The organism is Azospirillum sp. OGB3, assembly GCF_014192915.1.
In the GTDB taxonomy this organism is placed as follows: Bacteria; Pseudomonadota; Alphaproteobacteria; order Azospirillales; family Azospirillaceae; genus Azospirillum.
This window is the reverse complement of the sequence record NZ_JACHYN010000009.1, coordinates 168,118-224,363: the sequence shown is the minus strand read 5'-3', so window position 1 is coordinate 224,363 and position 56,246 is coordinate 168,118. Positions and strand designations below refer to the sequence as shown.

The window sequence follows — 56,246 nt, the reverse complement described above, 5'->3', positions numbered from 1 at the left end:
GTCCGGCGCGACGACGACAGCGCGCTGGACAAGATCACCCTGCCGGTGACCGGCTTCCGGTCGATCGTTCGGGACTATTTCCTGATCTGCGAAAGCTACTATCAGGCGATCAAACGCTCCACGCCCTCGCAGATCGAGGCGATCGACATGGGGCGCCGCGGCCTGCACAACGAAGGATCGGAGATGCTGCGCGAACGGCTGGCCGGCAAGGTCGAAATGGATCTCCAGACGGCGCGTCGGCTGTTCACGCTGATCTGCGTCCTCCACATCCGCGGCTGACGGGGTCGGGCGGCGCATGGCCCCGGTGCTGCAACCGCTCCCCGTGACGAGCGTGTTGTTCGCCTGCACCTACAACATGATCCGCTCCCCGATGGCGGCGGCGATCATGCGGCATTTCCATGGCACGCGCGTCTACGTCGATTCGGTCGGCGTGCGCGAGGGGGACGAGGTCGATCCCTTCGCCGTGGCGGTGATGGAGGAGATGGGCATCGACCTGTCCCGCCACCGTTGCCGCAGTTTCGAGGATCTGGAGGACACGAATTTCGACCTGATCGTGTCGCTGTCGCCGGAGGCTCAGCACCGCGCCATCGAGATGACCCGCACGATGGCCTGTGAGGTGGAGTTCTGGAACACGTTCGACCCCACCCTGGTGGACGGAAACCGCGACGCCATGCTGGAGGCCTACCGCAAGGTGCGCGACGGGTTGCTGACCCGGATCAAGGAGCGATTTCCGCTGTCCCGCGGCCCGACGGTGTGACCATTCGCCGGTTTGACGGCGAGATTTTGCGAAGGTCTTTTTCAAGGCTGGGTTGAGGTGCTATTGAGATGAATCATCGAATGACGTGTGTTCCGCCCCGTAGACTTTAGCGGTTCCTGAGAGGTTCTCCGCCTGATGCTCGCCGGTTTGCCGTCCCGCCTGTTTCGTGCCACCGGCCTGCGGAGCCTCCGGCTGCGTCTGATGGGAGTCGTCCTGGCGTCCCTGGCCCTGCCGCTGGCCGGAGCGGTGTACTTTTTCGACCAGCAACTCGACCAGCGCTTGAGCAGCGCACGGGAACTGGCGCGGCACCTGACCGAGGACGGGGTGGAGCGGCAGCGCGACCTGATCGGCGAGGCGCGGAACCTGCTGAGCGTGCTCGCGCTGGTGCCGGCGGTCCGCGATGCCGTCCACGGGAGCACCGACGCCTGCGTCGCCACCCTGGCGCCGATGCCGCGGCAGCATCGCTGGACGACCGGGGTGTGGGTGGCCGACCCGAACGGCCTCCTCATTTGTGACACGACCGGTCCCGGCTCCGGCATCAGCCTGCGCGAGCGCGAATATTTCCAGCGGGCGCTCGACACCAAGTCCTTCGTGCTGAGCGAGGTGGTGGTCGGCAAGCGGTCGGGGAAGCCGCTGATCCTGGCGGTGCAACCGGTCCTGGTGAACGGCGAGATCGAGCGTGTGCTGGGCGTCGCCATCGATCTTGCCTGGCTGACCGACCTCGTGAAGGTGACGAAGCAGGACGACGCGCGCATCCTGGTGCTGGACCGCCACGGCGTGCTGATCGCGCGCCAGCCCGATCCGGAAGGCTGGGTCGGGCGGAGCATGACGGAGTTTCCGCACATCCGGCGGATGCTGACCGAAGACAGCGGCGCCTTCGAGGGTGAAAGCGCCGACGGGCTCAACCGCATCTGGGCCTTCCGCCACTCCCCGGAAACCAACACCGTCTTCGCCGTGGGCATGCCGACCGGGCCGATCGTGGCGGACGCCCAGCGCGACCTGCTGCGCGGACTGGTTCTGCTCGGCATCGTCGGATTGCTCAGCGTGGCGGCCCTGTGGTCGCTGCTCCACGCCTCGGTCCTGCGCTGGATGCGCGTCCTCAGCCAGGCGGCAACCCGGATCGGGGCCGGCGACGTCGGCACCGTGGTGGAGGCCCGCGGCGCGCCCGATGAGATCCGTCTGGTGGCCAACGCCTTCAACGACATGTCGGGCCGGCTGAAGCGGCGCGAGCAGGAGTTGCGCGCCGCCATGGAGGAGGCCCGCGCCGGAAGCCGCGCCAAGGAGGATTTCCTGGCGACCATGAGCCACGAGATCCGCACGCCGATGAACGGCGTGATCGGATTCGCGGACATGCTGCTGGAAACGCCGCTGACGGCGGAGCAGCGGCGCTACGCCTCACAGGTGCGGGATGCCGGGCGCTCCCTGCTGACCGTCATCAACGACGTGCTGGATCTGTCGAAGCTGGAGGCGGGCAAGCTGGATCTGGTCTGCGTGCCGTTCCGGCTGGACGATCTGGCCGACCGCTGCCAGGCCATCGTGCGGTTGACCGCCGAGCAGAAGGGACTGGAGCTTCACACCTCCGTCGCCGCGGCGGCGCGGGGCTATGTGATGGGCGATCCCGACCGGGTGCGCCAGATCCTGCTGAACCTGCTGGGCAATGCGGTGAAATTCACCGACACCGGCAGCGTTCGTCTGACCGTGAAAGCGATGGGGGAGGAATCCGGCACCCGGCGCTACACCTTCACCGTCAGCGACACCGGCATCGGCGTGCCCGAGGACCGCCAGCGCGAGCTGTTCCAGCGCTTCAGCCAGTTGGACCGCGGGCGCGGCGGCACCGGGCTGGGGCTGGCCATCTGCCGCCGCCTGGTCGAACTGATGGGGGGCGAGATCGGCGTGGAAAGCCGCCCCGGAGTCGGCAGCACCTTCTGGTTCAGCCTGCCGCTGAAGCCCGCCAGCGCCCCGGAGCGGGACGACCATGACGGTGGCGCCCTGCATCAGCACCAGCCATCCAGCCGCGGCGCGCGCATCCTGCTGGCCGAGGATCTGGCGATGAACCGCGATCTGGTCATCGCCATGCTGACACGGGCCGGGCACCATGTTGACGCGGTGCAGGATGGCGCCGCCGCGGTGACCGCCGTGCGGGAGCGCGCCTACGACCTCGTCCTGATGGACGTGCAGATGCCGGTTATGGACGGGCTGGAGGCGACCCGGCGCATCCGGGCACTTCCCGGCCCGCTGGGCCGCATTCCGATCCTGGCGTTGTCGGCGGGCGTGCTGGCCGTGGAGGTGGAGCGCTGCCAGCAGGCCGGGATGGACGATCATCTGGCCAAGCCTTTGGAGAAGGCTCGCCTTCTGGCCGCCATCGACCATTGGAACGGCGAGGGGCGGCGGACGGCGGTCGACGCCGGACCCATCCAGCGGACCGGCACGCCGGTCGATTGAGCCCGTCCCACCACAACGGGCCAATGATTAAGAAAAATTAAGGTTCTTTTGCTAAAGTTGTGACGAAGGGATCCGCGAGAGCGGTTCCGGTCTGACGGTTCCGGTGTTCCATGAAGGTCGCGCTGCCACCACTCGCCCCGATCCCCGAGCGCAAGCCGGATGTGCCGGCGTCGCCGTTGTCAGCGGGTGCCGCGCCGGTGGGGTCGTTTCAAAGCGCGCTGGCGGACGCCCAGCCGGTTCCGCGCGGGCGATTGGCCAACGGGCAGAAGGTTCCGCCCCTGCCGGCCTTGAAACCGGAAGCGCCGATCCAGCTCGCCGACGGGACCCGCGTGCCGTTTCCCACCCGCAAGCCCGAGGCCGCCGCGATAGCTGCTGCGTCAGGCACCCAATCGACGGTGATCGGCGCCGCGCTGGCGAACAACCCCGCCGCCGGGCAGGTGGTTCTGGCGGCCCAGCAGGTCGCCGGCCTGTCGGGCCACAGCTTCACCGCCATTCTCGCCCAGGCGACCCAGGAAAGCGGGCTGGATCCGGCGGCCCGCAACCGCTCCAGCTCCGCCGCCGGTCCGTTCCAGTTCCTGGAGCGCACCTGGCTCGACCTGTTCCGCCGCCACGGCTCCGCCTACGGCCAGGGGGAGTTGGCGAGCGCGATTCAGAGCCGCAACGGCATCCCCTCGGTCAAGGACCCGGCGGTACGCCGCCAGATCCTGGCGCTGCGCCACGACGTCGATCTTTCCGCCGGCATGGCCGCGCGCTACCTGTCCGAGGGGCGCGACCGGCTGGAGGAGCGGCTGAAGCGCCCGGTGTCCGAGACCGAGAGCCGCATCGCCTATGTGCTGGGCGTCGGCGGGGCCGCCAAGCTGATCCGCGCCGCCGAGTCGTCGCCCAGGGCCGCCGCGGCGGAGCTTCTGCCCGCCGCGGCGCGGAGCAACCGCGGCCTGTTCTACGACCGCGCGTCGGGCCGGGAACTCACCGCGTCGGAGACCGTCGCACGGCTGACGCGCCGCATGGACACCGACCAGAGGGAGATGTTCGAGCGCATCGCACAGGCCGCCGAACCCCGCGTCCGGCTGGATGGCGGCCCGTCGCCGCTCAGTTCTTTCCAATCGGCGGCGTTCGGCGGCACCGCGGGCATGGACGCGGACGGCGCGGCGGAGTATGAAAACGGCGACGGAAACCCGTTCGGCTGAACCGCCGGCTGTTTCCGTCCCATCTGGAAGGCTTTGGCCAACCCCCACGCCGGAGGCTCACCGCCCCCGGTGGAATCCCCCTTGACCGGGCGGCTTCGGGAGGTCAGTTATTGCCTCGAAACTGTTACGGACTTAAGGGGCTATGGCTAAGGAAGATCTGATCGAGTTCTCCGGAACCGTCGTCGAGCTGCTGCCGAACGCGATGTTCCGGGTGAAGCTCGACAACGAGCATGAAGTGCTGGCGCACACCTCCGGCAAGATGCGCAAGAACCGCATCCGCGTGCTGGCCGGTGACCGCGTCAACGTCGAGATGACGCCCTACGACCTGACCAAGGGCCGGATCACGTTCCGGTTCAAGTGATTGAACCGGTTTCCCGCGTTGAACCGGTTTCCACCGTCGGCCATCCTCCCCGCGTTATGAGCACCGAAACCACCCACCGGCTCGTGCTGGCGTCCGCCTCGCCCCGCCGGCTCGACCTGTTGCGCCAGATCGGCGTGGTGCCCGACGCGGTCGACCCCGCAGACATCGACGAATCGCCCCTGCCGCGGGAGCTTCCGCCCCAGCACGCGCTGCGTCTGGCCGGCGAGAAGGCCGCCGCTGTGGCCGCGCGCCATCCCGGCGCCTTCGTGCTGGCCGCCGACACGGTGGTCGCCTGCGGCCGCCGCATCCTGCCCAAGGCGGAGGAAGAGAAACAGGCGCGCGCCTGCCTCGGCCTGCTGTCCGGGCGGCGGCACCGGGTGTTCGGCGGGGTCGTTCTGCTGGCGCCTGCGGGTGAAGAAGAAGCGTTGCGCCGGTCGGAGCGGCTGGTGCGCACCGACGTGACCTTCAAATCCTTGTCCCACGAGGAGACCGAGTCCTACATCGCCTCCGGCGAATGGCAGGGCAAGGCCGGCGGCTACGCGATCCAGGGCCGGGCGGCGGCCCATGTCCGCTGGATCGGCGGCTCCTACAGCAACGTGGTCGGGCTGCCCCTGTTCGAGGTGGCGGCGCTGCTGCGCGGCGCGGGGTTCCCGCTGCCGTGACCGGCCCCACGGGAGGCGCCGCATCGGAAATCCTCATCGACCGCGACGGTCCGCTGACGCGGGCCGCCGTGCTCACCGGCGGGCGGCTGACCGACCTCTACATCGACCATGCCGAGCGTCCGTCCCTGCTGGGCCATGTGTTCCTCGGCCGGGTGGAGCGCATCGCGACGGGGCTGGACGGCGCCTTTGTCGATCTCGGCACCGGCAAGTCGGGCCTGCTCTCCGCGCTCGACGCCCGCGGGCCGAAGGGGCGTCCGAAAGCCAAGGGCGAGCGGATCGGCAACCTGCTGCGCACCGGCCAGACCGTGCTGGTTCAGGTGAAGGCCGACGCCACCGGGGCCAAGGGGCCGTCCCTGACCATGGACATCACCCTGCCGGGCCGCTTCCTGGTGCATGCGCCGCTGGGCCGCGACGTGGCGGTGTCGAAGCGGCTGGGCAGCGGGCCGGAGCGGGCCGAACTGGCCCGCCGCATCCAGGACATCGCCCCCGGGGCCGGCTGGATCGTCCGGGCGGGCGCCGCCACCGCGACCGACGGGCTGCTGGCCGCGGAGTCGGACGCGCTGCATCTGGCGTGGCGGTCCATCCGCGACGCGGCGGAGCGGGGCGGCGGACCTGCGCTGCTGCTGCCCGGCCCCGACGCGCCGCGCCGCGCCCTGATCGAGCATGGGGCGGCCGCCCCGTCGCGGATCACCGTGGACGACGCGGCTCTGGCCCACGACCTCGCCGGCTGGTGCGCCGACCGCGCGCCGGACCTGGAGGAGCGGGTGGAGCCGTTCGACGCCCGCCTGCTCCCCACGCCGTCCGCCGATCGGACAGGGGGGGGGCGGCAGCGGCTGTTCGACCTGCGCGATCTCGACGCTGAAATCGAAACGTTGCTCGGCACGCGGGTGCCGCTGTCCGGCGGCGGGTCGCTGGTCATCGAGCGGACGGAAGCGATGACCGTCGTGGACGTCAACGCGGGGGAACGCGGCAACCCGCTGGACGTCAATCTGGAGGCGGCGGCGGAGATTGCCCGGCAACTGCGCCTGCGCAACGCCGGGGGGATCGTCGTCGTCGATTTCGTCAACATGCGCAACCGGGGCGACGCCGAGCGGTTGCTGAACGCGCTGTCCCGCGCGGTGGAGGACGACCCGGCGCAGACCCAGGTCTATGGCCTGTCCAAGCTGGGTCTGGTGGAGATGACCCGCGCCCGGCGCGGCACGGCCCTGGCCGAGCTGCTGGGGAGCGCCCGGCTGGACTCCAACCGCACCGGCGCGGCGGAGGATTGAGCGATGAACGACAATCAAAAGCCAATGGGCGCAAAGCCGACCGAGAAAGCCTGCCCGATCTGCGGCCGTCCGGCGGTGGAGGAGAGCAAGCCCTTCTGCTCCAAGCGTTGCGCCGACGTGGATTTGTCGCGCTGGCTGGGCGGCGTCTACCGCATCGAAAGCCCCGACCGCCCGGACGCCGAAGAGGCGGACGAGCGCGAGTGACGGGGCGGCGCTTTTCTGCATTTTAGGGCTGGACAGGCCCGGCGAATTTGCCTACAAAGCGCGCCTCGACGCGCCGCGGTCTCCATCGCGGCCTCGGTGCCCAGGTAGCTCAGTTGGTAGAGCAGGGGACTGAAAATCCCCGTGTCGGCGGTTCGACTCCGTCCCTGGGCACCACTTCATCCCTTCGTGGGGTTGTGGTGTTTTGAACGCTCCGTCATCCACGGGGCGTTTTTTGTTGTCCGCGCCGCGTCACACGGCCCGGTGCGCGCGGAAGGGGTGGCGTTCGCGCCGCGACGACCGTATCGTGCGTCGCGCAACGAGCCGGCACGGATGGCGGGATGCTCGATCAGCGGACAAGCGCGTTTCTGGCGGAATTCCTCTCACAGCCCGGCGGCGATCCGGAGCGGCTCGACCGCTTCCTGCTGCATGGCCCGTACCGCGGACGGCGCGGCGGCCGGCCCCGGCTGAAGCTGGCCTTCCACGACTTCTGGCCGGAGTTCGACAAGGGCACGAACTTCTTCATCGAGATCCTGTCCAGCCGCTTCGACCTGTCGGTGGTCGAGGACGACAGCGACCTCGCCATCGTGTCGGTCTTCGGTGGGCGGCACCGCGAGGCGCGCAGCCGCCGCACCCTGTTCTTCACCGGGGAGAACGTCCGGCCGCCGCTGGACGGCTTCGACATGGCGGTGTCCTTCGACCGCGTCGACGACCCGCGCCACTACCGCCTGCCGCTCTACGTCATGCACGCTTACGAGCACATGCGGGAGGGGGCGGTGCCGCATTTCTGCTCGCCGGTCCTCCCGCCGGTGCCGCCGACGCGGGCGGCCTTCGCGGAGCGCGGCTTCTGCGCCTTCCTCTACAAGAACCCGAACGGCGAGCGCCGCAACCGCTTCTTCCCGGCGCTGGACGGGCGGCGGCGCGTCGATTCGGTGGGCTGGCACCTGAACAACACCGGCAGCGTCGTCAAGATGGGCTGGCTGGCCAAGATCCGCGTCTTCGAACGTTACCGCTTCGCCTTCGCCTTCGAGAACGCCAGCCACCCCGGCTATCTGACGGAGAAGATCCTGGACGTCTTCCAGGCCGGCGCGGTGCCGCTCTACTGGGGCGATCCCGAGGTGGAGCGCGAGGTGGCCGCGGGCAGCTTCATCGACGTGTCGCGCTTCGCCACGGACGAGGAGGCGGTGGAGCGCATCCTGGCGGTGGACAGTGATTACGACGCCTATTGCGCCCATCGCGCCGTGGCGCCCTTCCTGGGGACGGAGGAGTTCCATTTCGACGCCTACCGCCTCGCCGACTGGATCGAGAGCCGGCTGTAAGGGCCGGGGGAGGGGGAGCGATGGCGCGGGTGCTGCTGAACTACGCGGACGGGGCCTTTCTGGCGGCGCAGAAGCGCAACGCGCGGAGCGGGATGGAGGTCGGCGGCTTCGATTCCGTGGCGATGCTGGGCCGCGGGCACATCGACCCGGCCTTCGTCGAGCGCAACCGCTTCATCCTCGACCAGCCGCGCGGGGCGGGCTACTGGCTGTGGAAGCCCTGGGCCATCTGGACCCTGCTGCGCGACCACCTGAAGGACGGCGACGTTCTGTTCTACTGCGACAGCGGCGCCCATTTCGTGCACCGCGCCGACCCGGTGATCGAGCTGTGCCGGGAACGGCGCGACCTGCCCATCCTGCTGTTCACGCTGCAGGACGAATTCAAGAACCGCGGTTGGACCAAGCGCGACTGCTTCCATTTCATGCGGCTGGACCGCCCCGAATACACCGACGCCACCCAGATCCTGGCGAGTTTCATCGTCTGCGAACGGACGCCGGACACCATCGCCTTCGTCTCCGAATGGCTGCGCTTCGCCCAGGACGAGCGCATCCTCACCGACGCGCCGAACGAGTGCGGCAAACCCGACTACCCGGAGTTCCGCGACCACCGCCACGACCAGAGCATCCTCAGCCTGCTGGCCCGCCGCCGCGGGGTGAGCACGATCCCCGATATCTCGCAATGGGGTGACGACCGCCGCCCGCCGGAGATTCCGCGCATCCTGCTGCACACCCGCCAGCGGGATTGAGGGGCGCGCATGGACCGTCCCGAAACCGCCGAACGGGCCGCCGCGCTGCACCGGCAGGCCGTCGCCGCCCAGCGCGAGGGCCGCGTCCGCGAGGCCGTGGCGTTGTTCCAGCAGGCGCTGGCGCTGCGCAAGGACTTGGACACGTACCTGGATTTCGGCGGCCTGCTGGCCGGGCTGTCGCAATGGGGACCGGCGGGGGCGGTCTACGCCGCGGCGCTGAAGCTGGCGCCCGGCTCTCCCGACGCCCATTACGGGCTGGCGCTGGCTCATCACGCCCAGGGACGCCCGGCGGAGGCCGAACCGCATTACCGCGCCGTCCTGGCGGCATGCTCCGGTCTGGGTGCGGTGTGGAACAACCTCGGCGTCGCGCTCCAGGAGCAGGGCCGCCCCGGCGAGGCCGAAACCGCCTACCGCGAGGCCCTGCGCCACCAGCCGGAGGACGCCGGCACCTGGAAGAATCTGGCGGTCGCGCTGGAAAGCCTGAGCCGGACCGGCGAGGCCGAAGCCGCCTACCGCGCGGCGCTGTCACACAACCCGGAGCATGCGGTGTCCCTCAACAACCTCGGCGGCCTCGCTTTGGCCGCCGGGCGCTTGGACGAGGCGTGGCGGATCGGGCGCCGGATGGCGGCGCTTGACCCGGCGGACCGGCACGGCTGGATGCTGCTCGGCAACGCCGCCCACGCGGCGGGCCGCTGGAGTGAAGCGGTGCGGGTGAACGCGGTGGCGGTGCGGCTGGCCCCGGACGATCCCGGCCCGCGTCGCAACCTCGCCAACGCGCTGTCCGCCGCCGGCCGGCGGGAGGCGGCAGCGGCCGAGTACCGGGCGGTTCTCGGGCTTCAACCTGGTTCCCCGACGGCGGCGGTCGATCTGGCGGTGGAACTGCTCGGCCTGCACGACACGGCGGGCGCGCTCGCGGTGCTGCGTGGCGCGATCGGGCGGCATCCCGACCACGCCGCGGCGTGGCGGATTCTCGGCCAGACACTGACCGGCGCCTTGAGGCCGGACGCCGCGCTCGACGCGCTGCGCCGGGCGACGGCCCTCGATCCCGGTGACCGGGCAGGATGGGAGGATCTCGCCGCTGCCGCCACTCTGGCCGACCGGGTCGCGCCGTCCATCGAGGCCCTCCGCCGCGTTCGCCGGCTCTCCCCCGCCTACAACCCGGCGCTGGCGCAGCTGGTGCAGCAGCAGAGGCACGCCTGCGACTGGCGCGACCTGCCGGCGCTGGAGGGCGATCTGATCGGCCGGCTGCGCGCCGGGGCGCTGGGCGTGCCGCCCTTCGGCCTGCTGGCGGTGGACACGACCCCGGCGGACCAGCGGGCGGCGGCGGAGCGATGGGCGCGGCAGAAGGCGCGCGGCGTGCCGGCGGTGGCGCGTCCCGCCGTCGCCGGAGACGGTCGCCTGCGCATCGGCTATCTCTCCGCCGACTTCCACGAGCACGCCACCGCCTATCTGATGGCGGAGCTTCTGGAGCGGCACGACCGGACGCGATTCGCCGTCACCGCCTATTCCACCGGCATTGACGACGGAAGCCCGATGCGCCGCCGGTTGACCGCAGCGGTCGAGCGCTTTGTGGACCTGCGCGACCGCTCCGACCGCGACGCCGCGCAAGCCATCGCCGCCGATGGCATCGACATCCTGGTGGACCTGAAGGGCTACACGGCCTTCGCCCGCACACCGATCCTGGCGGCGCGGCCCGCCCCGGTGCAGGTGAACTGGCTGGGCTATCCCGGCACCATGGGGGCGGACTTCATCGACGTGATCCTGGCCGACGCGGCGACCATCCCGCCGGGCGAGGAGGCGTTCTACAGCGAGGCGGTGGTCCAGCTCCCCCATTGCTATCAGCCCAACGACCGCCACCGCGCCATCGCGGAGCGCACGCCGACGCGCGCCGATTGCGGGTTGCCGGAGGACGGCTTCGTCTTCTGCTGCTTCAACAGCCCCTACAAGCTGACCCCCGCTGTGTTCGACGTCTGGGCGCGGCTGCTGCGCGCCGTGCCGGGGAGCGTGCTGTGGCTCTACGCCGGCAACCCGCTGGTCGCCGGCAACCTGCGGGGCGAGGCGGCGGCCCGCGAGGTGGCGCCGGAACGCCTCGTCTTCGCGCCGCCGCGCCCCCTGGCGGAGCATCTGGCGCGGCACCGGCTGGCCGACCTGTTCCTCGACACGCTGCCCTACAACGCCCACACCACGGCCAGCGACGCGCTGTGGACCGGGCTTCCGGTGGTGACCTGCCGCGGCGGGACCTTCGCCGGGCGGGTGGCGGCCAGCCTGCTCGACACGGTGGGGCTGCCGGACCTGATCACCGGCTCGCTGGAGTCCTACGAGGCGCTGGCCCTGGACCTCGCCCGCGATCCGGCACGGCTGGCCGGCCTGAAGGCGCGCTTGGCATCGGCGCGGACGGCCAGCCCGCTGTTCGACGGAGAGCGCTTCGCCCGCGACCTGGAGGACGCTTACCAAGCGATCTGGCAACGATTCGCACCGGCAGGAGACGCGCCATGACGACCACGGACCGGCGGCTTCACATCGTCGTGCCCTACCGCGACCGCGCGGCCCATCTGCGGGACTTCGTGCCGCGGGTCGGCGCTTACTTCGCAACACTCGCCGATCCCATCGACTACCGCGTCACCATCGTCGAGCAGGAGGCCGGGCTGCCCTTCAACCGGGGCGCCGTCAAGAATGTCGGCTTCCTGCTGGGCGAGGCGGAGAGCGGCTACACCTGCCTGCACGACATCGACTATCTGCCCATCGACGCCGATTACTCCTGGGTTGACCGGCCGACCCCCATCCTGTCCTTCGGGGCGGAGCAGCGGCCGGTGGCGCCGGGCCGCTCGGACCAGACGGTGACCACCGACCTGGAAAGCACGATGGGCGGCGTCCTGCTGATGCCCAACGACGTGTTCCGGCGGATCGACGGCTATTCCAACGCCTATTGGGGCTGGGGCTACGAGGATTTCGACCTGTCGCTGCGCATCCGCTCCCGCCGCATCCCGACCGCGCGGCGGCCCGGCCGGTTCGAGCCGCTGGACCACGACAACGAGGGCTTCAACCCTGATGCCTCGGCCTCGACCATCTCGCGGGTCAACAAGCGGGTCTTCCAGGCGAACTGGTCCGGCGGCGCGATTCCGGAGGAGGACGGCCTGTCCAGCCTGTCCTTCGAAATCCTCGACCGCCGCCCCTGCGACGGGGCGCCTCCCGGCGGCGAAGGACGGTGGGAGATCGTGCGCGTCCGCCTGACCATGGCGCCGCTGCCCGGCCAACTGGCGGCCTTCCGGGCGCGCTGAAGCTGTTACCTTTCGGGACACCGACGCATCTGCGGGAAGACACCGGCGCGTTCCAATGCGTATAGTGCGCCGCTTGCCTGCCCCGCTCGGGGTGGCTTTTGGCCCGCAGGACGAACACCCGCGAAACGACGAAGCGGAATGGACATGACCAGCCACGAAGACGTCTTCGACGCGCCGGAGACGCGGCAGCCGACCATCCTGGCGGTGTACAACCAGAAGGGCGGCGTCGGCAAGACGACCACCTCCGTCAACCTCGCCCTGGCGCTGGCCGCGCTGGGCAAGAGCGTCGTCCTGATCGACTTCGACCCGCAGAGCAGCGCCACCAGCAACTTCCTGCTGCGGGAGAAGGCGCGCGTCGGCATCAACGACCTGCTGAGCCAGGACACCTTCGTCGAGGACGCCATCACCCCGACCAGCTTCGACGGGCTGTCGATGATCATCGGGGCGCGCAAGCTCTATTCGCTGGAACACGCGCTGGACGCCCGCGGCGGTTCGCAGCGCGGCCTGCGCAAGGCGCTGCACTTCTCGCGCAACCCGCCGGATTACGTGGTGATCGACTGCCCGCCGGCGCTCGGCCACCTGGCGGCGGGCGCGCTGGCGGCGTCGGACCGGCTGGTGCTGCCGGTCTTTCCGGGGCGCTACGCGCTGGACGGGTTGAAGCGCACCCTGTCGGTGGTCGAGCACATCCAGAAGGGCATGAACCCCAACCTGTCGGTGGCCGGCATCCTGATGCTGTCGATCACCAACGACGAGGTCGGACGCGAATCGCTGACCCTGCTGCGCTCCGAGTTCCCGGAACTGATGTTCCGCACGGCGATCCCCTACGACGTGGACGTGGTGAAGGCGACCTACCGTCGGATGCCCGCCGCGATCTTCAGCCCGGAGGGGCGGACGACGACGCGCTTCCTGGCGCTGGGCTGGGAGATCGTCCACGGCCGCGGCTCCTCCCCGACCGACGAGCAGTTGAAGCCGGCGCAGGACCGCATCCGCGCGTGGCACGCCGACACCGACTCCTCCTACAGCGCCCGCCGCGCGGCGGCGCAGGACGAGGGCGACGAGTCCACGGGCGGCGGCAACGGACGCAGCGCGGGGGCTGAGGCGCCCAAGGGCGGCGGCGGCCGGGCGCTGGTCGCCGCGGCGGTCGGGCTGATCGTCGGATTTGCCCTTGGCGTGCTGTTCGGCCAACCCCTTCTGGGCGGCGTGCTGGCGGGGCTCGGCGGCTGACCTACAGCACCGCCTTGCGGGCGGAGAGCAGGATGCTGGTCTCGGTGGAGGCGATGCCGGCGATCTGCCGGACGCGGCGCAGCGTGTCGTCGAACGCCTCCAGCGACTCCGTTTCGATTTCAGCGACGACGTCCCAGCGCCCGTTGGTCGTGTAGACCGTCCGCACCTCCGGAAAACCGTGCAGGCGGGCGATGACCGTTTCGGCGGCGCGGCCCTCCACCTCGATCATTGTGATGGCCCGGACCATGGCGGGCCGCAGATCCTTGCGCAACAGCACCGTGAAGCCGGCGATGACCCCGCTGTCGACCAGACGGTCGATGCGGGCGCGCACGGTCGCGCGCGACACCTTCAGCGCGGCCGCGAGGCCGGCGACGGGCTGGCGGGCGTCGGCGCGCAGCAGGCCCAGCAGGCGGTGGTCCAGGTCGTCCATGCCAGAATGATAAGCCGGGCTTGTCAGACTGTCAAAAACGCCGCCGTTCGTTGGCACTTTTCCGTCTTTCTGCCGCCGGTGCCGCCCCCGATAGTCATGGAAGGCACGATCGCGCAGGGAGAGGGGCGGCATGGCGTCGGGGGATCGGGACGATCAGCGCTTCGTGGAGATCATCGGCGTTCCCATCGAGGCGGGGGCCGGCCATCCCGGCGCCCTGATGGGGCCGGCGGCGCTGCGCACGGCGGGGCTGGTCCGCGCCCTGCGCGATCTCGAGCATGAGGTGCGTGACCTGGGGGACCTGACGCCCGCTCCTTGGAGCGAGGGCGATGCAGCGACGGCCCGTCTGGCGGAGATCACCGCCTGGTCGCGGGCGTTGGCCGACCGCTCCTACGCCATGATGCGGACGGGCGGGGTGCCGGTGTTCCTGGGTGGCGACCACAGCCTGTCCATGGGCTCGGTCACCGGGGTGGCCCGCCATTGCCGGGAGGCCGGCAAGCCGCTGTTCGTGCTGTGGCTGGACGCGCACGGCGACTTCAACACCCCCCACACCTCGCCGTCCGGCAACATGCACGGGATGCCGGTGGCTCTGCTGTGCGGGGAGGACGGCTTCGACGACGTCTTCCCGCCGGAGCAGCGGGCCACCGTGAACCCGGCCCATGTGCATCTGTTCGGCATCCGCTCCCTCGACCCCGGCGAGCGGCGCCTGCTGCGCGCCCGCGGGGTGGACGTGGTGGACATGCGGCTGATCGACGAGCACGGCGTCGGTGTCCACATGCGCCGCATCATCGAGCGGGTGCGGCAGGCCGGCGGCCATCTGCACGTCAGCCTGGATGTGGATTTCCTCGACCCTGCCATCGCGCCCGCGGTGGGAACGGCGGTGCTGGGCGGGGCGACCTACCGCGAGGCGCACCTGATCATGGAGATGCTGCACGACGCCGGCGTCGTCGGCTCGCTCGACGTGGTGGAGCTGAACCCCTTCCTGGACGAGCGGGGCAAGAGTGCCCTCCTGCTGGTCGATCTGGTGGCGAGCCTGTTCGGGCGCCGCATCATCGACCCCGCCGTCACCCAGTCGCAGATCGGCGGCCAAGCCGTTTGAAAAAGAAACAGACCCGGAGAGAACGCCATGCTTCAGCACGCCGCCGACCTGATCGGGACCGAACACCGCCTGGGCGCCCACAATTACAAGCCGCTGGACGTCGTGCTGGCGCGCGGCGAGGGCGTGTATGTCTGGGACACCGAGGGCAACCGCTACCTCGACTGCCTGTCGGCCTACTCCGCCGTCAACCAGGGCCATTGCCATCCGAAGATCCTGGAGGCGATGGTGCAACAGGCGTCGAAGCTGACGCTGACCTCCCGCGCCTTCCGCAACGACCAGCTCGCGCCGTTCTACGAGGAGCTGGCGGCGCTGACCGGCTCGCACAAGATCCTGCCGATGAACAGCGGGGCGGAGGCGGTGGAATCGGCGATCAAGACGGTGCGCAAGTGGGGCTACGAGGTGCGCGGCGTGCCGGAGAACCAGGCGGAGATCATCGTCTGCTCGGACAATTTTCACGGCCGCACCATCTCTATCGTCAGCTTCAGCACCGACCCGGACGCCCGCGGCGGCTTCGGCCCCTTCACGCCGGGCTTCCGCACCGTGCCCTTCGGCGATGCGGCGGCGCTGGAGGCGGCGCTGACCCCCAACACGGTGGCCGTCCTGCTGGAGCCGATCCAGGGCGAGGCCGGCGTGGTCATCCCGCCCGCCGGCTACCTGCGCCGGGTTCGCGACCTGTGCACGGAGCGCAACGTCGTGATGATCCTGGACGAGATCCAGACCGGGCTGGGCCGCACCGGCAAGCTGCTGGCCGAGGAGCATGAGGGGGTGGAGGCCGACGTCACCCTGATCGGCAAGGCGCTGTCCGGCGGCTTCTACCCGGTGTCGGCGGTGCTGTCGAACTCCGAGGTGCTGGGCGTGCTGAAGCCCGGCCAGCACGGCAGCACCTTCGGCGGCAACCCGCTGGCCTGCGCTGTCGCCCGCGCCGCCATGCGGGTGCTGGTGGAGGAGGGCATGATCGACAACGCCGCCACCCAGGGCGCCTATTTCCTGGAGCAGCTCGGCGCCATCCGCAGCAACGTGATCCGCGAGACGCGCGGGCGCGGCCTGATGCTGGCGGTGGAACTGCACCCGGAGGCGGGCGGGGCGCGCCGCTATTGCGAGGCGCTGCGGGCGCGCGGCGTGCTGGCGAAGGACACCCACGACCACACCATCCGCATCGCCCCGCCGCTGGTCATCACCCGCGCGCAGGTCGATTGGGCGCTGGAGCAGTTCGACGCCGTCCTGACGGGCACCGCCCTTCCGTAAAGGGGGGCCTGCGGAAAGGGTGCCCGGCGCAAAAGGCGCTTGCGGCCCGCCCCGGCCTTCGCCACGGTGGGGCGGGCTTCTCATTCATCCGGCAGCGATCCGCCATGCACAGCGCCATCATCGACCTCCCGTCCGCCACCCCCGGCACCCGGCGGACCCTGACCGTCCAGCGCTTCGGCACGGCGGGCGCGCGGCCCTGCGCCTACATCCAGGCGTCGCTGCACGCCGACGAGATCCCGGCGATGCTGGTGGCCGACAAGCTGCGCCGCATCCTGACCAAACTGGAGGCCGAGGGGCGGATCGCCGGCGAGGTGATCCTCGTCCCGGTCGCCAACCCGGTGGGGCTGGGCCAGTCGCTGATGGACCATCACCTGGGCCGCTTCGACCAGGACGACGGCAAGAACTTCAACCGCGACTACCCCCACCTGGCCGAGGCGGTGGCCGAGCGCGTGGCCGACCGCCTGACCGACGACGGCGAGGCCAACAAGGCCGCCATCCGCGCCGCCCTGGCCGACGCCCTGGCCGAGCGCACCCCGCGCACCGAGACGGAGCACATGAAGCACCGTCTTCTGGGCCTCGCGCTCCAGGCCGATTGGGTGCTGGACCTGCATTGCGACCTGGAAGCGGTGATGCACCTCTACACCCTGACGCCCTCGGCGGAGGCCTTCGCCCCGTTGCAGCGGCTTCTCGGCGCGCAGGCCGTGTTCCTGGCCGAGGAATCCGGTGGGGACCCCTTCGACGAGGCGGTCAGCCGCCCCTGGAACGAGCTTGCCAAGCGCTGGCCCGACCGCCCGATCCCCTTCGGCTGCCATTCGGTGACCGTGGAGCTGCGCGGGCAGGCCGACGTGGAGCACGCCCAGGGCGAAGCGGACGCCCAGGCCATCGCCGGCTTCCTCACCCACGCCGGCGTCCTGTCCGGCGAGCCGCCGGCCCTGCCGGAGCCGCTGTGCGCGCCGACCCCGCTGGAATCCTCCGAACCCCTGACCGCTCCGGTGGGCGGCGTGGTGGTCTTCCATCACAAGGCGGGCGACCGCGTGGAGGCCGGCGCCGTGGTCGCCGACATCCTCGACCCGCTGACCGGCGAGGTGACCCCGGTGCGCAGCGAATCGGCGGGCGTGCTCTACGCCCACAGTGCGACTCGCTTCACCCTGGCGGGCAAGCGGATCGCCAAGGTGGCGGGGACGACGCTGCGGCGGACGGGGCCGTTGTTGAGCGCGTAAGTACCGGGCAATCACAGGCGGTCATTAGCTTCTTAAGGATATCACTCGGTAATTTCCTCGGTCTGCCGCACACGGCAATGATCTTCGCGCAAGCGGATTCAGGAATTGCCAAGTGTTTCTATGATTATGGTCGTTTATTTCGCGAGCCTATTTATTCCTAATGTCCGTTCAATTTGTGCTCTTTGATTGGACAAGCCTCTTATATCGCTTGGTGTCGTTGATATAGTAATTGTTTCAAGCCCAAAGTACCCATCTTGAGGCTCAAGTCGAATGTGTTTGTTTTGTGATTTTATTCTATATCCATGTCGGCAGAGTAGTTCAGTTAGTTGGTTGGCAATTCGTTTTGAATCTTTGGTGGAGCGTTTTAGATCTTCTATTAATTCTCGGAGTCCGGCAGATGGCGCTAGCGCAGAGAATTTCTCAAGGATAGCTTTTGAACGGCTATCAAGTCCATCTTGGTCACAACGGGTGAGACTGGATTTTGCAGAATCTCGAAGTCTGTCTAAAAATTCACCAGGATATATTTCTGGTCAAACTTGTGAGGCAATATATGAATGTAAATAGTTTTCATGCGCATTGTTTGAATTTATGGATTGTTGGCGAGCAAGATCGTCTTTGAGCTGTACAATTGTCTCGCGCAAATTTTCGTTTTCTTCTTCGTAAAGAGCCCTTTCCTCTTGAGAAGTTAACCGATTTCGTTCGCGTTGGCGATGTTGACGTAGCGATTGTTCTTGAAGTTCAGTCCAATCCCAGCCGCAGGATGGCATTTGGCTGCGAAGTGCGTGAGCAGTATCATGGACTATATCTACGAGATTTCGCGATCCAGGGGATTGCTTGCTAGCAAATAGCCGGCGAACGAATCCATAATTCGGCAAAGCAATTCCAATAGCTCCTCCGTATACATTTTGTCCAGAGGTTAAGTCGCGCAAGGTTATGGAAAAATCCCTGTCAGGTTCAACTACAACATGAGCCACTCCGCCTAGTTCATATGCAAGTTTATCTACCTGTTTTCTATTAAATGGCCATGACGAGCCTTTTATTGTGGAGATATAAATAATTGGGAGATTGTTGCTAGCTTTCCCAAGAGAAATGGATTCTGCTAGCTGGAGTGAATCGTCGTTGTTTTTGAGCCAAACAGGCTCATCAGAAACAAGAAATTGCCCATCAGTTCCTGATAGACGATCAACTAAGAAAGATTTAATTATGTAAGGTTTCCGTGGGTGGTGAAGCTTTGCCCCAGACTCTCTTGCAATGCATTGGGTTCGAAAACGCACTATGCTTTGGTCGCCTTCTTTGTCGTTTCTCAATAAAACGGACTCAGTTCGCCAAAGGCGTCCTTCCTGGTCAGGGAAGTCATGACGAAATCCTACGGCCTTCTCTGCTCCTGAAACTTTAAGAACCCTTAAGCGTAATTCTTCTCCATTCGCGCTTATGGCTAATGGTGAATCGCCATCCAAATCGATCTCTACATTATTTTCGAATAATCTACTGTACTGCGTTCCTTTTAACCAAGTTATAATTTGAGCGACAAACATTCTTGAATCTAGGCCGGCTTTGACCGGGAATTCGGTAGCAAAGGGCATCATGTTCAATCTCCTCCAAGTGGCAGAATAGGCGGAAGGATAGAAGAATTTTTCACGATTTTATACCGAAATGCAACGGCAGGAATGGTCGCAGTGTCTTATGGCTGTTGCAGATATGTGTAATAAAACTTTATGCAATTAGCAATTTAGTTTCATAGCAAGAAATGTAAGAAAAACTTGAAAGTAGTTTTTCAAAGGGAAGTGTATTATAAATAATATCATGGAGAAGAAAAATATATAATAGAATTTTTTCTTCATTTGCATCAGAATGTTTCGAAATACTCGTGATGGTATTTGTTGTAGTCCGGAATTTTCAGCATTTTATGTGCCATAATCGCTTTTTGATCATGCATTCCCATCCGTGAACAGCGCGCGGAAGGATTCTGCAAACTCGTCGTAAGGGACGAAGGCTATGGCGGCCGGCCGGTGGCGATCCTGGTGTTATGACGGCAACTTCTGACGCTTGACGTCCATACCAACCGTTCGGTATGTTTCCATCCATGCCGAGACCCGCCAAACATCACCCCGAACGTGGCGACGCCCGCACCCGGCTTCTCGAAGCGGCGCGGGACGTCATCCGGGCCAAGGGCTTCGCGGCGACCTCCGTCGATGATCTCTGCAAAGCGGCGGGGGTCACCAAGGGCGCGTTCTTCCATCATTTCGAGACCAAGGAAGCGCTCGGCGTCGCCGCCGCCGCTTATTGGACGGAAACCACCTCGGCCTTCTTCGCGAACGCGCCGTACCGCAAGCTCGACGACCCGCTCGACCGGCTGTTCGGCTATGTCGAGTTCCGCAAGGCGATCATCGACGGCGATCCCGCCGAATTCACCTGCCTCGTCGGGACCATGACGCAGGAGGTCTACGGGTCGCACCCGGCGATCCGCGACGCCTGCGCCGCCAGCATCTTCGGCCACGCGGCGACCCTGGAGCCGGACATCGCGGCGGCCATGGCGGCGCGCGGCATCGAGGCCGACTGGACCCCGGCCAGCCTCGCGCGGCACACCCAGGCCGTCCTCCAGGGCGCCTTCATCCTCGCCAAGGCGACGGGCGGGCGCGCGGAGGCGCTGGACAGCGTCGATCACCTGAAACGCTACCTCACGCTGCTCTTTTCAACGCCCCGTTCGAAAGGGAACCCCCATGACGGAAGTTGAGCGCGACCTCGTCCTGACCCGCAGCCTCGACGCGCCGCGCGGCGCGCTGTGGCGCTGCTGGACCGAGCCCGAACTGCTGAAACAGTGGTTCTGCCCCAGGCCCTGGTTCGTGTCCGAGGCGCGGATGGACTTGCGGCCGGGCGGCGAGTTCTTCACGCTGATGAACGGCCCGAACGGCGAGTCCTTCGGCGAACCCGGCGTCTTCCTCGACGTGGAGGAGGGGCGGCGCCTCGTCTTCACCGACGCCTTCCGTCCCGGCTGGCGGCCGTCGGGCCGGGCCTTCATGACCGCCGAGGTGCGGTTCGAGGATGCGGGCGCCGGCCAGACCCTCTACACCGCGCGCGCCATGCACTGGAGCGCCGAGGCGCGCGACGAGCACGAGAAGATGGGCTTCCACGAAGGCTGGGGCAAAGCGACCGACCAGCTCGAAGCCCTCGCCAAAACGCTCTGACACAAGAACACTCTGACCGGGAGGAAACGAAACCATGGAACCGACGATCTACCTGTTCTTCAACGGGACCTGCCTGGAAGCGATGACCCACTACGCCGAAACCCTCGGCGGCGAAATCGTCTATGTGTTCCGCAACGGCGACGCCCCGGATGCGGACAGCCGGATGCCCGGCGACGACCAGCTCGTGATGAACATGATGGTGAAGCTGGGGGCGACCACGGTGATGGCCTCCGACTCGTCGGACTGCATGTACAGCACGCCTCAGGGCTTCCGGGTGCAGATCGCTCCGCCGTCGCTCGCCGAGTTCGACCGTGTGTACGACGCGCTCGCCAAGGACGCCCGATCCGTGGAGATGGCGCCGGGCGAGACCTTCTGGGCCGAGCGCTTCGCCATGTTCACCGACCGCTTCGGCACGCCCTGGATGCTGAACCACACCGGCGCGAAGGACCCAGGCGCGGCGGCGTCCTGACGGACGGGGCCGAAGCGTCAAACAAGAAGGGGAGGAACGACATGAGCTACATCGACGGGTTCGTCATCGCGGTGCCGACGGCCAACAAGCAGGCCTTCATCGACCACGCGAACACGATCGACGTTCTGTTCAAGGAGCTTGGCGCGACGCGCATCATCGAATGCTGGGGCGACGACGTGCCCAACGGCAAGCTCACCGATTTCCGCCGGGCGGTGCAGGCGACGGACGACGAGACGGTCGCCTTCTCCTGGATCGAATGGCCGGACAAGGCGACGCGGGACGCCGCCATGGGGCGGATCGAGGAGCTGATGAAGACCGACGAGCGGTTCAGCCCTGAGAAGAATCCGATGCCCTTCGACGGAAAGCGGATGATCTTCGGCGGCTTCGCGCCGGTCGTCGAGCTGTGAGCGCCCCCCTCAGGGGCCGGTGAGCACGCCGGCCTCGCTGTGTGAAAGCCCAAGGTCCGCGGCGGCGCCGCGCATCAGCGCCGCCGCGTCCCGCTCCCTCATGCGCCGGTATCCCGCCTCGGCCAGCGCCTCGCGCCGCGCACCGTCGGCGACCAGCGCGCAGGCCGCCGCGACCAGCCCGTCGTAGGGGGCGAAGGCCATGGCGTCGAGCAGGTCTGAGTCGATCTCGGTGTCGGGGTGGCGCTCGGCCAGCACCGCCTTGCGGTTGGACAGCAGGTGGGAGACGCGGACGATCTCGAAGATGCCCGCCTCGTAGTAATGCAGGTTCAGCACCAGCTTCGCATCGGCGATGAAGCCGTCGCGCAACGCTCCATAATAATGCTGGAGGGCGACCACGGTCAGCCCGCGCTCGCCCAGCGCGTCGAGGATGGCGCGGCGGCGCGGGTTCACCGCGCCGTAGAACAGCACGTCGATGCCGGGGGCGGGGCTGTTGGGGATGCGGGTCATCTCGTCCACATGCCCGATGGGGACGAGGCGCGCCCGGATGCCCTGGCCGGCCAGTTCGGCGATGTTGCGCAGGCTGTAGTCCCACACCCGGCAGCGGCGCAGCAGGTCCAGGTAATGGGCGTTGCGCGGGTGCAGCGTGGCGATCTGCTCCAGATTGTACAGGATGGTGCCGCTGGGCAGCCGGTCGCCTTCCTCCGGCGTCAGGTCGTGCCCGCCCAGGACGATGGCGCGGCGCCGGCGGCCGACGCGGTTCCACACGATCTCCGCGTCGATGCCCAGGCGGCGCAGCGCGAAGCGCAGGGTTTCCGCGACCTCGCCGAAGACGCTGGCCCCGGCGTCGCCCAGGCCGCTCTTCTTGATGATGACGATGTCGATCCCGCCGGCCATGCGCTTGCCCCTCCGTTCCGCGCCCTCATCCTAAAGCGTGGGCGGGCGGGCGCACAAAAAGAAACCCTCCTCCCCATGTGGGAAGGAGGGCGTGCAGTCTGGGGACTTCAGTGAAAAATCAGGTCGCGGCCTCAGGCCGAAACCAGCTCCTCCAGGGAGCGCTCGATGATGTCCAGGCCCTCGTCCACCAGCGCGTCCGACGCGGTCAGCGGAACCAGGATGCGGATCACGTTGCCGTAGGTGCCGCAGGACAGCAGGACGAGGCCCTTCTCCGCCGCCTTGGCGACCAGCGCCTTGGTCAGCTCCGCCGCCGGCTCCTTGGTGCCGCGGTCCTTCACCAGCTCCATGGCGATCATGCCGCCCAGGTTGCGCACGTCGCCGATCACCGACAGCGTGTTGCGCTGGGCCATGGTGCGGAAGCGGCCGGCGATGCGCTCGCCCAGGTCGTTGGAGCGCTGGATCAGCTTCTCCTCCTCGATGACGTCCAGCACGGCCAGCGCCGCGGTGGTCGCCAGCGGGCTGCCGGCGTAGGTGCCCCCGATGCCGCCGGGGATCGGGGCGTCCATGATCTCCGCCTTGCCGGTGACCGCCGACAGCGGGAAACCGCCGGCCAGGCTCTTCGCCATGGTCATCAGGTCGGGCTCGACGCCGGAATGCTCGATGGCGAACATCTTGCCGGTGCGGGCGAAGCCGGTCTGGATCTCGTCGATGATCAGCAGGATGCCGTTGTCGTCGCAGATCTTGCGCAGTGCCTGCAGGAACTCCGGCGGGGCGATGTTGAAGCCGCCCTCACCCTGCACCGGCTCCACGATGATCGCGGCGACGCGGGTGGCGTCCACGTCCGACTTGAACAGCTGCTCCAGCGCCTTCAGGCTGTCCTGGACGCTGACCCCGCGGTAGGCGTTGGGGAAGGGCGCGTGGTAGACCTCGGCCGGGAAGGGGCCGAAGCCGACCTTGTAGGGCACGACCTTGCCGGTCAGCGCCATCGCCAGCAGCGTGCGGCCGTGGAAGGCGCCGGAGAAGGCGATCACACCCGGACGGCCCGTGTGGGCGCGGGCGATCTTCACCGCGTTCTCGACGGCTTCGGCGCCGGTGGTGAAGAAGGCGGTCTTCTTCGGCGTGGAGCCCGGCACCAGCGCGTTCAGCCGCTCCGCCAGGGTCACGAAGGACTCGTAGGGCGTGACCATCGCGCAGGTGTGGGTGAAGCGGTCGAGCTGGGCCTTCACCGCCTCGATGATCTTCGGATGGCGGTGGCCGGTGTTCAGCACCGCGATGCCGCCGGCGAAGTCGATGAAGCGGTTGCCCTCGACGTCCCACAGCTCGGCGTTTTCGGCGCGGTCGACATAGACCGGCATGGCGTTGGCGAGGCCGCGCGGAACGGCGGCGTTGCGACGATCCTGGAAGGACTGGTTGCTCATCTCAAACCCCCGATTGGAAAGGATGGCGTCAGGCGCCCAGGCCGACGCACAGGTACTTGATCTCCAGGAAGTCCTCCACACCGTACTTGGAGCCTTCCCGCCCGATGCCCGACTGCTTGATGCCGCCGAACGGCGCGACCTCGGTCGACAGGATGCCTTCGTTGATGCCGACCATCCCGTATTCGAGCTGCTCGGCCACACGCCACACCCGGCCGATGTCCCGGCTGTAGAAATAGGCCGCCAGACCGAATTCGGTGTCGTTCGCCATGCGGATGGCGTCGGCTTCCGTCTCGAACTTGAACAGCGGGGCCACCGGGCCGAAGATCTCCTCGCGGGCCACGCGCATCTCGGTGGTGACGCCGGTCAGGATCGTCGGCTCGAAGAAGGTGCCGCCCATCGCGTGCCGCTTGCCGCCGAGCGCGACCTTGGCGCCCTTGGCCAGCGCGTCGCCCATCAGCTCCTCGACCTTCTCGACGGCCTGGCCGTTGATCATCGGGCCCTGGGTGACTCCGGCCTCCATGCCGTTGCCGACGCGGATCTGCTTCACCGCCTCGGCCAGCTTGGCGGCGAAGGCGTCGTAGACGCCGGCCTGGACCAGCAGGCGGTTCGCGCAGACGCAGGTCTGGCCGGAGTTGCGGTACTTGGACGCGAGCGCGCCCTTGACCGCCTCGTCCAGGTCGGCATCGTCGAACACAATGAAGGGCGCGTTGCCGCCCAGCTCCAGCGACACCTTCTTCACCGTGTCGGCGGACTGGCGCATCAGGATCTTGCCGACCTCGGTCGAGCCGGTGAAGGACAGCTTGCGCACGATCGGGCTGGCGGTCAGCTCGCCGCCGATGGCGACCGGGTCGGACCCGGTGACGATGTTAAACACACCGGCCGGGACGCCCGCGCGCTCGGCCAGCTCGGCCAGCGCCAGGGCGGACAGCGGGGTGTCCTCCGCCGGCTTGACCACGATGGTGCAGCCGGCGGCCAGCGCCGGGCCGACCTTGCGGGTGATCATCGCGTTGGGGAAGTTCCACGGGGTGATCGCCGCGACGACGCCGATCGGCTCCTTCAGGACGACGATGCGCTTGTTGTCGGCGAAGCTGGGGATCACGTCGCCGTAGACGCGCTTGCCCTCCTCGGCGAACCACTCGATGAAGCTGGCGCCGTAGGCGACCTCGCCGCGGGCCTCGGCCAGCGGCTTGCCCTGCTCCAGGGTCATCAGAACGGCCAGATCCTCCTGCGCCGCCATGATCAGCTCGAACCAGCGGCGCAGGATGGCCGCGCGCTCCTTCGCGGTCTTGGCGCGCCACGCCGGCAGGGCGGCGTCGGCGGCGTTGATGGCCTGCCGCGTCTCTTCCGCGCCGACGTCGGCGACCTGGGCCAGCTCCTCGCCCGTCGCCGGGTTGGTGACCGCGAAGGTCTTGCCGGAGAAGGCGTCGCGCCACGCGCCGTTCACATAGGCTTGTGTCCGAAGAAGGCTCTGGTCGTTCAGCGACAGCATGGGAATCAGCCTCGATTTGCGATGTGAAGGGAGCGTACCCATGTTTAATAAATTAAACAACCCTAATCGGGTGTTGAGTTTTTGATGACGCACACACGCGAATCCGGTATGCCTTCCGGTCAGGAGCGAGGAACCGATCCATGGATGTGGACGCTGTCGATTTCAACGTGGGCGCGCGCCTGAAGCAGGTTCGCGAAGCGCACGCCCTGTCCCAGCGCCAGTTGGCGCAACGGGCGGGCGTGACCAACGGCACCATCTCGCTGATCGAGCAGAACCGGTGCAGCCCGTCCGTCTCCTCGTTGCGCAAGGTGCTCCAGGGCATTCCGATGACCCTGGCGGAGTTCTTCTCCTCCGACGACCTGCCGCCGCGCGAGCAGATCTTCTTCAAGGGCAGCGATCTGGTCGAACTGACCGGATTGGTGAAGAGCCGGGTCGGCTTCATGTCCTTCCGGCAGGTCGGCGACCTGCACGGCCGCAACCTCCAGGTCTTGCACGAGCGATACGCCCCCGGCGCCGACACCGGCGGGCGCACCATGCTCCAGCATGAATCGGAGGAGGGCGGCGTCGTCATCAAGGGCCGGATCGAGCTGACGGTCGGCGACCGCAAGGAGATCCTCGGTCCCGGCGACGCCTATCTGTTCGACAGCCGCATTCCGCACCGCTTCCGCAACGTCGGCGACGAGGAATGCGAAATCATCAGCGCCTGCACCCCGCCGTACCTGTGACATCACTCCACCGGATTTGAGGAAAGGCCGGGCCGCCCATCGGGCCGCCCGGCTTTTTCATGTCAGCGCAGGTTGCCCTTCAGCCGCTCGTTGCGGCGGCGCAGCGCCTCCAGCGTGGCGAGCAGGATGACCGAGATGGTCGTCAGGATCACCGCCGCCGCCGTGATGGTCGGGCTGATGTTCTCGCGGATGCCGCTGAACATCTCGCGGGGCAGGGTGCGCTGCTCCGGACCCGCCATGAACAGCACCACCACCACCTCGTCGAAGCTGGTGGCGAAGGCGAACAGGGCGCCCGAGGCCAGACCCGGCAGGATCAGCGGCAGGATCACCCGGCGGAACGCGTAGATCGGCGAGGCGCCGAGCGAGGCCGCGGCCCGCGCCAGGTTCATGTCGAAGCTCTGCAGCGTCGCGCTGACCGTGATGACCACGAAGGGTGTGGACAGCGCGGTGTGCGCCAGGATCAGCCCGGCGTAGCTGCCGGTCAGGCCCAGCGGCGCGAAGAAGAAGTACAGGCCGACCGCGGTGATGACGCCCGGCACGACGACCGGCGACAGCACGATGGCCAGCACCAGCGGCTTGAACTTGCTCTTCCACTGGGCGAGGCCGAGCGAGGCGAGCGTGCCCAGAACCATCGACAGGATGGTCGAGGCCACCCCGATGATGACGCTGTTCTTCAGCGACGACACCCAGCGCGGGGAGTTCAGGAAGTCTTCGTACCAGCGCAGCGACAGGCCCGGCAGCGGGTAGGTCAGGTAGGAGCCGGAGCTGAAGGACAGCGGCATGATCGCCAGGATCGGCGCCATCAGGAAGACCAGCACCAGCGAGGCGACGACCACGGTGGTGATCCAGGCGACGCGCTGGCTGGCGGTGCGGGGGGCGTGGTTGTCGCTCAATTCTTCATCCCTCCCGTGACCTGCTGGCCGTGGACCAGCTTTCCATAGACGACGGCCAGCAGCAGCGTGGCGAGCAGAAGCACGGCACCCAGCGCCGAGGCCAGACCCCAGTTGACGGTTTCCGTCGTGTAGAAGGCGATGAAGTAGCTGATCATCTGGTCGGCGGCTCCGCCCACCAGGGCCGGCGTGATGTAGTAGCCGATGGCCAGAATGAAGACGAGCAGGCTGCCCGCCCCGATGCCGGGCACGGTCTGCGGCAGGTAGATGCGCAGGAAGGCGGTGACCGGCGAAGCGCCGAGCGACGCCGCGGCCCGCATGTAGGCCGGGGAGATCGACCGCATGCTGCTGTAGAGCGGCAGGATCATGAAGGGCAGCAGCACATGCGTCATCGCCACATAGACGCCGAAGCGGTTGTAGATCAGGCGCAGCGGCTCGTCGATCAGGCCGATCCAGCGCAGGCTGTCGTTGACGATGCCCTCGCTCTGCAGCACGACGATCCAGGCGCAGGTGCGCACCAGAAGCGAGGTCCAGAAGGGCAGCAGCACGAAGATCATCAGCACGTTCGACTGGCCCGTGGGCAGCGTCGCCAGCATGTAGGCGACCGGGAAGCCCAGGATCAGGCAGAGGACCGTCACGCCCAGGCTGATGGTGAAGGTGCGGCCGAAGACGTCGCGGTAGATCGCCTGCTCCTCGGGGGCGGCGACGATGGCGCCGTCCAGGTTGCGCGTCAGGTCGAGCGCCCCCAGCAGGTAGAAGCTGGTGAGCGGCCCGCTGGCGCCCTTGATCGCCGCCCAGGTGGCGCGTTCGCCCCAGGCCGGGTTGATGCCGATCAGCGTGTCCTTGGCGGTGCCGGGTTCGGGCAGGGCCTTCAGGTTGCGCGCCGTGCCCGACATGATGGTGCGGAAGCCGTTCAGCGCGTAGTTCAGCCGCTTGGACGCGATGGCGACGGTGCCGGCGTCGCGCGCCGTGCGGATGTCGCCGGCCAGCGCGGCGAAGGCCGGCTCGCCCGGAACGTCCTTGCCGTCCCAGTCGGCCAGGGCCGCGACGGTGTGGGGCAGGACCTGACGCACCTCCCAGTCGTCGACCGAGCGCCAGAGCATGCCGGCGATGGGACCGAGGAAGGTGAAGAGCAGGAAGAGGAGGAGCGGCAGGATCAGCGCCAGGGCCTTGAGCCGGCGCGTCCGCTCCGCCCGTTTCAGGCGGCGCTTGAGAGGCACCTCGGACGACGCATCGGCGCCGGCGACGAACGCGGCTGTCATGGGCGGCCTATTTCGAAAATGCGGTAGAGACGTGTGCGGGGTGGTCGAGGTGGGCCCCCACCCCGGCCCTCCCCCGCTTCCGCGGGGGAGGGAGATTGATTCCCTCCCCTGCGTCAGCGGGGGAGGGTTAGGGTGGGGGCTCTGCTCAGCGGCTTACTTCGCCGCCCACTTGTTGAAGCGCTCGGTCAGGCGGTCGATGTTCTCCAGCCAGAAGGGAACGCTGATCTCGACCGCGTTCTTCATGTTTTCCGGGGCGGTCGGCAGGTCCTTCAGCACGGCCGGGGCCAGCTTTGACGGGGCGTCCTTGTTCGAGGTGCCGTAGGCGATGTTCTCGGACAGCTTGGCCTGGTTCTCCGCCTTGCCGACGAAATCGAGGAACTTGTATGCGGCCTCCTTGTTCGGGCTGCCCTTCAGGATCACCCAGCTGTCGATGGTGTAGAGCGCGCCGTTCCACACCATGCCGAAGTTCTTCTTCTCGGCCTTGTTGGCGGCGTCGATGCGGCCGTTGTAGACGGAGGTCATCGCCACCTCGCCCGAGGCCAGGAGCTGCGGCGGCTGGGCGCCGGCCTTCCACCAGACGATGTCGTTCTTGATGGTGTCCAGCTTTTTGAACGCGCGCTCCAGGCCCTCTTCGGTGCCCAGGACCTTGTAGACGTCCTTCGGCGCGACGCCGTCGGCCATCAGAGCGATCTCAAGGGTGGTCTTGGCGCCCTGGCGCAGGCCGCGCTTGCCCGGAAACTTGGTGGTGTCGAAGAAGTCGGCCCAGCTCTTCGGCGCGTCCTTCAGCTTGTCCTTGTCGTAGCCGAGGACGAAGTCGTACACGATCGCGCCGACGCCGCAGGCATCGACGGTCTGCGGCAGGTAGGCCTGCTCGCCGCCGATCCGGTTGAACTCCATCGTCTCGAACAGGCCCTCTTCGCAACCGACGGCCAGTTCCTCGCTTTCCACCTGCACGACGTCCCAGGTCGCCGCACCGCCCTGGACCTTGGCGCGCAGCACGCCGATGCCGCCGTCCCAGGACTCGTCGTTCATCGGGGTGCCGGCCTTCTTGAACGGCTCGAAATAGACCTTCTTCTGGGCTTCCTGATAGGCGCCGCCCCAGGACACGACCGTCAGGTCGCGGGCCTGCGCGGCGGTGGCCAGCGCCACACCGGCAGTGAACGTCGCAAGGAACCCAACTGCCACCTTAAGCTTCGACATCGTCCCCGTTCCTTCATTATGCGTGGTTGCGTCAGGAGGTGTTGCGCGCCCCCGGTCCCCCCTCCCGGAGAGACCGGACGGACGGGTGCGGCCGATCACACGGGATCGAGCGCCCGGCAGTCCTCGGGGCGGAAGCCTATGGACACGCTCTGGCCGTGGCTGAGGCCCGCATGGGCGCCCGGCGGCAGCTTGACCATGAATTCCCCGTTGCCGGCGACCTTCAGCACAGCCAGCGCGTGGTCGCCGAGATAGATGGTGTCCTGCACCTGGGCGGGCAGGGCGTTCATGCCGTCCGGGGCCTGCCCGTCGGTCAGGATGCTGATGCGCTCCGGCCGGACCGACAGCGCGGTGGCGGCCCCGGCGCCGGCGACGTTGACCGCCTGGGCCACGACCGAACCGCCCGACGCCAGCGCCACGCGGCAGAAGCCCTGTTCGATATTCTCGACGGTGCCGCTCAGCACGTTGTTCTCGCCGATGAAGTTGGCGACGAAGCTGTTGACCGGGCGTTCGTACAGCGCGTCCGGCTTGTCGATCTGCTGAACGATGCCGTCGTTGAACACCGCGATGCGGTCCGACATGGTCAGCGCCTCGCTCTGGTCGTGGGTGACGTAGACGACGGTGATGCCCATCGTCTCGTGCAACTGCTTGATCTCGAGCTGCATGTGCTCGCGCAGCCGCTTGTCCAGCGCGCCCAGCGGTTCGTCCATCAGGACGAGCTGCGGGTTGAAGACCAGCGCGCGGGCGAGCGCCACGCGCTGCTGCTGGCCGCCCGACAGCTGGCCGGGATGGCGGTGCGCCAGATTCTCCAGCTTGATCATGCGCAGCGCCGACCGCACCCGCTCCTTCACCTCGGACCGCGGCATCTTGCGCACGGTCAGCGGGAAGGCGACGTTCTCCTCGATCGTCAGGTGGGGGAACAGCGCGTAGTTCTGGAAGACCATGCCGATGTCGCGCTTGTGCGGCGGCATGTTCTTGATCGGCCGGTCGGCGAGATAGATATCGCCGTGGGTGGGGACCTCGAAGCCGGCCAGCATCATCAGCGTGGTCGTCTTGCCCGAGCCCGAGGGGCCGAGCAGGGTGACGAACTCGCCCTTCTTGATGTCGAGGTCGAGGTTCTTCACCACGAGGTGTTCGCCGTCATAGGTCTTCTGGACCCCGACGAAGCGCACCAGTGCCTGTGCGGTCGTGACCATGCCGCCGTCCATCATCCTCCCCCCGTCCGAGGTGTCCCGAGCGCGGTCCGGAGTCAGGGTTGCGTTCCCGACACAGGACCTATGCAATGGGTCAGACGGTATACCCGTTTAATAAATTCGACAAGCCCGATGCTCGCATTGTGATCAATTCAACGGTTCGGCATGGGGCTGACGAAATTTTGTGCATCTGCGAAGGCCGTGCACGCGGTTTGAACGGGAGTTTGCTCCTTCCTTGACCGCTTGAAAACCCAGACTTTGGGAGGCTTGGGGTTCGGACGGGCGATTTTTCCCGAGTCGCCGCTCACGCGCTGGCGATGGGTGGAACAAACGGAACGATCCGCTCTACGAGACCGGTGAATTTTTTCACCAGGGGCGAACTTTCGTTGCTCCGTTGCGCCAGTTGCAAGGTGGTGACGGCGTCCGGCGTGTCGAGCGGCCGGTACACCACCCCCTCCAGCGCCACCTGCCGCAACTGGCCGGGCAGAATCGATACGCCCAGCCCGGCGGCGATCAGCCCGATGATGGTGAAGGCCTCGCGCGCGTCCTGGGTCACGTTGGGGCGGAAGCCGGCGGCGGCGCACAGCGCGAAAACCTGCTCGTGGGTGCTGGTGCCGAAATCGGCGGGGTAGAAGACGAAGGGCTCGTCGCGCAGGGCGGCCAACGGCACGACCTCCCGCCCGGCCAGCGGATGGTCGGCGCGCATCACCGCCAGCAGCGGCTCGCGCACCACGTCGTGGAAGCGGAAGGACTCGGGCTCGGGGACGAAGCGCGGCTCGCGGATGAAGCCGACGTCGAGCCGGCGGTCGGCCAGCGCCGTCAACTGCTGCTTGGACGGCAGCTCGACCAGGGTCAGATGCACGTCGGGATGGGCGCGGCGGTAGGCGTCGATGATCCGCGGCACCATCGGCAGGAAGGGGGCCGCGGCGGTGAAGCCGACGCGCAGCTCGCCGACCTCGCCCTTGGCGGCGCGGCGGGTCAGCACGGCGGCGCGCTCCGCCCGCGCCAGGATCTCCCGCGCCTCGCCGAGCAGGAGCTGGCCCGGCTCGGTCAGTTCGACCCGGCGCTTGGTGCGCTCGAACAGGCGGGCGCCCAACTCGGCCTCCAGCGCCTGGATCGACTGGCTGAGCGGCGGCTGCCCGATGCCCAGCCGGGCGGCGGCGCGGCTGAAATGCAGCTCCTCGGCGACGGCGACGAAATGGCGGAGATGGCGCAGGTCCATGACGCCTTATTTATATGAGGATCATATTAAAGTCCCCTGATAAATGTATTTGAACCATGAAAGCGACCGCGCCATGTTGGGGCGCATCGGACCTAGGGAGATTTCAAACATGGCCGCCAAGACCGGAGCCGCCTCCGCCAAGCTCGCTTCCTTCGCCTGGGAGGACCCGCTGCTCCTCGACGAGCAGCTGACCGAGGACGAGCGGATGATCCGCGACGCCGCGCGCAGCTATTGCCAGGACAAGCTGCTGCCGCGCGTGACCGAGGCCAACCGGCACGAGATCTTCCACCGCGAGATCATGAACGAGATGGGCGAGCTGGGCTTCCTCGGCTCGACGATCGACGGCTACGGCTGCGCCGGGGTCAACTACGTCTCCTACGGTCTGGTCGCCCGTGAGGTCGAGCGGGTGGACAGCGGCTACCGTTCCGCCATGTCGGTGCAGTCCTCGCTGGTCATGCACCCGATCTACGCCTACGGCAGCGAGGCCCAGCGCGAGAAGTACCTGCCGAAGCTCGCCACCGGCGAATGGATCGGCTGCTTTGGCCTGACCGAGCCGGACGCCGGCTCCGACCCCGCCGGCATGAAGACCCGCGCGAAGAAGGTCGCGGACGGCTACATCGTCAGCGGCGCGAAGATGTGGATCACCAACTCGCCGGTCGCCGACGTCTTCGTCGTCTGGGCGAAGAACGACGAGGGCAAGATCAACGGCTTCGTGCTGGAAAAGGGCATGAAGGGCCTGTCTGCGCCGAAGATCGAGGGCAAGTTCTCGCTCCGCGCCTCGGCCACCGGCGAGATCGTCATGGACGAGGTGTTCGTGCCGGAGGAGAACCGCCTGCCGAACATCGAGGGCATCGTCGGTCCCTTCGGCTGCCTGAACCGCGCCCGTTACGGCATCGCCTGGGGCGCCATGGGTGCGGCTGAGTTCTGCTTCCACGCCGCCCGCCAGTACCAGATCGACCGCAAGCAGTTCGGACGCCCGCTGGCCGCGAACCAGATCCCGCAGCTCAAGCTCGCCAACATGCAGACGGAGATCGCGCTGGGGCTTCAGGCCGCGTTGCAGGTCGGTCGCCTGCTCGACGCGGGCAAGGCGGCGCCGGAGATGATCTCGCTCATCAAGCGCAACAACTGCGGCAAGGCCCTGGACATCGCCCGCGTCGCCCGTGACATGCATGGCGGCAACGGCATCGCCGACGAGTTCCACGTCATCCGCCACGTGATGAACCTGGAGGCCGTGAACACCTACGAGGGCACGCACGACATCCACGCCCTGATCCTGGGCCGCGCCATCACCGGCATCCAGGCCTTCGCGTGAGGTGATGTTTGTTGTCCCTCTCCCGCCTCTCGCGCCCGCTTGCGGGCGCTGACGGCGTCAGGCGGCCAGGGCCGCCGAGAGCCCCGGGAGAGGGAAGGGGCCCACGCCCCCGGGCGTGGGAAGGGTGAGGGTCGTCCGAGAATCAGCGCCTTGATTCTTGGACGACCCTCACCCGCCCGCTGACGCGGGCACCCTCTCCCGGGGCGGGAGAGGGAATGAGGCGCTCTTCCATAAGGACCCCAGCATGCCCGGCCCGCTTTCCCATGTCCGTGTCCTGGAACTCTCCCGCGTGCTCGCCGGGCCGTGGGCGGCGCAGACGCTGGCCGATCTCGGCGCGGACGTCATCAAGGTCGAACGGCCCGGCGCCGGGGACGACACCCGTGCCTGGGGTCCCCCCTGGGCGGGCGAGGAATCGGCCTATTTCCTCTCCACCAACCGTGGCAAGCGGTCGATCACCATCGACTTCGAGCGCCCGGAAGGCCAGGAGCTGGTGCGCAAGCTGGCTGCCCAGGCCGATGTCGTGATCGAGAACTTCAAGGTCGGCGGGCTGGTCAAGTACGGGCTCGACTATGACAGCCTGAAGGCGATCAACCCCGGCCTCGTCTACTGCTCGATCACCGGCTTCGGGCAGGACGGCCCCTACGCCAAGCGCGCCGGCTACGACTTCATGATCCAGGGCATGGGCGGGCTGATGAGCATCACCGGCCAGCCCGACGCCGAGGCGGGCGGCGGACCGGTCAAGGTCGGCGTCGCGGTCACCGATGTCTTCACCGGCCTCTACGCCACCATCGGCGTGCTCGGCGCGCTGGCCCACCGCGACCGGACGGGGGAGGGGCAGTGGGTGAACCTCGCCCTGCTCGACGTGCAGGTGGCGGTGCTGGCGAACCAAGCCATGAACTATCTGGTCGGCGGCAAGGCGCCGCAGCGGCTCGGCAACGCGCACCCGAACATCGTGCCCTACCAGGCCTTTGCCACGCTGGACGGCCACATCATCCTGGCGGTCGGCAACGACGGGCAGTTCGCCAAGTTCTGCCAAGTCGCCGGCCGTCCGGAACTGGCGCAGGACCCGCGCTACGCCACCAACCCGGCCCGCGTCGCCAACCGTAAGGAGCTGGTGCCGATCCTGGAGCTGCTGCTGGAACAGCGGACCAGCCGCGACTGGCTGTCGGCGCTTGAGGCGGTGGGCGTGCCCTGCGGGCCGATCAACGACGTGTCGCAGGTCTTCGCCGACCCCCATGTCCAAGCCCGCAACATTCACCAGGACCTGCCGCACCCGACCGCCGGGACGGTGCCGACGGTGGCGAGCCCGATCCGCTACTCCGCGACCCCCATCGAGCACACGGTCGCCCCGCCGACGCTCGGCCAGCACACCGACGCCGTGCTGGAGGAGGCGCTGGGCCTATGCGCGGCGGACATCGCCGCCCTGCGGGAGAAGGGCGTGGTCTGAACCGCGCGCACCCGTCATTTTGCCGCCCCGATTCCATCCCTTCCCCTGCCGCTTGCGGGGGGAGGGATTTTTTGCGTGAACCGAGATGATCGCCTCCAGCACCCCGTCCTCCGCCGCCACCGACACCCGCCTGGGCATCCTGCTGATGCTGCTGGGCATGTCGCTGTTCACCGTCAACGACGCGCTCGGCAAATGGCTGGTCGCCGACTATCCGGTGGCGATGCTGCTGGCCATCCGCAGCCTGTTCGGCGCGATGCTGCTGGCCCCGCTGATCCTGCGCGAGGGGGTGCGCTCGGTCTTTGCGGTGAAGCGGCTGCCGTTGCATCTTCTGCGCGTCGGCTGCGTGGCGGGTGAGGTCGCCTGCTTCTACTGGGCGGTGCGGTCGCTGCCGCTCGCCAACGTCATGACCATCTACATGGCCGCCCCGCTGATCGTCACCGCCCTGTCGGTGCCGCTGCTCGGCGAGAAGGTGGGCTGGCGCCGCTGGGCGGCCGTGGTGGTCGGCTTCGCCGGGGTGGTGATTGTGCTGAACCCGACGGGCCAGTTCGACGCGGTGCCGTCGCTGGTCGCCCTGTTCGGCACGCTGGTCTTCTCCACCGGGCTGATCTCCACACGGCTGCTGCGCGATTCGAGCAACCTGTCGCTGGTCAGCTTCCAGACCTTCGGCACCGGCCTGCTCGGCGGTGCGGCGCTGCCGCTGGTCTGGGTGCCGCCGCCGGGGCTGGACTTCCTGCTGCTGGGGGCGCTGGGCGTCACGGCGCTGGCCGGGCACGCGGCGATGAACCGCTCGCTCCAGCTCAGCCCGGCGGCGGTCGTCGTGCCGTTCCAGTATGTGTCGATCATCTGGGCGGTGGTGCTGGACCTGCTGGTCTGGGGCACGGCGCCGACCCTGCGCATCATCGTCGGCGCGCTGCTCATCATCGGCAGCGGCCTGTTCGTCTTCCACCGCGAGCAGGCGCTGAACCGCGGCGCGGCGGCCGAGGCCAACGCCAGCGGCGGCCCCGGCGCTTAAAAAGGGCGTCTAAAGCGGGAAGAAGCGTGGCTCCAGCCGGACGGCGACGGGCTCCACCGGAGTCCAGCCGAGGCGCGCGATCACCGCGTTCGACTCCACGGCGCGGCGGCCCGGCCCCAGCGACCATGTGACGTGGTAGGTTCCGCCGCCCGGCCGGTCCGTCGTCCCGGCGATGGCGACGACCAGCGCCTGCACGCCGTCCCCGTCATCCGCCAGCCCGACAACGGTCCCCTCACGCTCCGTCGGCAGCGGATGACGTGCCCCGACGCCGTGGGCCAGCGTGACGTGATGGGCGACGGTGCGGGCGTAGCGCGCCGGGAACCGCGCCAGCAGGCGGGCGCGTTCGGCCCCCGGCAGCGCCCAGCCGACATAGCCGCGGCGACGCGTCATGCGATCTCTCCGGTCCCCTCAGCGGCGCCCACCCCTCAGGATGTCGTCCATGATCTGGTTGGCCTCCGCCGGTCCGGCAATCAGCTCGATCATGCGGATGGCGGTGTAGCCGGTCCGCGCGTCGCCGATGCCGTCGGAAAGCGACTGCCGCGCCGTGCCGGTCAGCGAGGCGGTGGCCTGCTGGGTCACGCTCTTCAGCTCGCCGCGCAGGCCCAGCGTGTCGGCGATGGTCGAGCATTTGCGCAGGGCGCGGGCCTGGTTCTCCGCCAGCGTCATCCGCGCCGTGTCGGTGCCGGGGACCAGCGTCTCCACCGCCGTGAGGATTTCGGTGTCCGCGCCGTCGAGCACCTGGCTGCGCACCAGCTCGTGCACCGAGTTCCGGATGATCTTCAGCCGTTGGTCGAAGTCCTTGTTGCGGCTGTGCTCCATGGCGTTGCGCGTGGCCTCGAGGCTGGCCACCAGATCGACCGCGAGGGTGGCGGCCGCCATGCGGTCCACCGTGCCGCCGGAGGCCGAGGCGACGCCGCGCGACCGCTCCTCGATCTGCGCCACCACCGTGCCGCTGAGATCCAGGAACAGGGCGGCGCGCTCGCTCGACTTCTGGCCCAGATCCATGTCCCACAGGCTGCCCAGCAGGATCGACGGGTCGGACAGGCGGGCCGCGGCCAGCAGGATGAACAGCTTCAGCGCGTCCGGCCGCCCGCGCGCGACCTGCCGCCCGATGGCCTGGATGCCGTCCAGATGGTCCTTGTGCAGCTTCTGGATCGGCTTGGGCGACAGGGCGGCCTTCAGTTCGGCCACCGGCTGGGCGATGGTCAGGATGCGGGCGATGTCCTCGATGGTGCGGAGGCGGTCGGGGTTCAGCCGCAGTCCCAGTTCGTCCGCGAAGCGCCCCGTTTCCGTCTGCTCCAGAATGTCGGCCACGGCGGCGGAGGCCATGGACCAGAAGGCGCGGGCCGGCTCTGCCCGCGATGCACCGTCGCCCAGCGCGCCGGCGACGCCGCGCAGCCGCTCCTTGCCGATCCGGCTTTCCACCAGCGGCCACAGGGCGTTGACGGCGTCGCGGTCCACCTTGTTCAGCGGAGCCGGCTGGTTGCCGGTGGGAAGCTGGAACAGGTCCTCGAACGGTTCGCAGAACAGCCGCTTGAAGGTCGCGCGCCGCCTGGGCCGCACCTCCGCCAGACGGGGACGGATCAGCGAGAAGGTGTGCCGGACCTCGGGATGGTCGCCGATCTGCTGGAGCAGATCGACCACCTGCCGGAAGCGGGCCTCGTCGATGTCGAGAAGCTTGGTGCCGAGGCTGAGGAGGGCTTTGGGGTCGGTCGTCATGGGTCAGGCCGCCCTCGCCTTGATCGCCTCGATCCGCATCACGAGGTCCATGTCGAGCTGGCCGCTGCGCCAGTCCACATAGGCGCGCACGGTGCGGCGGTTCGAGGCCAGCAGACGGTCGGCCAGCAGCGCATGGTCGGACTTTTCCTCGTCCTTGGGCAGCAGGGGCAGCACGCGGAACAGCTCGTGCACCGTCATGTCCTGCTCATGCTTGCCCCGGGTCTGGGCCTCCGTCCAGCTCGTGATGATGAAATCCCAGCCGTCGAGCAGCCAGGACAGCCGGGTGGTCGACCTGCGCACCAGCGTGCGCTTGGTCTCCCACTGGCGCAGCAGCGTCTCGAAGGCCGCCACCGACTGGTCGAGCTGGTTCACCACATTGCGGACCTGGTTGAGCGTGTGCTCCGCCACCTCCGCGCAGAAGGTGCCGATGGGGGCGGCCTCCGACACGCTGCCGTTCGCCCATTCGGTCATGCTGTCGCGGAACTGCAGCAGGTCGCGCGCCAGACGGCGCAGCCGGGCCGGCCGGGGCGAGGTGGCGACGCCCACCGGCTCCATGAAGGTCGCCAGCTCGGCCACGCGCGCGTACAGTTCTGTCGGCTCCAATGCGAGGCTCTGCGCCGCCTTGGTCATGTAGCTGCGGGTCAGCTGCTCGCCCTTCTCGGAGCCGAGGCCGGCGCGCAGGATGTCCGTCGACTCCAGCCCGACCGCCTTCAGCACTTCGACGATGAGCTGGTAGTTGATGAGCAGCCGCTGCTCGTCCTCGTCGCGCAGCGCCGCCTCCGCCGCCTCCACGGCCAGCGGCCCGGCGAGGCCGCAGCGCGCCGCCTGGAGCACCGCCTTGCGGATGTCGTCCGGCGAGCAGCCGTCCGCCTTGCGGATCAGGTCCTGCAACATGCGGTCGTGGACGGTCATCGGAAAGGCGGCCGGCAGGCTCTTCCACGGCACCACATAGACGCCGTGCCCGTCCGACAGGTTGGGGATCAGCACCTCCAGCTTGTCCCGGTCGTCCTTGCGCACCCGCGTCTGCGCCAACACCGGCGTGGTGAAGGCCACGGCGGCGCCGCGCTCCTCGAAGGTGGAGGGGGCAAAATTCGTAAGTGAACGCATGGTTCTCGGGTCGGGAGGAAAGTGGAACGCCGTGTGGTACCACCCGTAGCATGATTCGCTCAATTTTTCGTTAAATCTGCACAAGATCGTCCTCTTCTCTGCCCTTTGGAGGTAAGGCGTCACACCGCCGGTCATTTGCCCGTTATTCAGCCAGAGGGTGCGGTGCAGGCAGGCAAAGGGGCGCGGGGGATGGCCGTGGTGAAATGGATCGGCTACGGCCTGTTGGGGCTGGTGGTGACCGTGGCGGCGGGGGGCGGCATCGCCTTGGCCGTCTTCGACTGGAACGACGCCCGCGGCTTCATCGCCCGGCAGGCATCCAAGGCGCTGAACCGTGAGGTCGCGATCAACGGCGATCTCAACGTGCGGTTGGGAGACCCGCTGCGCATCCGCGTCGAGGGACTCCGGGTCGCCAACGCGGAGTGGAGCGACGACAAGACGATGGCGGAGCTGCGGGTGCTGGACCTCCAGCTTCGCCCCTGGCCGCTGCTGCGGGGTGATTTCGAGTTCCCGGAGATCCGCCTGTCGGGTCCCAAGCTGCTGCTGGAGAAGAACCGGGAAGGCGTGGCCAACTGGGACTTCGGCGGGCCGGACCCGCGCAAGGAGGCGGCGAAGGAGACGGTCAAGCCGGAAGACCGCACCGACCTGCCGATCATCGAGACGCTGGTGGTCGAGGAGGGGCGCCTGCGCTTCCGCGATCCGACGCGCAAGGTCGACATCGACAGCGGCGTCAACACGGCGGTCGGCGGCAACGGCGACCAGGAGGTTCGGCTGGAGGGCAAGGGCGACTTCGCCGGCAAGCCCTTCACCCTGACGGCGGCCGGCGGCTCGCTGGAATATCTGCGCGACGACCCCAAGCCCTACCCGCTGCGCGTCGAGACCGCCATCGGCAAAACCCGCGGCAAGATCGAGGGCTCCATCGCCGAGCCGGTGCGGCTCCAGGGCGTCGACCTGTCGGTTGACCTGCGCGGCGACGATCTGGCCGACGTTTTCCCGATCCTGGGCATTCCGGTGCCGACGACGCGGCCCTACGCCATCTCCGGCCATCTCGGTCGCGAGGGCGACATCTGGAGGTTCGAGGGGCTGAACGGCAAGGTGGGCGAGAGCGACCTGTCGGGTCAGATCGCGGTGGATATCGGCGGCGAGCGGCCGCGGATCACCGGCGACCTGACCTCGCGCAAGCTGGCGGCGGTCGATCTGGCGGGCTTCATCGGCGCCTCCCCGGAAGGGCGCGGCGACTACCCGACCAAGGGGCGGGAGCGGATCATCCCGGCCACCGAGGTCCCGCTGGAGAAGCTGCGCACCGCTGACATGGACGTGAAGTTCCGCGGCGAGCATGTGGAGGCGCCCTTCTCCACGCTGGACGCGCTGGACGCGCGGGCCAAGCTGGAGAACGGGCGGCTGGTGCTCGACCCGCTGTCGCTCGGCGTCGGCGGCGGACGGGTGGCCGGGACGGCGGTGCTGGACGGCGGGCGAAAGACCCCGGCGCTGGACGTGAATCTGGACGTCCGGCAGATCAAGCTGGCCCGGCTGTTCCGCGAAACGGCCTTCGCGCAGGAGATGGGCGGCACGGCCAGCGGGCGCATCCAGCTCAAGGGGCAGGGGAGCACGGTCGCCAACATCCTGGGTTCCTCCGACGGCAAGCTGGGCGTCGCGGTGGACGGCGGGCGGATCACCAGCTACGCGGTCAAGGGGCTGAAGACCAACATCCTGGAAACGCTCGGCGTCGTCCTGTCCGGCGACAAGCCCTTGCCCTTCAACTGCCTGGTCGCCGACGTGACGGTGAAGGACGGGCTGGTGGAAAGCCGCGCGCTGGTGCTCGACACGCCGGAAACGCTGGTGACGGCGGACGGCACCATCAACCTGCGCAGCGAGGCGATGGACCTCACCGTGCTGGGGCGCGCCAAGAGCCCCCAGATCTTCGCCACCCACGTTCCGGTGCATGTCCGCGGCACGCTGGGGGCGCCGGACATCGGGGTGAACGCCACGGAGTCGGCGGCGCGCGGCGCCGCCGCGGTGGCGCTGGGCGTCCTTTTGACTCCGCTGGCCAGCGTTCTGCCTTTTCTTGACCCAGGCAGTGACGAGCAGCCACACTGCGGCGAACTCGTCCGGAACGCCCGGTCGCCGTCGAACGCCAACACCGGTTCCAGCGGGGCCGGCAAGGGGCGCGACGCGGCCCCATCGGGCTCCCCATCCGGCAAATCCCAATAACGACGCACCAACAATTCCCGAAAAAAGGGCTGCATGACGCTCGACCAGGGACTCGCCTTCGGCATCATCGGCGCGGTGATCGCGCTGCTGATCTGGGACAAGCTGCGCTACGATCTCGTCGCCATGCTGGCGCTGCTGGCGGCGGTGGCCGTCGGGATCGTCAAGCCAAAGGACGCCTTCAGCGGCTTTTCCGACGACATCGTCATCATCGTCGGCTCGGCGCTGGTGGTCAGCGCGGCGGTCGGCCGCTCCGGCATCGTCGAGGAGGTGATGCGCCCCCTCAGCGCCCGCATGAAGACCGTGCCGGCGCAGATCATCGTGCTGACCGGGGCGGTGACGCTGCTGTCCGCGGTGGTCAAGAACATCGGGGCGCTCGCCATCTTCATGCCCATCGCCATGCAGGTGGCGCGGCGCAACGGGACGAAGGTGTCGTTGCTGCTGATGCCGATGGCTTTCGGCTCGCTGCTGGGCGGGCTGATGACGCTGGTCGGCACCTCCCCCAACATCATCGTCAGCCGCCTGCGCAACGAGATGGTCGGCGAACCCTTCACCATGTTCGACTTCACGCCGGTCGGCCTGACCATCGCGGTGGCGGGGGTGGCCTTCCTGACGGTCGGTTACCGCCTTCTGCCCACCGGCCGGCAGGCGGCCACGGGCAGCGCCGGGGGGTTCTCCATCGACGACTACACGGCGGAGGCCCTGCTGCCGGAGAAGTCGCCCTTCGTCGGCAAGACGGTCGCCGACCTGGAGGCCTATGGCGAGGGCGACGTGACGGTCGCGGCGATCATCCGCGGGCGGCACCGCCGCCACATTCCGTCCGGCCACTGGGTGCTGCTCGCGGGCGACGTGCTGGTGCTGGAGGCCGACACCCAGGCGCTGGGCGACCTCGTGAAGCACGCCGGCCTGGAGCTGATGCATGAGAAGGAGCTGGAGGGGGTGGAAAGCGACGAGGATCTGGCGGTCCTCGAAGCGGTGGTGGAGCCGCGCTCCCCCCTGATCGGCAGCAACGTCGAGGATGTCGAGCTGCGCGAGCGCTATGGCGCCAACCTGCTGGCGCTCAGCCGGCGCGGCCGGCCGATCCGCCAGAGGCTGCGCCGCGTCCGCTTCCAGCCGGGCGATCTGGTGGTGCTCCAGGCGCGGGCGGCGGGGCTGTCGGACACGCTGAACGAACTCGGCTGCCTGCCGCTGGCGGAGCGCAACCTGTCCATCGGGCGGCGGCGCAAGCGGCGGATCGCGCTGGCCGTGATGGCGGTGACCATCGGGCTTGTGGCGACCAGCCTCGTTCCGGTGACGCTGGCTTTCTTCGGTGCGGCGGTCGCCATGACGGCGCTGCGGGTGATCACGCTGAAGGAGGCCTACGAATCGATCGAGTGGCCGATCCTGGTGCTGCTGGGCGCCCTGATCCCGGTCAGCGAGGCGTTGCGCACCACCGGCGGAACCGAGTTGATCGCCGGCTGGCTGTCCATCGCCGCGCAGGGGCTGCCGCCTGTCGGGGCGCTGGCCCTGATGCTGGTGGCGGCGATGGCGGTGACACCCTTCCTCAACAACGCGGCCACCGTGCTGGTGATGGCCCCCATCGCGGCCAGCCTCGCCAACCATCTGGGCCTGCGGCCCGATGCCTTCCTGATGGCGGTGGCGGTGGGGGCGGGCTGTGACTTCCTCACCCCCATCGGACACCAGTGCAACACGCTGGTCATGGGGCCGGGCGGCTACCGCTTCAGCGACTACGCGCGTCTCGGTTTGCCACTGTCGCTGATCGTCGTCGTGCTGGGCACGACGGCGATCGCTCTGTTCTGGCCCCTGATGCCGCATTAGCCCCGGACGTCAGTCCCAGGCGGGCGCCAGACCGTCCGGGCTGACGATCCGCCCGTCGGGGCGGGCGAGGCCATGGATGGCCGCCATGTCCGCCTCCGACAGCGCGAAGTCGAAGACGGCGAGATTCTCGGCGGCGCGCGTCTCGCCAACCGTCTTCGACAGGGCGATCACTCCCTCCTGCTGCACCAGCCAGCGCAGGACCACCTGGGCAGGGCTCTTGCCCAGCCGGACGGCGATGTCGGTCAGCACCGGGTCCTTGAAGACTTTGCCGTCGGCCATCGCGTAATAAGCGGTGACCGACTGGCCGTGGCGGCGCGCCGCCTCCAGCATCACCGACTGGTCGAGATAGGGGTGGTATTCGATCTGGTTGGTCACGATGGGCGCCGTGCTGAGGCGCACGGATTCGTCCAGAAGCGCCCGGTTGAAGTTGCTGACGCCGATGTGGCGGGTCTTGCCGGCGGCCCGGACGGCGTTCAGCGACTCGATCTGCTCGGCGAGCGGGACGTCCTCGTTCGGCCAGTGGAGCAGCAGCAGGTCCACATAGTCGGTCCGCAGCTTCGCCAAGCTTTCGTCCACCGAGCGGCGGAAGTCGTCGGCCTTGTAGTTGCTGACCCAGACCTTGGTGGTCAGGAAGACCTCGCCGCGCGGCAGGCCGGATGCCTTGATGGCCTCGCCGACCTCGCTCTCGTTGCCGTAGATCTGGGCGGTGTCGATGTGGCGGAAGCCGAGCTTCAGGACCTCCGGCACCATGCGCAGCACGTCGGGGCCGCTCATGCGGAAGGTGCCGAAGCCGAGGGCGGGAATGGAGGCGCCGTTGGCGGTCACGGTGTGCATTGGTCTCGATCCTCTCGAAGGCGGTGTTCTTCTCAATGTAATCAAGCGGGCTGGGTAATCACGCAGGCTGGGCGACGGCCTCGCCGCGGCGCCCGTCCCTGCGGTCCAGTGCGCCGCTGAGCAGGGTCAGCGCCAGCCCACCCAGGACGAACAGCCCACCCACCCACGGTGTTGCCGCGAGGCCGAGCGCGCTGTCCACCACCCGCCCGCCGAAGAAGGCACCGGCGGCGATGCCCAGGTTGAAGGCGGCGATGTTCAGGGCCGAGGCGACGTCCACCGCCCCCGGCGCATGGCGCTGCGCCAACTGCACGACATAGAGCTGGAGCCCCGGCACGTTGGCGAAGGCCAGCGCGCCCATGCCGGCCAGGGTGATCAACGCCGGGACCGGGCTGGAGGCGGTGAAGGTGAAGACGATCAGCACGACCGCCTGGAGGGCGAACAGCCACGCCAGCGCGCGGACCGGGTTGCGGTTGGCGAGCTTGCCGCCCACCATGTTGCCGACCGCGATGGCCGCGCCGTAGAGCACCAGGACGAGGCTGACCGTGCCGCTGGAGAAGCCGGTGATCGTCTCCAGGATCGGCGCCAGATAGGTGAAGGCGACGAAGGTCCCGCCATAGCCGAGCGCCGTGATGGCGAAGGCCAGCAGCAGGCGCGGCTTGGCCAGCACGCGGACCTGCGTGCCGAGGCCGGCGGCTGGCGGCTGGCTGAGCTTCGTCGGGACCAGGGCCGCCACGCCCAGCGCGCCGATCACGCCCAGAGCGGAGACCGCCAGGAAGGTGGCGCGCCAGCCGAAATGCTGGCCGATCCAGGTGCCCATCGGCACGCCGGTGACGATGGCGATGGTCAGGCCGGAGAACATCATGGCGATGGCCGAGGCCCGCTTGTCCTCCGGCACCAGATCGGCGGCGATGGTCGCGCCGACCGAGAAGAAGACGCCGTGCGCGAAGGCGCTGAGCACGCGGGCGGCCAGCAGCGTCTCGTAATTGGGGCTGACCCCGGCCAGCAGATTGCCGGCGATGAAGAGACCCATCAGGCCGAGCAGCAGCGGCTTGCGCCGCAGCCGGCCGGTTAGCGCGGTCAGGACCGGGGCGCCGACGGTGACGCCCAGCGCGTAGACGCTGACCACCATGCCGGCCATCGGCAGGCTGACGTTCAGGTCGGTGGCGACGGTCGGCAGCAGGCCGACGATGACGAATTCCGTCGTTCCGATGGCGTAGGCGCTGATCGCCAGCGCCAGCAGTGCGAGTGGCATGACTGAAGGCTCCATCCATGCGAGCTGTGCAGGACGCATCAGATGAGCCAAAAATCCGGGATGCGGAATGCCGTCCGTTTTCGCATGATCGTGTCATTGAATGACAAGATCGACGAAAGGGCGGACAGGATGAGCGACAGCCGGGCCTGGGACATGAGGGTCTTCCTGCGCGTCGCGGCGCTGGGCAGCTTCAGCGCCGCCGGGCGCGAGGTCGGCATGACCCCGTCCTCCACCGCCAAGCTGGTGACCCGGCTGGAGGAGCGGCTCGGCGTGCGGCTGGTCGAACGCTCCACCCGCCGGCTGCGCCTGACCGCGGAGGGCGAACTGTACCGCGAGCGGGCCGAGAGCCTGCTGGGCGACCTCGACGCCATGGAGGCGGAAGTGGCGGGCGGCGCCCGTTCGCCCACCGGGACGATCCGCGTCAGCGTGTCGGTGCCCTTTGGGCGGCATTGCCTGCTGCCGCTGCTGCCCGACTTCACGCGGGCCTATCCCGGCATCCGTCTGGACCTGACCCTGACCGACGAGGTGGTGGACCTCTACGCGGCGCGGACCGACGTGGCCTTCCGCGCTGGGCGGCTGTCCGACTCGGCGTTGCTGGCGGTGCGGCTGGGCGACGTGCGGCGGCGGATCGTGGCGTCGCCGGACTATCTGGAGCGCAAGGGCCGGCCGGAGAGCGCCGCCGATCTGGAGCGTCACGACTGCCTGGGCTTCAACTTCCGCCGCGCCGCCGCGGTCTGGCCGCTGAAGTCCGGCGGGCGGCTGGTCGACCGCGAGATCGACACGCGCATCGTCGCCAACAACGGCGAGACGGTGCGCCACATGGCCCTGCTCGGCCTCGGGCTGGCACGGCTGGCCGAGTACCATATCCGCGCCGACCTCGCCGCCGGGCGGCTGGTCAGCGTGCTCGACGACGTGCTGGTCGACCGCGAGGAGATCCACGCCGTCTACACCGGGCGGGAACGGGTGCCGCACCGGGTGCGCGCCTTTCTCGATCACATGACGCCGCGGATGCGCGCATGCCTGCAATGACCGAGCGGCGGGGTGGGGCACCTTGCCGAAAATAGATAGCAAAGCTATTAAATAGGCATGCAATCGAACGACCCGTCCACGCCCGCCCCAAGCCCCGCTCCGGACTTTCCGTCCAACTTCGGCATCCATCTGTTCCGCGCCGCCCATCTGTGGCGGCGCGAGGCGAACAAGGTGCTGGCGGAGAGCGGTTTTTCCTCTTCCGTCATCTCGCCGCTGATGCTCCTCAACGAACTCGGCGACGGGATGCGCCAGCGCGAGCTGGCCGAGGAGATGGGGGTGGAGGGGCCGTCGCTGGTCCGGCTGCTCGACAGCTTGGAAGCCGCGAAGCTGGTCGAACGCCGGGAGGCCCCGGACGACCGGCGGGCCAAGACCCTGCACCTGACCGACCAGGGCCGCGACCTGCTGGCCCGCGTCAACGCCGCGCTGAACGACGTGCGCCGCCGCCTGCTCCAGGGGGCCTCCGGCCCGGAGATCGCGGGTGCTGTGCGCGTCATGGCGGCGATTGAGTCAAACGCCCGAGCCATGAAGGGCTGACGGCGGTTCTACACAGCAGCGCGTCCCGCAGCGGCGGGACACGGAACGATCGCTCCCGGCCGCGCCGGTGGAGCGCAAGGACGAATCACGGTGAAACTCTTCTCCCTCCTCATTCGGATCACGGTCACGCTGGCCGTCACGCTGGGCGCCGTCGGCGGCGGCTGGTGGCTGTGGGACTACTACATGAACGAACCCTGGACCCGCGACGGGCGGGTGCGGGCCGACGTGGTGCAGGTGTCCTCCGACGTCGCCGGTCTGGTGACCGAGGTGCGGGTCATCGACAACCAGGAGGTTCGCAAGGGCGACGTCCTGTTCGTCGTGGACCCCAGCCGCTACCGCCTCGCCGTCGATCAGGCCGAGGCCAACCTGGAGAGCGCGCGCGCCGAGCTGTCCTTCCGCAAGGCCGAGGCCGACCGCTACGCGCAGCTCGGCAACAACGTCGTCTCCACCGCCCAGCGGCAGGAGGTCGCCGCCGCGCAGGCGAAGGCCGCCGCCGCCGCCCGCCAGATGGAGGCGGCGCTCGACCTCGCCCGCTTCAACCTGGAGCGCACGGAGGTGCGGGCGACGGTGGACGGCTTCGTCACCAACCTCCAGCTCAAGGCCGGCAACTACGTGACGGCGGGCCAGCCGGTGGTCGCGGTGATCGACCGCCATTCCTTCTACGTCGTCGGTTATTTCGAGGAGACCAAGCTGCCGCGCATCCGCGTCGGCGACCCGGTCCGCGTCACCATCATGGGCGAGCCGGAGCGGCTGACCGGCCGGGTGGACAGCGTGACCCACGCCATCGTGGACCGCGACCGCACCGAAGGCACCGGCCTGCTGCCCAACGTCAACCCGACCTTCAACTGGGTCCGTCTGGCCCAGCGCATTCCCGTGCGCGTCGCGCTGGAGCGGGTGCCCGACCCCCGTGACCTCGTCGCCGGGCGCACCGTGACCGTCGAGGTGGTGCGGGAGACCGAGCAGGGGGCGCCCGCCGAGCGGGTGGCCGGGCAATGAAGACTCCCGCCTTCACGCTGGTCTCGCTGAACGAGGCGCTGTTCTCGGTCAAGGCCTTCGCGGCGGCCATGGCGGCGCTCTACATCGCCTTCTCCATGGGACTGCCGCGGCCCTTCTGGGCGATGGCGACCGCCTACATCGTCTCCGGCCCGCTGTCGGGGGCGGTGCGGTCGAAGGCGGTCTTCCGCGTCGCCGGGACAGCGCTGGGCTGCGCCGGGGCCATCGCCCTGGTGCCGGCTTTGGCCGATTCGCCGGAGCTGCTGACCTTGGCGCTGGGGCTGTGGGTGGCGGTCTGCCTGTTCATCTCGCTGCTCGACCGCACGCCGCGCAGCTATCTGTTCATGCTGGCCGGCTACACCATCGGCCTGATCGGCTTTCCCGCGGTGACCGACCCGTCGACCATCTTCGACACCGGGCTGGCCCGCGTCGAGGAGATCCTGATCGGCATCCTCTGCGCCACCGTGGTGCACAGCGTGGTCTTCCCGCAGAGCGTCGGGCCGGCGCTGCTCGGCCGGCTGGACGCCACGCTGCGCGACGCGGAGCGCTGGACGCGCGAGGCCCTGTCGCGCGAGACGGCGCCGGAGGGCGCTGCCAACGCGCAGGAGCGCCAGAAGCTGGCCCGCGACATCACCGAACTGCGCGTCATGGCGACCCATCTGCCCTACGACACGTCCGACGTGCGCTGGATGACGCGGGCGGTGCGGGCGATGCAGGACCGCATGGCCTATCTGCTGCCGCTGACCGCCGGCATCGAGGATCGGTTGGACGCCCTGCGCGGCCAACTGCCCGCCGAGGTCTCCGCCCTGCTGGCCGATCTCGACCGCTGGGTGGCCGGTGATGACGAGGGGGGCGGCGCCGACCGCCTGCGCGCGGAGATCGCCCGGCTGTCCCCGGCCATCGGCGCGGACACCGGCTGGAAGGAGGCGACGCTTCTCAACCTGCTGACCCGGCTGCGGTCGCTGGTCGACATCCATCAGGACTGCCGCGACCTGCGGGCGCACATCCGCGACGGCAAGAGCAGCCTGCCGGAGCGCCTCGACCCGCTGACCCGCCGCCGCTCGCGCGACGTCTTCCATCTGGACGCCGGCATGGCGTTGTGGTCGGGCTTCGCGGCGCTTCTCGGGATCGCGGCGGTCTGCGCCTTCTGGATCGGCACGGGGTGGTCATCGGGATCGGCGGCGGCGATGATGACGGCGGTTTTCTGCTGCTTCTTCGCCTCGCTGGACGATCCCGCACCGGGCATCCGGCTGTTCCTGGTCTTCACCCTGCTGTCGGTGCCGCTGGCCGCCTTCTACCTGCTGGTCGTGCTGCCGTCCTTCGACAGCTTCCCCATGCTGGTGCTCGGTCTCGCCCCGACCTTCCTGACGCTGGGGGTCTTCGTGGCGCGGCCGGCGACCATGGGCAAGGCGATGGCGCTGCTGATGGGGGTGGTCGGCTCGCTCAGCCTCCTCGACCTCGGGACGGGGGATTTCGCCTCCTTCCTGAACAGCAACGTCGCGCAGGTGGTGGGCATCGCCACGGCGCTGCTGGTCACCCAGCTCTGCCGCTCGGTCGGCGCGGCCTGGAGCGCCCGGCGCCTGCTCCGCGCCGGCTGGACCGAGATCGCGGCGATGACCGCCGCCCGTTCCGGCATTCCGGTGGGCAGCTTCGAGAACCGGATGCTCGACCGTGTGGGTCTGCTCTCCTCCCGTCTGGCGCTGGCCGGTCCGCAGCAGGATCTGGCGGCGGCGGACGCGGTGAACGACCTGCGCGTCGGTCTGAACGTGGCAGAGCTTCAGCGCGCCCGCCGCGCGCTGGGCGGCCCGGCGGCGCCCCATGTGGCCCGGCTGCTGGGCGCGGTCGGGCAGCATTTCCGCGGCCTGTCCAGCCGCCGCCTCGGCACGCCCCCGGCGGAGGTCCTGCCGATGATGGACGCCGCCCTGTCCAACCTGTCGGCCGAGCCGCGGTCGGCGGAGCGCGACCGCGCGGTGATCGCGCTGGCGGGCTTGCGCCGCGCGCTGTTCCCGCACCTGACCTTCGCCGCCCCCGACCCCTCCAGCGAATCGCTCCGCGAACCGGTGACCGCATGATCGGCGAGATCGACATCTACGGGCTGTTCATCCCCCCGCTGCTGATCCTGGCGATCGCGGCCTGGTTCGTCTCGGGCCTGCTGCGCCGCGGCCTGCGGGCGGTGGGATTCTACGGTTGGGTGTGGCACCCGCCGCTGTTCGATCTGGCGCTCTATGTGCTGGTGCTGAGCGCGCTGACGGCGCTGACCGCCTGGTTGCGGTAGGAGTCTCAATCCGGAGGGGGAGAAGGTGGATCGGGACGCTTATTGTTATGGACTTCCCTCCGACGCCCCGAACCACCTATACCCATCCAAACCATAAGGTTTAGAGACGTATCGGTTACCGCTGATATAACAGTTTGTCAAGCGACGGGGAGGGGGGATCGGAACAGTCTTGTCCGGCTCCTGGTTGCCCTCTCCCGTCCCAGGCCCGTGGCTTCGCGCGATGTGCGGCCAAGCAACGCCGCGCTTCGCCGCCCGGACATTGAGCCAGTCCCGGAGCGTCACGACGGACCCCGGATTTCCATGGCGTGCACCCTCGCCGCCCTGCGATCACGCCACCGGTGCCCTCAATCGCCAGGATCGACCGGCCCGCGCACCGCGGGGATGCGCTGAAAGCAGGGCGGGCGGAACTCTCCGCCCCGGCTCCCGCCATGCCGCCCCGGAAGCACCTCCTGTCCCCCGTCCCAAGGCCACAGGACGCCAAGAGCCGCTCAAACGGGACCACAGCAACACACGCAGTGTGGACGCCCGCCCCCAGGGGGAGAGAGTTCTGTCAGTGGATGCCCGGCGCCTCCTGACCGGTGCTCGCCACATATTCGGTGTAGCCGCCGCCATACTGGTGGATGCCCTCCGGCGTCAGCTCCAGCACCCGGTTCGACAGGGCGGCCAGGAAATGGCGGTCGTGCGACACGAACAGCATCGTGCCCTCATAGGCGCCGAGCGCCGAAATCAGCATCTGCTTGGTGTCGAGGTCGAGGTGGTTGGTCGGCTCGTCCAGCACCAGGAAGTTGGGCGGGTTGAACAGCATGATCGCCATGACCAGCCGGGCCTTCTCGCCGCCGGACAGGACGCGGCACTTCTTCTCGACGTCGTCGCCGGAAAAGCCGAAGCAGCCGGCGAGTGCGCGCAGGGCCCCCTGGCTCGCCTGCGGAAAGGAGGTCTCCAGCGATTCGAAGATGGTCTTGTCGCCGTCGAGCAGGTCCATGGCGTGCTGGGAGAAATAGCCCATGCGCACGCTGCCGCCGACCGCGACGGTGCCGCTGTCCGGTTCGGTCGCGCCGGCCACCAGCTTCAGCAGCGTCGATTTGCCGGCGCCGTTGACGCCCATGACGCACCAGCGCTCCTTGCGGCGGATCGTCAGGTCCAGCCCCTCGTAGATGGTCCGGCTGCCGTAGCCCTTGTGCACGTTCTTCAGCACGGCGACGTCGTCGCCGGAGCGCGGGGCCGGTGGGAAGTCGAAGGTCACGATCTGGCGGCGCTTCGGCGGCTCGAACCGCTCGATCTTGTCGAGCTTCTTGACGCGGCTCTGGACCTGGCTGGCGTGCGAGGCGCGGGCCTTGAAGCGCTCGATGAACTTCAGCTCCTTGGCCAGCATGGCCTGCTGACGCTCGAACTGGGCTTCCTGCTGCTTCTCGCGCAGCGCCCGCTGGCGCTCGTAGAAGCCGTAGTCGCCGGAGTAGCTGGTCAGCGACCCGCTGTCGATCTCGATGATCTTGTTGACGATGCGGTTCATGAACTCGCGGTCGTGCGAGGTCATCAGCAGGGCGCCCTCGAAGCCCTTCAGGAAGCCTTCCAGCCAGATCAGGCTTTCGATGTCCAGATGGTTGCTCGGTTCGTCGAGCAGCATGACCTCGGGCCGCATCAGCAGGATGCGGGCCAGCGCCACGCGCATCTTCCAGCCGCCGGACAGCATGCCGACGTCCATGTCCATCATCTCCTGGCTGAAGCTGAGGCCGGCCAGCACCTCGCGCGCCTTGCCCTCCAGCTCGTAGCCGCCCAGCTCGTCGAAGCGGGCCTGGACCTCGCCGTAGCGCTCGATGATGGCGTCCATCTCGTCGGCGCGGTCGGGGTCGGCCATGGCGGCTTCCAGCTCGGCCAGCTCCGCGGCGACGGCGCTGACCGGGCCGGCGCCGTCCATCACCTCGGCGACGGCGGAGCGGCCGGACATCTCGCCGACGTCCTGGTTGAAGTAGCCGATGGTCGCCTGCTTCTCGATCGCCACCTGACCGGTGTCCGGCAAATCCTCGCCGGTGATCATGCGGAACAACGTCGTCTTGCCCGCCCCGTTGGGACCGACCAGCCCGATCTTTTCGCCCCGGTTCAACGCCGCCGATGCTTCGAGGAAGAGGATTCGGTGACCATTCTGCTTGCTGATGTTGTCGAAGCGGATCATGTGCGGCTGCGTTCCTGCGGCGTTGTTCCCATGGCGTGGCGGGGGCTCTTATGCCACAGGATGTGCGGTGCGATGGAGTCCTGATCGGTGCCGTGCGAAAATCGCAATCCGGAACCCGTTCGATGGGAAGGACCGCCGTCATGACGCCGCTGCCGCTTCCGGCGATGCCGACCTCCGCCGGCCATCCCCGGCACGTCTGGGACTACTGGCGCCCGGCCGGCGGCGGCATCGTCGAGCTGGGGACGGTGCGCGGGCACGACGTGGCCTTGCCGGTGCATTTCCATCGCGAGGATCAGCTGACCTTCGTCCTCGCCGGGCGCCGGCGCTTCGTCATCGCGGGCGAACTGTGCGAGGCCGGCCCCGGTGAGGGGCTGCACATTCCGGCGGGAACGCCGCACCGCTCGCTGTGCGGAGCGGACGAGGTCGTCTGCGTCAACCTCTACACGCCGTCCGGCCTGTACGCCGCTGCGGAACTGATCGCCGCGCTGGCCCGGCACTGGCGGCGGGCGGGCGGGCTGGGCTGGGCCGACCTGACGCGGACCGCCGAGGAGCACCGCCGTTCCTTGGGCACCGGGCTGACCCCCACGATGGAGCTTGGTGGGTGCGGAGCGTGGGACGGCGTCGCCGCTGCGGCCGACCGCGCCGGGATGAGCCGCGAGGGTTATTCTCGCCGCTTCCGCAAGGAGCGTGGCGTGCCGCCGCACGCCTTCGGGCTTCAGGAGCGGCTGAACGAGGCGCGGGGTCTGCTCCGTGCGGGGGAGCCGGTCGCGGCGGTCGCGGCGGACACCGGCTTTGCCGACCAGAGCCATCTCGGCCGCTGCTTCCGCCGCGCCTTCGGCGTGACTCCGGGCCGCTACCGGGCCGGGTAGGTCACATTCGTACCAGACCGCCGCCGCTCCGCCTGCTACCCATCCGCCCGAGAGCGCCGCACGGACACGATCCGGCGGCGCGCCCACAGGCACTCTTGGGAGCATGGCATGTCCACCGCACTGTCCGCCGTCTCGTATCTCCTGGTGATCGGCGCCGGGATCAGCGTCGCGTTGCAGCAGGTCCTGAACGCCAACCTGCGCGCCGACCTCGGCTCGCCCTGGTGGGCGGGGTTCGTCAGCTACGTCGTCGGCATGCTGGCGATGCTGGCGGTGGCACTCCTCGCACCCGGCCCCCGCCTTGCCGAAGCGGTGAGCGGGGTGGGGTCGTGGGTGACCTGGACCGGCGGGCTGTTCGGCGCGCTGTTCATTGGGACGGCCATCCTGATGGTGCCCCGCCTGGGGGCGGCCACGGTGCTGGCGCTGATCGTGGTCGGCCAGATGCTCGGCTCGCTCGCCTTCGACCATGTCGGTCTGCTCGGCCTGCCGCAGCAGCCGATAAGCCCGACCCGGCTGGCCGGTGCGGCCTCCCTGATCCTCGGCGTCGTGCTGATCCGGCTGTAGCGCTCACGCAGTCCGGTGCAGGGCGAAGCCGGACGCGCCGGGGACTTCCAGTTCCGGGCGGAGTTCGAGGCTGGGGATCGCATAGTCGCCGCCGTTCTGACGGCGGAAAGGGATCGGCGTTGTCGTCTCCAGCGTCCGCATCCGCTCCCGCAAGCCCTCCGCCGCCTGCGCGAAGCCGGTCTCGTCGAAGCGGTCCACCCGGTAGGCGACGAAGGGGGGCAGCACGTCGTAGCCGGGGTAATGCAGGATGCCGTGGTTGATCGGGAACAGCAGGTCGTCGATCGGGCCGTTGATGCCGCGCGGCGCGTAATGCTCGGCCCAGCCGCCCGTCGTCACCACCAGCATGGCGCGCTTGCCGGCGAAGCGGCCCTCGCCGTAGCGGTCGCCCCAGCGGCGGTCGCTGTGCTCGCCGACGCCATAGGCGAGGCCGTAGGCGTAGACGCGGTCAACCCAGCCCTTGAGGATCGCCGGCATGGTGAACCACCAGAGCGGGAATTGCAGGATCAGCGCGTCGGCCCACAGCAGCTTCTCCTGCTCGGCCTTCACATCGTCGGTCAGCGCGTCGGCCGCGAAGGCGGCGCCGGAGGCGGCGGCCACCTTCAGGCGCTCCCCCTCGCCGAGGCTGGGGAAGTCGGCGTGGTCCACCGCGGTCTTCCAGTTCATGGCGTAGAGGTCGGAAACCCGCACCGTATGGCCCTGCGCCTCCAGTTCCGCGACGGCGGCATCGCGCAGGGCGGCGTTGAGGGAGCGGGGGTCGGGATGGGCGAAGACGATCAGCACATTCATCGCAGGCACCTGTTCGCTTGAAGCACGTGCGACTCAAGCTAGGCGGATAGTGATTGATCCGGTAGACAGGGGGTATGGATAGGATATTGCCGTAAAATGGATCAATCGCCCTCTAACGTCACGCTGGACCGCATGCGGACCTTCGTCCGCGTCGCCGAGCGGGGAAGCCTGTCGGCGGTGGCGCGCGAGATGGTCATCGGCCAGTCCAGCGTCACCCGGCACATCCGCGAACTGGAGGAGGCGCTCGGGGTCGCGCTGTTCAGCCGCACCACGCGGCGCGTCGCGCTGACGGCGGAGGGCGAGCGCTACTACGCCAACGCCGTCCAGATCCTGCGCCTTGTCGAACAGGCCGGTGACGAGGCGCGCGCCACCGGCCGCGCCTCGGCCGGGACGGTGCGCGTGTCCTGCACCGCGGCGCTGGGCGTCCGGCACATCAGCCGGCTGATCTTCGCCTTCCAGGACCGCCATCCGGAGATCGCCGTCGATCTCGGCCTGACCGACGAGCGCATCGACCTCGTGCGCGACGGCGTAGACCTCGCCATCCGCCTCGGCCCGCTCGCCGACAGCACCCTGAAGCGGCGGGCGCTCGGACTCAGCCGGCGCGTGCTCGTCGGGGCGCCGGCCTGTCTGGAACGGCACGGCCGGCCGACGACACCCGGCGACCTTGCCGGGTTCGACGGTGTCCGCATGTCGAACATCGCGGGAAGCGAGCGGCTGACGCTCGAAGGACCGGACGGTGCCCTCCACGCCGTGTCCCTCGGCGGGCGTTTGCGCGTCGATCACGGGCTCGCCGCGCGCGAAGCCTATCTTGCCGGCCGCGGCATCGGCCCGGCCCATGTCTGGCTGGTGGACGACCTGCTCGCCGACGGCCGCCTTGAGATTCTCCTGCCGGACCATGCGCCGCCCTCCGTGCCGCTCAACATGCTGATCGTGCCGGAGCGGGCCGGCATCGCGCGGGTCCGGCTGCTGGTGGAGTTCCTGGCCGACGCCATCACGGGCGTGCCCGGCATCGAACGGCCGTCCGGCGGCTGACCGGCGCGGCCAGGCCTCCTCTTGATGGCGGCCGGCCGCGATCCACATGGCTCATCGCGAAACGAAGGAGGACCCCATGCGCGCGATGGTCATCACACGGTTCGGCGGCCCGGATGTGTTCGAGCGCCGGGACATCGAGCGTCCGGAGGCCGGCCCCGGCGAGGTTCTGGTGCGGGTCGTCGCTTCCGGGACCAACCCGGTCGACGCCAAGATCCGGCAGGCCGGCGCCTGGGCGAACATCCCGTTTCCGGCCGTGCTGGGCTATGACGTCTCCGGCGTCATCGAGGCGCTGGGGCCGGGAGTCACCGGCTTCGCGATCGGGGACGCGGTGTTCTACACGCCGGAAATCTTCGGCAATCCCAAGGGCAGCTACGCCGAGTACACCGTCGCGTCCGCCGCCATCGTCGCGCGCAAGCCGGAGAACCTCAGCCACATCGAGGCGGCCGGGATCCCGCTGGCGGGCGGCACGGCCTGGGAGGCGATCGTGCGGCGTCTGGCGGTGCGGCCGGGCGAGACGGTGCTGATCCATGGCGGCGCCGGCGGAGTCGGCTCCTTCGCCATCCAGTTCGCCAAGGCGGCGGGCGCCCGCGTGATCGCGACCGCCAGCGCGGCCAACCACGCGGCTCTGCGCGACCTTGGCGCGGACGTGGCGGTCGACTACCGCGACGCCGACGCGGCGGAGCGGATCATCGGCGAGACCGCCGGGCGCGGGGTCGACGCCGCCTTCGACACGGCCGGCGGCAACGTGCCCTTGAGCACCCAGGTCACCCGGCCCTTTGGCCGGATCGCCACGATTCTCGACCCGACCGGCGACCTGAGCGCCCTCTACACCAAGAACCAGACGCTGTTCGGCACCTTCCTGACGCGCGAAGGCGCCCGGCTGCGCGAGATGGCGCCGTTGTTCGAGCGCGGGCAGGCCAAGGTCGTCGTGGACGCCGTCCTGCCGCTCGAGGAGGTCGCCAAGGCGCACGAGCGGCTCGATTCGGGCCATGGCCGGGGCAAGGTGATCCTCCGCGTCGGGGAGTGATCCAGCTTCGGCCTCGGGGCGCCCGTCAGCAGCGCGCCGGCTCGCCGGAAATCGGCGGCGCCGGCACGCAGGGACCATCCTCCACGCTCCGCGACACCGCGGGCTTCGCCATGCCCCCGGTGAGCAGTTCGTCGAGGCCGACCCCCTTCGCCATGGCGATGCCGGGCGCCATCATCAGCGGCGCCCAGATGACCGCGGACGCCAGGTTGGCGACCTGGAAACGGTGGTGGGGCATCGCCATCATTCCGGCGGTGAGCGGAACGACCGGGCGCAGCGGCCCCAGGAAGCGCGCCAGGAAGACGCTCTTGCCGCCATGGCGCAGGAAGAAGCGGTTGCTCCGTTCCAGGAACTCCGGCCGCCGGCGGAACGGCCAGACATGCGGCACATGATGGCCGAACAGCCGGCCGAGCCAATAGGACAGGGCGTCACCCAGGATGGCGCCCAGCGCGATGGCGGCGTAGACCTGCCAGAAGCCGAGGA

The 56,246-nt window shown here is 68.6% G+C and carries 53 protein-coding genes and 1 tRNA gene (2 of these 54 only partly in view); 36 read left to right on the top strand and 18 right to left on the bottom strand.

Annotation, left to right across the window (positions count from 1 at the left end; translation table 11 throughout):
• From FHW79_RS32790 to FHW79_RS19005, 14 genes are all read left to right on the top strand, one after another.
• A protein-coding gene (locus FHW79_RS32790; RefSeq protein WP_040134544.1) for a UPF0262 family protein crosses the window boundary here: on the top strand, positions 1–279 show its 3' portion. Its footprint begins 204 nt before the window's first position; only the last 279 of its 483 coding nucleotides appear in the window; its start codon lies off the left edge, out of view; it ends in the stop codon at positions 277–279.
• A gap of 16 nt (positions 280–295) precedes the next feature.
• Positions 296–757: a low molecular weight phosphatase family protein gene (locus tag FHW79_RS19065; protein WP_183180402.1), complete on the top strand. Its 462-nt coding sequence runs from the start codon at positions 296–298 to the stop codon at positions 755–757.
• A gap of 135 nt (positions 758–892) precedes the next feature.
• Positions 893–3,199, top strand: coding sequence for a hybrid sensor histidine kinase/response regulator (locus FHW79_RS19060; protein ID WP_183180401.1), 2,307 nt, complete (start codon positions 893–895; stop codon positions 3,197–3,199).
• A 110-nt stretch (positions 3,200–3,309) separates the two neighbouring features.
• A complete protein-coding gene (locus tag FHW79_RS19055) occupies positions 3,310–4,386 on the top strand; it encodes a lytic transglycosylase domain-containing protein (RefSeq protein ID WP_183180400.1) in 1,077 nt (358 codons plus the stop codon).
• A 142-nt stretch (positions 4,387–4,528) separates the two neighbouring features.
• A complete protein-coding gene (gene infA, locus FHW79_RS19050) occupies positions 4,529–4,747 on the top strand; it encodes a translation initiation factor IF-1 (protein ID WP_014198195.1) in 219 nt (72 codons plus the stop codon).
• 56 nt (positions 4,748–4,803) lie between these two features.
• Positions 4,804–5,409, top strand: a complete 606-nt coding sequence (locus tag FHW79_RS19045) for a Maf family nucleotide pyrophosphatase (RefSeq protein WP_183180399.1) — start codon at positions 4,804–4,806, stop codon at positions 5,407–5,409.
• The gene (locus FHW79_RS19040; protein WP_183180398.1) at positions 5,406–6,677 is read left to right on the top strand and encodes a ribonuclease E/G; all 1,272 of its coding nucleotides are present in this window, start codon (positions 5,406–5,408) and stop codon (positions 6,675–6,677) included. Before FHW79_RS19045 ends, FHW79_RS19040 begins: the two co-directional genes overlap by 4 nt.
• Before the next feature lie 24 nt (positions 6,678–6,701).
• On the top strand, positions 6,702–6,881 hold the full coding sequence (gene yacG / locus FHW79_RS19035) for a DNA gyrase inhibitor YacG (protein WP_211108387.1): 180 nt from the start codon (positions 6,702–6,704) through the stop codon (positions 6,879–6,881).
• A gap of 98 nt (positions 6,882–6,979) precedes the next feature.
• A tRNA-Phe gene (locus FHW79_RS19030) sits at positions 6,980–7,055 on the top strand.
• 164 nt (positions 7,056–7,219) lie between these two features.
• On the top strand, positions 7,220–8,197 hold the full coding sequence (locus FHW79_RS19025) for a glycosyltransferase family 10 (protein WP_183180396.1): 978 nt from the start codon (positions 7,220–7,222) through the stop codon (positions 8,195–8,197).
• Between the two features lie 20 nt (positions 8,198–8,217).
• On the top strand, positions 8,218–8,940 hold the full coding sequence (locus FHW79_RS19020) for a hypothetical protein (RefSeq protein ID WP_183180395.1): 723 nt from the start codon (positions 8,218–8,220) through the stop codon (positions 8,938–8,940).
• A 9-nt stretch (positions 8,941–8,949) separates the two neighbouring features.
• Positions 8,950–11,436 carry a tetratricopeptide repeat protein gene (locus FHW79_RS19015; protein WP_183180394.1) on the top strand — a complete coding sequence of 829 codons (2,487 nt, stop codon included), beginning with the start codon at positions 8,950–8,952 and terminating at the stop codon, positions 11,434–11,436.
• The gene (locus FHW79_RS19010) at positions 11,433–12,218 is read left to right on the top strand and encodes a galactosyltransferase-related protein (RefSeq protein WP_183180393.1); all 786 of its coding nucleotides are present in this window, start codon (positions 11,433–11,435) and stop codon (positions 12,216–12,218) included. Before FHW79_RS19015 ends, FHW79_RS19010 begins: the two co-directional genes overlap by 4 nt.
• A 144-nt stretch (positions 12,219–12,362) precedes the next feature.
• Positions 12,363–13,442, top strand: coding sequence for an AAA family ATPase (locus tag FHW79_RS19005; RefSeq protein WP_247884495.1), 1,080 nt, complete (start codon positions 12,363–12,365; stop codon positions 13,440–13,442).
• Position 13,443: 1 nt separating this feature from the next.
• Here FHW79_RS19005 and FHW79_RS19000 read toward each other — a convergent pair whose 3' ends face one another.
• Positions 13,444–13,872 (bottom strand): Lrp/AsnC family transcriptional regulator, encoded by a 429-nt coding sequence (locus FHW79_RS19000; protein ID WP_183180391.1) that lies wholly within the window; start codon positions 13,870–13,872, stop codon positions 13,444–13,446.
• 130 nt (positions 13,873–14,002) lie between these two features.
• Between FHW79_RS19000 and rocF the strand changes: the two genes are divergently transcribed.
• The 3 genes from rocF to FHW79_RS18985 all read left to right on the top strand — a co-directional run bounded on the left by rocF (position 14,003) and on the right by FHW79_RS18985 (position 17,433).
• On the top strand, positions 14,003–14,968 hold the full coding sequence (gene rocF / locus FHW79_RS18995; RefSeq protein ID WP_183180390.1) for an arginase: 966 nt from the start codon (positions 14,003–14,005) through the stop codon (positions 14,966–14,968).
• Positions 14,969–14,995: 27 nt separating this feature from the next.
• Positions 14,996–16,213 (top strand): ornithine--oxo-acid transaminase, encoded by a 1,218-nt coding sequence (gene rocD / locus FHW79_RS18990; protein ID WP_183180389.1) that lies wholly within the window; start codon positions 14,996–14,998, stop codon positions 16,211–16,213.
• 104 nt (positions 16,214–16,317) lie between these two features.
• Positions 16,318–17,433, top strand: coding sequence for a M14 family metallopeptidase (locus tag FHW79_RS18985; RefSeq protein ID WP_183180388.1), 1,116 nt, complete (start codon positions 16,318–16,320; stop codon positions 17,431–17,433).
• Positions 17,434–17,963: 530 nt separating this feature from the next.
• Here FHW79_RS18985 and FHW79_RS18980 read toward each other — a convergent pair.
• On the bottom strand, positions 17,964–19,019 hold the full coding sequence (locus FHW79_RS18980; protein WP_183180387.1) for a hypothetical protein: 1,056 nt from the start codon (positions 19,017–19,019) through the stop codon (positions 17,964–17,966).
• 497 nt (positions 19,020–19,516) lie between these two features.
• Between FHW79_RS18980 and FHW79_RS18975 the strand changes: the two genes are divergently transcribed.
• Genes FHW79_RS18975 through FHW79_RS18960 form a run of 4 tightly spaced genes read left to right on the top strand, consistent with a single transcriptional unit; the run spans position 19,517 to position 21,494 of the window.
• Positions 19,517–20,167, top strand: a complete 651-nt coding sequence (locus FHW79_RS18975; RefSeq protein ID WP_183180386.1) for a TetR/AcrR family transcriptional regulator — start codon at positions 19,517–19,519, stop codon at positions 20,165–20,167.
• The gene (locus tag FHW79_RS18970) at positions 20,154–20,618 is read left to right on the top strand and encodes an SRPBCC family protein (RefSeq protein WP_183180385.1); all 465 of its coding nucleotides are present in this window, start codon (positions 20,154–20,156) and stop codon (positions 20,616–20,618) included. The genes FHW79_RS18975 and FHW79_RS18970 overlap by 14 nt, the downstream gene beginning before the upstream one ends.
• Before the next feature lie 34 nt (positions 20,619–20,652).
• On the top strand, positions 20,653–21,087 hold the full coding sequence (locus FHW79_RS18965) for a VOC family protein (protein ID WP_183180384.1): 435 nt from the start codon (positions 20,653–20,655) through the stop codon (positions 21,085–21,087).
• A 41-nt stretch (positions 21,088–21,128) separates the two neighbouring features.
• The gene (locus FHW79_RS18960; protein WP_183180383.1) at positions 21,129–21,494 is read left to right on the top strand and encodes a DUF1428 domain-containing protein; all 366 of its coding nucleotides are present in this window, start codon (positions 21,129–21,131) and stop codon (positions 21,492–21,494) included.
• Between the two features lie 9 nt (positions 21,495–21,503).
• Here the strand turns inward: FHW79_RS18960 and FHW79_RS18955 are convergent, their stop codons facing one another.
• From FHW79_RS18955 to gabD, 3 genes are all read right to left on the bottom strand, one after another.
• Complete coding sequence (locus FHW79_RS18955; protein WP_183180382.1) at positions 21,504–22,388, bottom strand: hypothetical protein; 885 nt, start codon at positions 22,386–22,388, stop codon at positions 21,504–21,506.
• A gap of 131 nt (positions 22,389–22,519) precedes the next feature.
• Complete coding sequence (gene gabT / locus FHW79_RS18950) at positions 22,520–23,806, bottom strand: 4-aminobutyrate--2-oxoglutarate transaminase (RefSeq protein WP_035678320.1); 1,287 nt, start codon at positions 23,804–23,806, stop codon at positions 22,520–22,522.
• Positions 23,807–23,834: 28 nt separating this feature from the next.
• Positions 23,835–25,295, bottom strand: coding sequence for an NADP-dependent succinate-semialdehyde dehydrogenase (gene gabD / locus FHW79_RS18945; RefSeq protein ID WP_183180381.1), 1,461 nt, complete (start codon positions 25,293–25,295; stop codon positions 23,835–23,837).
• Positions 25,296–25,435: 140 nt separating this feature from the next.
• On the opposite strand from gabD, the gene FHW79_RS18940 reads away from it, so the two are divergent.
• Positions 25,436–26,020, top strand: a complete 585-nt coding sequence (locus FHW79_RS18940; RefSeq protein WP_183180380.1) for a cupin domain-containing protein — start codon at positions 25,436–25,438, stop codon at positions 26,018–26,020.
• 62 nt (positions 26,021–26,082) lie between these two features.
• On the opposite strand, the gene FHW79_RS18935 is transcribed toward FHW79_RS18940, so the two are convergent.
• From FHW79_RS18935 to FHW79_RS18915, 5 genes are all read right to left on the bottom strand, one after another.
• The gene (locus FHW79_RS18935; RefSeq protein ID WP_014198219.1) at positions 26,083–26,913 is read right to left on the bottom strand and encodes an ABC transporter permease; all 831 of its coding nucleotides are present in this window, start codon (positions 26,911–26,913) and stop codon (positions 26,083–26,085) included.
• Entirely contained in the window at positions 26,910–28,172 is a 1,263-nt protein-coding gene (locus FHW79_RS18930) for an ABC transporter permease (RefSeq protein WP_183180379.1), read from the bottom strand. Before FHW79_RS18930 ends, FHW79_RS18935 begins: the two co-directional genes overlap by 4 nt.
• A 153-nt stretch (positions 28,173–28,325) precedes the next feature.
• Positions 28,326–29,372, bottom strand: a complete 1,047-nt coding sequence (locus FHW79_RS18925; RefSeq protein ID WP_183180378.1) for an ABC transporter substrate-binding protein — start codon at positions 29,370–29,372, stop codon at positions 28,326–28,328.
• Positions 29,373–29,467: 95 nt separating this feature from the next.
• The gene (locus FHW79_RS18920; RefSeq protein WP_244947760.1) at positions 29,468–30,565 is read right to left on the bottom strand and encodes an ABC transporter ATP-binding protein; all 1,098 of its coding nucleotides are present in this window, start codon (positions 30,563–30,565) and stop codon (positions 29,468–29,470) included.
• A gap of 301 nt (positions 30,566–30,866) precedes the next feature.
• Positions 30,867–31,784, bottom strand: a complete 918-nt coding sequence (locus FHW79_RS18915; protein ID WP_183180377.1) for a LysR substrate-binding domain-containing protein — start codon at positions 31,782–31,784, stop codon at positions 30,867–30,869.
• A 109-nt stretch (positions 31,785–31,893) separates the two neighbouring features.
• Between FHW79_RS18915 and FHW79_RS18910 the strand changes: the two genes are divergently transcribed.
• From FHW79_RS18910 to FHW79_RS18900, 3 genes are all read left to right on the top strand, one after another.
• Positions 31,894–33,096: an acyl-CoA dehydrogenase gene (locus FHW79_RS18910; RefSeq protein WP_183180376.1), complete on the top strand. Its 1,203-nt coding sequence runs from the start codon at positions 31,894–31,896 to the stop codon at positions 33,094–33,096.
• 244 nt (positions 33,097–33,340) lie between these two features.
• A complete protein-coding gene (locus tag FHW79_RS18905; protein WP_183180375.1) occupies positions 33,341–34,543 on the top strand; it encodes a CaiB/BaiF CoA-transferase family protein in 1,203 nt (400 codons plus the stop codon).
• An 85-nt stretch (positions 34,544–34,628) separates the two neighbouring features.
• Complete coding sequence (locus FHW79_RS18900) at positions 34,629–35,555, top strand: DMT family transporter (RefSeq protein ID WP_137104751.1); 927 nt, start codon at positions 34,629–34,631, stop codon at positions 35,553–35,555.
• 9 nt (positions 35,556–35,564) lie between these two features.
• Here the strand turns inward: FHW79_RS18900 and FHW79_RS18895 are convergent, their stop codons facing one another.
• From FHW79_RS18895 to FHW79_RS18885, 3 genes are read right to left on the bottom strand one after another with little or no spacing between them, the layout of a single operon-like run.
• A complete protein-coding gene (locus FHW79_RS18895) occupies positions 35,565–35,945 on the bottom strand; it encodes a hypothetical protein (protein WP_183180374.1) in 381 nt (126 codons plus the stop codon).
• Between the two features lie 18 nt (positions 35,946–35,963).
• Positions 35,964–37,274, bottom strand: coding sequence for a hypothetical protein (locus tag FHW79_RS18890; protein ID WP_183180373.1), 1,311 nt, complete (start codon positions 37,272–37,274; stop codon positions 35,964–35,966).
• Between the two features lie 3 nt (positions 37,275–37,277).
• Positions 37,278–38,381 (bottom strand): hypothetical protein, encoded by a 1,104-nt coding sequence (locus FHW79_RS18885; RefSeq protein WP_183180372.1) that lies wholly within the window; start codon positions 38,379–38,381, stop codon positions 37,278–37,280.
• A gap of 189 nt (positions 38,382–38,570) precedes the next feature.
• Between FHW79_RS18885 and FHW79_RS18880 the strand changes: the two genes are divergently transcribed.
• Both FHW79_RS18880 and FHW79_RS18875 read left to right on the top strand, forming a co-directional pair.
• A complete protein-coding gene (locus tag FHW79_RS18880; RefSeq protein WP_183180371.1) occupies positions 38,571–40,589 on the top strand; it encodes an AsmA family protein in 2,019 nt (672 codons plus the stop codon).
• Between the two features lie 33 nt (positions 40,590–40,622).
• Positions 40,623–42,404, top strand: a complete 1,782-nt coding sequence (locus tag FHW79_RS18875) for an SLC13 family permease (RefSeq protein WP_183180370.1) — start codon at positions 40,623–40,625, stop codon at positions 42,402–42,404.
• A gap of 9 nt (positions 42,405–42,413) precedes the next feature.
• On the opposite strand, the gene FHW79_RS18870 is transcribed toward FHW79_RS18875, so the two are convergent.
• Both FHW79_RS18870 and FHW79_RS18865 read right to left on the bottom strand, forming a co-directional pair.
• Entirely contained in the window at positions 42,414–43,238 is an 825-nt protein-coding gene (locus FHW79_RS18870; RefSeq protein WP_183180369.1) for an aldo/keto reductase, read from the bottom strand.
• 58 nt (positions 43,239–43,296) lie between these two features.
• Positions 43,297–44,490: an MFS transporter gene (locus FHW79_RS18865; protein WP_183180368.1), complete on the bottom strand. Its 1,194-nt coding sequence runs from the start codon at positions 44,488–44,490 to the stop codon at positions 43,297–43,299.
• Positions 44,491–44,619: 129 nt separating this feature from the next.
• On the opposite strand from FHW79_RS18865, the gene FHW79_RS18860 reads away from it, so the two are divergent.
• From FHW79_RS18860 to FHW79_RS18840, 5 genes are all read left to right on the top strand, one after another.
• Positions 44,620–45,519 (top strand): LysR substrate-binding domain-containing protein, encoded by a 900-nt coding sequence (locus tag FHW79_RS18860; protein ID WP_183180367.1) that lies wholly within the window; start codon positions 44,620–44,622, stop codon positions 45,517–45,519.
• Between the two features lie 57 nt (positions 45,520–45,576).
• Positions 45,577–46,053, top strand: coding sequence for a MarR family transcriptional regulator (locus FHW79_RS18855; protein ID WP_183180366.1), 477 nt, complete (start codon positions 45,577–45,579; stop codon positions 46,051–46,053).
• Positions 46,054–46,143: 90 nt separating this feature from the next.
• Positions 46,144–47,049, top strand: a complete 906-nt coding sequence (locus FHW79_RS18850; RefSeq protein ID WP_183180365.1) for an HlyD family secretion protein — start codon at positions 46,144–46,146, stop codon at positions 47,047–47,049.
• Positions 47,046–49,118, top strand: coding sequence for an FUSC family protein (locus FHW79_RS18845; RefSeq protein WP_183180364.1), 2,073 nt, complete (start codon positions 47,046–47,048; stop codon positions 49,116–49,118). The genes FHW79_RS18850 and FHW79_RS18845 overlap by 4 nt, the downstream gene beginning before the upstream one ends.
• Entirely contained in the window at positions 49,115–49,321 is a 207-nt protein-coding gene (locus FHW79_RS18840) for a DUF1656 domain-containing protein (protein ID WP_014198238.1), read from the top strand. Before FHW79_RS18845 ends, FHW79_RS18840 begins: the two co-directional genes overlap by 4 nt.
• Before the next feature lie 550 nt (positions 49,322–49,871).
• Here FHW79_RS18840 and FHW79_RS18835 read toward each other — a convergent pair.
• Positions 49,872–51,491, bottom strand: coding sequence for an ABC-F family ATP-binding cassette domain-containing protein (locus FHW79_RS18835; protein ID WP_183180363.1), 1,620 nt, complete (start codon positions 51,489–51,491; stop codon positions 49,872–49,874).
• Positions 51,492–51,631: 140 nt separating this feature from the next.
• Between FHW79_RS18835 and FHW79_RS18830 the strand changes: the two genes are divergently transcribed.
• Together FHW79_RS18830 and FHW79_RS18825 are read left to right on the top strand one after the other, a co-directional pair.
• Entirely contained in the window at positions 51,632–52,360 is a 729-nt protein-coding gene (locus tag FHW79_RS18830) for an AraC family transcriptional regulator (protein WP_247884494.1), read from the top strand.
• 108 nt (positions 52,361–52,468) lie between these two features.
• Positions 52,469–52,921 carry a DMT family transporter gene (locus tag FHW79_RS18825; RefSeq protein ID WP_183180361.1) on the top strand — a complete coding sequence of 151 codons (453 nt, stop codon included), beginning with the start codon at positions 52,469–52,471 and terminating at the stop codon, positions 52,919–52,921.
• Positions 52,922–52,924: 3 nt separating this feature from the next.
• Here the strand turns inward: FHW79_RS18825 and FHW79_RS18820 are convergent, their stop codons facing one another.
• A complete protein-coding gene (locus FHW79_RS18820) occupies positions 52,925–53,707 on the bottom strand; it encodes an NAD(P)H-dependent oxidoreductase (protein ID WP_183180360.1) in 783 nt (260 codons plus the stop codon).
• A gap of 96 nt (positions 53,708–53,803) precedes the next feature.
• Between FHW79_RS18820 and FHW79_RS18815 the strand changes: the two genes are divergently transcribed.
• Together FHW79_RS18815 and FHW79_RS18810 are read left to right on the top strand one after the other, a co-directional pair.
• On the top strand, positions 53,804–54,739 hold the full coding sequence (locus FHW79_RS18815; protein ID WP_183180359.1) for a LysR family transcriptional regulator: 936 nt from the start codon (positions 53,804–53,806) through the stop codon (positions 54,737–54,739).
• 76 nt (positions 54,740–54,815) lie between these two features.
• Entirely contained in the window at positions 54,816–55,766 is a 951-nt protein-coding gene (locus FHW79_RS18810; protein WP_183180358.1) for a zinc-dependent alcohol dehydrogenase family protein, read from the top strand.
• 25 nt (positions 55,767–55,791) lie between these two features.
• On the opposite strand, the gene FHW79_RS18805 is transcribed toward FHW79_RS18810, so the two are convergent.
• Positions 55,792–56,246: the 3' portion of a DedA family protein gene (locus tag FHW79_RS18805; protein ID WP_247884493.1), read on the bottom strand. 190 nt of this gene lie beyond the right edge of the window; 455 of the gene's 645 nt are visible here — the last part of the coding sequence; its start codon lies off the right edge, out of view — the gene reads right to left on this strand; it ends in the stop codon at positions 55,792–55,794.

Coding starts and splice junctions, on each gene's coding strand:
- FHW79_RS19065 (WP_183180402.1), top strand. CDS start 296: ATGGCCCCGGTGCTGCAACCGCTCCCCGTGACGAGCGTGTTGTTCGCC.
- FHW79_RS19060 (WP_183180401.1), top strand. CDS start 893: ATGCTCGCCGGTTTGCCGTCCCGCCTGTTTCGTGCCACCGGCCTGCGG.
- FHW79_RS19055 (WP_183180400.1), top strand. CDS start 3,310: ATGAAGGTCGCGCTGCCACCACTCGCCCCGATCCCCGAGCGCAAGCCG.
- infA (WP_014198195.1), top strand. CDS start 4,529: ATGGCTAAGGAAGATCTGATCGAGTTCTCCGGAACCGTCGTCGAGCTG.
- FHW79_RS19045 (WP_183180399.1), top strand. CDS start 4,804: ATGAGCACCGAAACCACCCACCGGCTCGTGCTGGCGTCCGCCTCGCCC.
- yacG (WP_211108387.1), top strand. CDS start 6,702: ATGGGCGCAAAGCCGACCGAGAAAGCCTGCCCGATCTGCGGCCGTCCG.
- FHW79_RS19025 (WP_183180396.1), top strand. CDS start 7,220: ATGCTCGATCAGCGGACAAGCGCGTTTCTGGCGGAATTCCTCTCACAG.
- FHW79_RS19020 (WP_183180395.1), top strand. CDS start 8,218: ATGGCGCGGGTGCTGCTGAACTACGCGGACGGGGCCTTTCTGGCGGCG.
- FHW79_RS19015 (WP_183180394.1), top strand. CDS start 8,950: ATGGACCGTCCCGAAACCGCCGAACGGGCCGCCGCGCTGCACCGGCAG.
- FHW79_RS19010 (WP_183180393.1), top strand. CDS start 11,433: ATGACGACCACGGACCGGCGGCTTCACATCGTCGTGCCCTACCGCGAC.
- FHW79_RS19005 (WP_247884495.1), top strand. CDS start 12,363: ATGACCAGCCACGAAGACGTCTTCGACGCGCCGGAGACGCGGCAGCCG.
- FHW79_RS19000 (WP_183180391.1), bottom strand. CDS start 13,872: ATGGACGACCTGGACCACCGCCTGCTGGGCCTGCTGCGCGCCGACGCC.
- rocF (WP_183180390.1), top strand. CDS start 14,003: ATGGCGTCGGGGGATCGGGACGATCAGCGCTTCGTGGAGATCATCGGC.
- rocD (WP_183180389.1), top strand. CDS start 14,996: ATGCTTCAGCACGCCGCCGACCTGATCGGGACCGAACACCGCCTGGGC.
- FHW79_RS18985 (WP_183180388.1), top strand. CDS start 16,318: ATGCACAGCGCCATCATCGACCTCCCGTCCGCCACCCCCGGCACCCGG.
- FHW79_RS18980 (WP_183180387.1), bottom strand. CDS start 19,019: ATGATGCCCTTTGCTACCGAATTCCCGGTCAAAGCCGGCCTAGATTCA.
- FHW79_RS18975 (WP_183180386.1), top strand. CDS start 19,517: ATGCCGAGACCCGCCAAACATCACCCCGAACGTGGCGACGCCCGCACC.
- FHW79_RS18970 (WP_183180385.1), top strand. CDS start 20,154: ATGACGGAAGTTGAGCGCGACCTCGTCCTGACCCGCAGCCTCGACGCG.
- FHW79_RS18965 (WP_183180384.1), top strand. CDS start 20,653: ATGGAACCGACGATCTACCTGTTCTTCAACGGGACCTGCCTGGAAGCG.
- FHW79_RS18960 (WP_183180383.1), top strand. CDS start 21,129: ATGAGCTACATCGACGGGTTCGTCATCGCGGTGCCGACGGCCAACAAG.
- FHW79_RS18955 (WP_183180382.1), bottom strand. CDS start 22,388: ATGGCCGGCGGGATCGACATCGTCATCATCAAGAAGAGCGGCCTGGGC.
- gabT (WP_035678320.1), bottom strand. CDS start 23,806: ATGAGCAACCAGTCCTTCCAGGATCGTCGCAACGCCGCCGTTCCGCGC.
- gabD (WP_183180381.1), bottom strand. CDS start 25,295: ATGCTGTCGCTGAACGACCAGAGCCTTCTTCGGACACAAGCCTATGTG.
- FHW79_RS18940 (WP_183180380.1), top strand. CDS start 25,436: ATGGATGTGGACGCTGTCGATTTCAACGTGGGCGCGCGCCTGAAGCAG.
- FHW79_RS18930 (WP_183180379.1), bottom strand. CDS start 28,172: ATGACAGCCGCGTTCGTCGCCGGCGCCGATGCGTCGTCCGAGGTGCCT.
- FHW79_RS18925 (WP_183180378.1), bottom strand. CDS start 29,372: ATGTCGAAGCTTAAGGTGGCAGTTGGGTTCCTTGCGACGTTCACTGCC.
- FHW79_RS18920 (WP_244947760.1), bottom strand. CDS start 30,565: ATGGTCACGACCGCACAGGCACTGGTGCGCTTCGTCGGGGTCCAGAAG.
- FHW79_RS18915 (WP_183180377.1), bottom strand. CDS start 31,784: ATGGACCTGCGCCATCTCCGCCATTTCGTCGCCGTCGCCGAGGAGCTG.
- FHW79_RS18910 (WP_183180376.1), top strand. CDS start 31,894: ATGGCCGCCAAGACCGGAGCCGCCTCCGCCAAGCTCGCTTCCTTCGCC.
- FHW79_RS18905 (WP_183180375.1), top strand. CDS start 33,341: ATGCCCGGCCCGCTTTCCCATGTCCGTGTCCTGGAACTCTCCCGCGTG.
- FHW79_RS18900 (WP_137104751.1), top strand. CDS start 34,629: ATGATCGCCTCCAGCACCCCGTCCTCCGCCGCCACCGACACCCGCCTG.
- FHW79_RS18895 (WP_183180374.1), bottom strand. CDS start 35,945: ATGACGCGTCGCCGCGGCTATGTCGGCTGGGCGCTGCCGGGGGCCGAA.
- FHW79_RS18890 (WP_183180373.1), bottom strand. CDS start 37,274: ATGACGACCGACCCCAAAGCCCTCCTCAGCCTCGGCACCAAGCTTCTC.
- FHW79_RS18885 (WP_183180372.1), bottom strand. CDS start 38,381: ATGCGTTCACTTACGAATTTTGCCCCCTCCACCTTCGAGGAGCGCGGC.
- FHW79_RS18880 (WP_183180371.1), top strand. CDS start 38,571: ATGGCCGTGGTGAAATGGATCGGCTACGGCCTGTTGGGGCTGGTGGTG.
- FHW79_RS18875 (WP_183180370.1), top strand. CDS start 40,623: ATGACGCTCGACCAGGGACTCGCCTTCGGCATCATCGGCGCGGTGATC.
- FHW79_RS18870 (WP_183180369.1), bottom strand. CDS start 43,238: ATGCACACCGTGACCGCCAACGGCGCCTCCATTCCCGCCCTCGGCTTC.
- FHW79_RS18865 (WP_183180368.1), bottom strand. CDS start 44,490: ATGCCACTCGCACTGCTGGCGCTGGCGATCAGCGCCTACGCCATCGGA.
- FHW79_RS18860 (WP_183180367.1), top strand. CDS start 44,620: ATGAGCGACAGCCGGGCCTGGGACATGAGGGTCTTCCTGCGCGTCGCG.
- FHW79_RS18855 (WP_183180366.1), top strand. CDS start 45,577: ATGCAATCGAACGACCCGTCCACGCCCGCCCCAAGCCCCGCTCCGGAC.
- FHW79_RS18845 (WP_183180364.1), top strand. CDS start 47,046: ATGAAGACTCCCGCCTTCACGCTGGTCTCGCTGAACGAGGCGCTGTTC.
- FHW79_RS18840 (WP_014198238.1), top strand. CDS start 49,115: ATGATCGGCGAGATCGACATCTACGGGCTGTTCATCCCCCCGCTGCTG.
- FHW79_RS18835 (WP_183180363.1), bottom strand. CDS start 51,491: ATGATCCGCTTCGACAACATCAGCAAGCAGAATGGTCACCGAATCCTC.
- FHW79_RS18830 (WP_247884494.1), top strand. CDS start 51,632: ATGACGCCGCTGCCGCTTCCGGCGATGCCGACCTCCGCCGGCCATCCC.
- FHW79_RS18825 (WP_183180361.1), top strand. CDS start 52,469: ATGTCCACCGCACTGTCCGCCGTCTCGTATCTCCTGGTGATCGGCGCC.
- FHW79_RS18820 (WP_183180360.1), bottom strand. CDS start 53,707: ATGAATGTGCTGATCGTCTTCGCCCATCCCGACCCCCGCTCCCTCAAC.
- FHW79_RS18815 (WP_183180359.1), top strand. CDS start 53,804: ATGGATCAATCGCCCTCTAACGTCACGCTGGACCGCATGCGGACCTTC.
- FHW79_RS18810 (WP_183180358.1), top strand. CDS start 54,816: ATGCGCGCGATGGTCATCACACGGTTCGGCGGCCCGGATGTGTTCGAG.